The sequence below is a fragment of the Klebsiella sp. CN_Kp106 genome, from assembly GCF_040064575.1.
Lineage (GTDB): Bacteria > Pseudomonadota > Gammaproteobacteria > Enterobacterales > Enterobacteriaceae > Klebsiella > Klebsiella michiganensis.
In genome coordinates, this window is record NZ_JBEAIG010000005.1 from 57672 (window position 1) to 100745 (window position 43074).

48 protein-coding genes (1 of these 48 cut by a window edge) are annotated in these 43074 nt (G+C 55.6%); 34 read left to right on the forward strand and 14 right to left on the reverse strand.

What is annotated here, in order from left to right; genetic code table 11:
* Positions 1-100 carry the 5' portion of a peptidoglycan glycosyltransferase/peptidoglycan DD-transpeptidase MrcA gene (gene mrcA, locus ABLU96_RS04500; protein ID WP_009654857.1) on the reverse strand. It extends 2459 nt beyond the left edge of the window, so the window shows 100 of its 2559 coding nt (coding positions 1-100); the start codon lies at positions 98-100; the stop codon falls past the left edge of the window.
* Between the two features lie 117 nt (positions 101-217).
* Here mrcA and ABLU96_RS04505 point away from each other — a divergent pair, with 117 nt between their 5' ends.
* The 12 genes from ABLU96_RS04505 to trpS all read left to right on the forward strand — a co-directional run bounded on the left by ABLU96_RS04505 (position 218) and on the right by trpS (position 10200).
* Positions 218-1009, forward strand: a complete 792-nt coding sequence (locus tag ABLU96_RS04505) for a hypothetical protein (protein WP_049084395.1) — start codon at positions 218-220, stop codon at positions 1007-1009.
* Positions 1006-1545 carry a PilN domain-containing protein gene (locus ABLU96_RS04510; RefSeq protein ID WP_047722861.1) on the forward strand — a complete coding sequence of 180 codons (540 nt, stop codon included), beginning with the start codon at positions 1006-1008 and terminating at the stop codon, positions 1543-1545. Before ABLU96_RS04505 ends, ABLU96_RS04510 begins: the two co-directional genes overlap by 4 nt.
* Positions 1529-1969: a hypothetical protein gene (locus ABLU96_RS04515; protein ID WP_064406488.1), complete on the forward strand. Its 441-nt coding sequence runs from the start codon at positions 1529-1531 to the stop codon at positions 1967-1969. Before ABLU96_RS04510 ends, ABLU96_RS04515 begins: the two co-directional genes overlap by 17 nt.
* A complete protein-coding gene (locus ABLU96_RS04520; protein ID WP_014839685.1) occupies positions 1959-2366 on the forward strand; it encodes a HofP DNA utilization family protein in 408 nt (135 codons plus the stop codon). Before ABLU96_RS04515 ends, ABLU96_RS04520 begins: the two co-directional genes overlap by 11 nt.
* Positions 2275-3516 (forward strand): DNA uptake porin HofQ, encoded by a 1242-nt coding sequence (gene hofQ / locus ABLU96_RS04525; protein WP_348862345.1) that lies wholly within the window; start codon positions 2275-2277, stop codon positions 3514-3516. The genes ABLU96_RS04520 and hofQ overlap by 92 nt, the downstream gene beginning before the upstream one ends.
* Positions 3517-3786: 270 nt before the next feature.
* The gene (gene aroK / locus ABLU96_RS04530) at positions 3787-4308 is read left to right on the forward strand and encodes a shikimate kinase AroK (protein WP_004106441.1); all 522 of its coding nucleotides are present in this window, start codon (positions 3787-3789) and stop codon (positions 4306-4308) included.
* Positions 4309-4362: 54 nt separating this feature from the next.
* Entirely contained in the window at positions 4363-5457 is a 1095-nt protein-coding gene (gene aroB, locus ABLU96_RS04535) for a 3-dehydroquinate synthase (protein WP_048263507.1), read from the forward strand.
* 84 nt (positions 5458-5541) lie between these two features.
* A complete protein-coding gene (gene damX, locus ABLU96_RS04540) occupies positions 5542-6849 on the forward strand; it encodes a cell division protein DamX (RefSeq protein WP_064406490.1) in 1308 nt (435 codons plus the stop codon).
* 78 nt (positions 6850-6927) lie between these two features.
* Positions 6928-7755 (forward strand): adenine-specific DNA-methyltransferase, encoded by an 828-nt coding sequence (dam, locus tag ABLU96_RS04545; protein ID WP_025107840.1) that lies wholly within the window; start codon positions 6928-6930, stop codon positions 7753-7755.
* A gap of 17 nt (positions 7756-7772) precedes the next feature.
* Entirely contained in the window at positions 7773-8450 is a 678-nt protein-coding gene (rpe, locus tag ABLU96_RS04550) for a ribulose-phosphate 3-epimerase (protein ID WP_004126039.1), read from the forward strand.
* The gene (gene gph / locus ABLU96_RS04555) at positions 8443-9192 is read left to right on the forward strand and encodes a phosphoglycolate phosphatase (protein ID WP_025107839.1); all 750 of its coding nucleotides are present in this window, start codon (positions 8443-8445) and stop codon (positions 9190-9192) included. The genes rpe and gph overlap by 8 nt, the downstream gene beginning before the upstream one ends.
* A 3-nt stretch (positions 9193-9195) precedes the next feature.
* A complete protein-coding gene (gene trpS, locus ABLU96_RS04560; protein WP_004854910.1) occupies positions 9196-10200 on the forward strand; it encodes a tryptophan--tRNA ligase in 1005 nt (334 codons plus the stop codon).
* A gap of 89 nt (positions 10201-10289) precedes the next feature.
* Here trpS and cysG read toward each other — a convergent pair whose 3' ends face one another.
* The 4 genes from cysG to nirB form a co-directional block, all read right to left on the reverse strand.
* Complete coding sequence (gene cysG, locus ABLU96_RS04565; protein WP_004854905.1) at positions 10290-11663, reverse strand: siroheme synthase CysG; 1374 nt, start codon at positions 11661-11663, stop codon at positions 10290-10292.
* 107 nt (positions 11664-11770) lie between these two features.
* Entirely contained in the window at positions 11771-12577 is an 807-nt protein-coding gene (gene nirC / locus ABLU96_RS04570; RefSeq protein WP_032751537.1) for a nitrite transporter NirC, read from the reverse strand.
* A 136-nt stretch (positions 12578-12713) separates the two neighbouring features.
* The gene (gene nirD, locus ABLU96_RS04575) at positions 12714-13040 is read right to left on the reverse strand and encodes a nitrite reductase small subunit NirD (protein ID WP_004854898.1); all 327 of its coding nucleotides are present in this window, start codon (positions 13038-13040) and stop codon (positions 12714-12716) included.
* Positions 13037-15580 carry an NADPH-nitrite reductase large subunit gene (gene nirB / locus ABLU96_RS04580; RefSeq protein WP_032751535.1) on the reverse strand — a complete coding sequence of 848 codons (2544 nt, stop codon included), beginning with the start codon at positions 15578-15580 and terminating at the stop codon, positions 13037-13039. Before nirB ends, nirD begins: the two co-directional genes overlap by 4 nt.
* A 240-nt stretch (positions 15581-15820) precedes the next feature.
* Here nirB and ABLU96_RS04585 point away from each other — a divergent pair, with 240 nt between their 5' ends.
* Positions 15821-17143 carry a cytosine deaminase gene (locus ABLU96_RS04585; protein WP_064406492.1) on the forward strand — a complete coding sequence of 441 codons (1323 nt, stop codon included), beginning with the start codon at positions 15821-15823 and terminating at the stop codon, positions 17141-17143.
* Here ABLU96_RS04585 and tsgA read toward each other — a convergent pair.
* Positions 17140-18324 carry an MFS transporter TsgA gene (gene tsgA / locus ABLU96_RS04590; protein ID WP_064406494.1) on the reverse strand — a complete coding sequence of 395 codons (1185 nt, stop codon included), beginning with the start codon at positions 18322-18324 and terminating at the stop codon, positions 17140-17142. The two genes, ABLU96_RS04585 and tsgA, sit on opposite strands and share 4 nt — an antisense overlap.
* A gap of 277 nt (positions 18325-18601) precedes the next feature.
* Here tsgA and ppiA point away from each other — a divergent pair, with 277 nt between their 5' ends.
* The 5 genes from ppiA (at position 18602) to ABLU96_RS04615 (ending at position 21944) form a co-directional block, all read left to right on the forward strand.
* The gene (gene ppiA, locus ABLU96_RS04595; RefSeq protein ID WP_004854889.1) at positions 18602-19171 is read left to right on the forward strand and encodes a peptidylprolyl isomerase A; all 570 of its coding nucleotides are present in this window, start codon (positions 18602-18604) and stop codon (positions 19169-19171) included.
* 108 nt (positions 19172-19279) lie between these two features.
* Positions 19280-19447, forward strand: coding sequence for a YhfG family protein (locus ABLU96_RS04600; protein ID WP_004854887.1), 168 nt, complete (start codon positions 19280-19282; stop codon positions 19445-19447).
* Positions 19437-20039 carry a putative adenosine monophosphate-protein transferase Fic gene (locus tag ABLU96_RS04605; RefSeq protein WP_009654847.1) on the forward strand — a complete coding sequence of 201 codons (603 nt, stop codon included), beginning with the start codon at positions 19437-19439 and terminating at the stop codon, positions 20037-20039. Before ABLU96_RS04600 ends, ABLU96_RS04605 begins: the two co-directional genes overlap by 11 nt.
* Before the next feature lie 31 nt (positions 20040-20070).
* Entirely contained in the window at positions 20071-20634 is a 564-nt protein-coding gene (gene pabA, locus ABLU96_RS04610) for an aminodeoxychorismate synthase component 2 (RefSeq protein WP_014227049.1), read from the forward strand.
* An 89-nt stretch (positions 20635-20723) separates the two neighbouring features.
* Positions 20724-21944 carry an aspartate aminotransferase family protein gene (locus tag ABLU96_RS04615; RefSeq protein WP_064406495.1) on the forward strand — a complete coding sequence of 407 codons (1221 nt, stop codon included), beginning with the start codon at positions 20724-20726 and terminating at the stop codon, positions 21942-21944.
* Here ABLU96_RS04615 and ABLU96_RS04620 read toward each other — a convergent pair.
* Both ABLU96_RS04620 and crp read right to left on the reverse strand, forming a co-directional pair.
* On the reverse strand, positions 21934-24012 hold the full coding sequence (locus tag ABLU96_RS04620) for a YccS/YhfK family putative transporter (protein WP_064357747.1): 2079 nt from the start codon (positions 24010-24012) through the stop codon (positions 21934-21936). The two genes, ABLU96_RS04615 and ABLU96_RS04620, sit on opposite strands and share 11 nt — an antisense overlap.
* Before the next feature lie 51 nt (positions 24013-24063).
* Positions 24064-24696: a cAMP-activated global transcriptional regulator CRP gene (gene crp, locus ABLU96_RS04625; RefSeq protein ID WP_000242758.1), complete on the reverse strand. Its 633-nt coding sequence runs from the start codon at positions 24694-24696 to the stop codon at positions 24064-24066.
* Positions 24697-25000: 304 nt separating this feature from the next.
* Here crp and ABLU96_RS04630 point away from each other — a divergent pair, with 304 nt between their 5' ends.
* Positions 25001-25405 (forward strand): OsmC family protein, encoded by a 405-nt coding sequence (locus ABLU96_RS04630; protein ID WP_004854875.1) that lies wholly within the window; start codon positions 25001-25003, stop codon positions 25403-25405.
* A gap of 43 nt (positions 25406-25448) precedes the next feature.
* On the opposite strand, the gene ABLU96_RS04635 is transcribed toward ABLU96_RS04630, so the two are convergent.
* The 4 genes from ABLU96_RS04635 to ABLU96_RS04650 form a co-directional block, all read right to left on the reverse strand.
* Positions 25449-26321 carry a phosphoribulokinase gene (locus tag ABLU96_RS04635; RefSeq protein WP_004854874.1) on the reverse strand — a complete coding sequence of 291 codons (873 nt, stop codon included), beginning with the start codon at positions 26319-26321 and terminating at the stop codon, positions 25449-25451.
* Positions 26322-26356: 35 nt separating this feature from the next.
* Positions 26357-26575: a YheU family protein gene (locus ABLU96_RS04640; RefSeq protein WP_004125965.1), complete on the reverse strand. Its 219-nt coding sequence runs from the start codon at positions 26573-26575 to the stop codon at positions 26357-26359.
* Positions 26572-27531: a hydrolase gene (locus tag ABLU96_RS04645; RefSeq protein ID WP_231719137.1), complete on the reverse strand. Its 960-nt coding sequence runs from the start codon at positions 27529-27531 to the stop codon at positions 26572-26574. Before ABLU96_RS04645 ends, ABLU96_RS04640 begins: the two co-directional genes overlap by 4 nt.
* 144 nt (positions 27532-27675) lie before the next feature.
* Positions 27676-28395, reverse strand: a complete 720-nt coding sequence (locus ABLU96_RS04650; RefSeq protein WP_014227046.1) for an NUDIX domain-containing protein — start codon at positions 28393-28395, stop codon at positions 27676-27678.
* 196 nt (positions 28396-28591) lie between these two features.
* Between ABLU96_RS04650 and prs the strand changes: the two genes are divergently transcribed.
* Together prs and ABLU96_RS04660 are read left to right on the forward strand one after the other, a co-directional pair.
* Positions 28592-29461, forward strand: coding sequence for a ribose-phosphate diphosphokinase (gene prs, locus ABLU96_RS04655; RefSeq protein ID WP_064406497.1), 870 nt, complete (start codon positions 28592-28594; stop codon positions 29459-29461).
* A 4-nt stretch (positions 29462-29465) separates the two neighbouring features.
* Positions 29466-30956: a nicotinate phosphoribosyltransferase gene (locus ABLU96_RS04660; protein WP_049084405.1), complete on the forward strand. Its 1491-nt coding sequence runs from the start codon at positions 29466-29468 to the stop codon at positions 30954-30956.
* Between the two features lie 61 nt (positions 30957-31017).
* Here ABLU96_RS04660 and ABLU96_RS04665 read toward each other — a convergent pair whose 3' ends face one another.
* A complete protein-coding gene (locus tag ABLU96_RS04665) occupies positions 31018-32922 on the reverse strand; it encodes an ABC transporter ATP-binding protein (protein WP_004854860.1) in 1905 nt (634 codons plus the stop codon).
* Positions 32923-33097: 175 nt separating this feature from the next.
* Here ABLU96_RS04665 and kefG point away from each other — a divergent pair, with 175 nt between their 5' ends.
* The 4 genes from kefG to slyD all read left to right on the forward strand — a co-directional run bounded on the left by kefG (position 33098) and on the right by slyD (position 36344).
* Positions 33098-33658 carry a glutathione-regulated potassium-efflux system ancillary protein KefG gene (gene kefG / locus ABLU96_RS04670; protein ID WP_004854856.1) on the forward strand — a complete coding sequence of 187 codons (561 nt, stop codon included), beginning with the start codon at positions 33098-33100 and terminating at the stop codon, positions 33656-33658.
* Entirely contained in the window at positions 33645-35450 is a 1806-nt protein-coding gene (gene kefB, locus ABLU96_RS04675) for a glutathione-regulated potassium-efflux system protein KefB (RefSeq protein ID WP_014227043.1), read from the forward strand. The genes kefG and kefB overlap by 14 nt, the downstream gene beginning before the upstream one ends.
* Positions 35451-35461: 11 nt before the next feature.
* Positions 35462-35662 carry a YheV family putative zinc ribbon protein gene (locus ABLU96_RS04680; RefSeq protein ID WP_004106389.1) on the forward strand — a complete coding sequence of 67 codons (201 nt, stop codon included), beginning with the start codon at positions 35462-35464 and terminating at the stop codon, positions 35660-35662.
* 94 nt (positions 35663-35756) lie between these two features.
* The gene (slyD, locus tag ABLU96_RS04685; protein ID WP_014227042.1) at positions 35757-36344 is read left to right on the forward strand and encodes a peptidylprolyl isomerase; all 588 of its coding nucleotides are present in this window, start codon (positions 35757-35759) and stop codon (positions 36342-36344) included.
* Between the two features lie 59 nt (positions 36345-36403).
* On the opposite strand, the gene ABLU96_RS04690 is transcribed toward slyD, so the two are convergent.
* Positions 36404-36622 (reverse strand): protein SlyX, encoded by a 219-nt coding sequence (locus tag ABLU96_RS04690; RefSeq protein WP_004106384.1) that lies wholly within the window; start codon positions 36620-36622, stop codon positions 36404-36406.
* Between the two features lie 222 nt (positions 36623-36844).
* Between ABLU96_RS04690 and fkpA the strand changes: the two genes are divergently transcribed.
* From fkpA to ABLU96_RS04735, 9 genes are all read left to right on the forward strand, one after another.
* Positions 36845-37663 carry an FKBP-type peptidyl-prolyl cis-trans isomerase gene (gene fkpA / locus ABLU96_RS04695; RefSeq protein ID WP_025107830.1) on the forward strand — a complete coding sequence of 273 codons (819 nt, stop codon included), beginning with the start codon at positions 36845-36847 and terminating at the stop codon, positions 37661-37663.
* A 166-nt stretch (positions 37664-37829) separates the two neighbouring features.
* On the forward strand, positions 37830-38552 hold the full coding sequence (locus ABLU96_RS04700; RefSeq protein WP_004106380.1) for a transcriptional regulator: 723 nt from the start codon (positions 37830-37832) through the stop codon (positions 38550-38552).
* A complete protein-coding gene (gene tusD / locus ABLU96_RS04705) occupies positions 38552-38938 on the forward strand; it encodes a sulfurtransferase complex subunit TusD (protein WP_049084403.1) in 387 nt (128 codons plus the stop codon). The genes ABLU96_RS04700 and tusD overlap by 1 nt, the downstream gene beginning before the upstream one ends.
* Positions 38938-39297: a sulfurtransferase complex subunit TusC gene (gene tusC / locus ABLU96_RS04710; protein WP_004854839.1), complete on the forward strand. Its 360-nt coding sequence runs from the start codon at positions 38938-38940 to the stop codon at positions 39295-39297. Before tusD ends, tusC begins: the two co-directional genes overlap by 1 nt.
* Before the next feature lie 7 nt (positions 39298-39304).
* A complete protein-coding gene (gene tusB / locus ABLU96_RS04715) occupies positions 39305-39592 on the forward strand; it encodes a sulfurtransferase complex subunit TusB (RefSeq protein ID WP_025107828.1) in 288 nt (95 codons plus the stop codon).
* A 124-nt stretch (positions 39593-39716) separates the two neighbouring features.
* The gene (gene rpsL / locus ABLU96_RS04720) at positions 39717-40091 is read left to right on the forward strand and encodes a 30S ribosomal protein S12 (protein ID WP_002920115.1); all 375 of its coding nucleotides are present in this window, start codon (positions 39717-39719) and stop codon (positions 40089-40091) included.
* 95 nt (positions 40092-40186) lie between these two features.
* Positions 40187-40657, forward strand: coding sequence for a 30S ribosomal protein S7 (gene rpsG / locus ABLU96_RS04725; RefSeq protein WP_004106370.1), 471 nt, complete (start codon positions 40187-40189; stop codon positions 40655-40657).
* 96 nt (positions 40658-40753) lie between these two features.
* Positions 40754-42868, forward strand: a complete 2115-nt coding sequence (gene fusA, locus ABLU96_RS04730) for an elongation factor G (protein ID WP_004115957.1) — start codon at positions 40754-40756, stop codon at positions 42866-42868.
* Between the two features lie 70 nt (positions 42869-42938).
* The coding region (locus ABLU96_RS04735; protein WP_009484166.1) for a GTP-binding protein at positions 42939-43074 on the forward strand (136 nt) is incomplete at its 3' end.

The window sequence follows — 43074 nt, forward strand, 5'->3', positions numbered from 1 at the left end:
GGAGCTGCGGCTCTATATATTTATAGAGACCAAAAATCGAGCCTGCTCCCAGCAGTACGCAACAGACTGCAAGGATAAAAAGATACTTTACGAACTTCACCGGAGATTTCTCATTTAGTTTTCATTGGGCAGTTTATAAACAAACGCGCAGTAGTATAAAGGCAAGCCTGGAGCATTGATATAGCGAAGCATATCGGCGGATAAGGAGATCGTAGGCATGGCTTTTAGAAACTGGCGCATAGGAATGCATATTCAGCAGGACCATATTGCTATCGTCGCGTTATTACTCGAGCGTTCACGCTGGGCGCTACGTCGCTGGTGGAGTATCCCGCTGATGCCCGGCACCGTGCGGCAGGGCATCGTGGTGGACGTTGAGTCGCTGGCCCGCCAGCTGCAGTCCTGGCGGCGGGAGCTGCCTTTGCAGCATCAGGCGTGTATTGCCTTCCCGGCGGCGCGAACGCTGCAAAAGCAGCTTCCGCGCCCGCAGATTTCATTACGAGAAAGCGAGCAGGCGACCTGGATCGCCAGCGCGATGGCGCAGCAGCTGGAAATGCCCGCGTCATCGCTCTGCGTCGATTATGTGGACGCCAGAGCGGCCGATGGCTGGCGGGTCACCGCCGCGCAGCGCCTGGATATTAACGTCCTCGGCCAGCTGGCAAGCCGCCTTAAGCTGAAGGTGGTCGGAATTGTGCCGGACGCCAGCGCGCTTGGCGCCTTTTTCCCCTGGCTGCCCGTCGAGGTTCAGGGGCTGGCGTGGCGTGACGAAGCGAGCTGGCTTTGGGCGACCGCCGATAGCTGGGGATGCTGTCCATGCAGCGACGTACCCTCTTTTCCCGGCCTGGTTTCCCGGGTGAACGCCGGAGAGTTTCGCCTTTGCACCTCTGCCTCGCTCGACGGGCAGAATTTTGACGCATGGAGCGTCATTCATCGCCTGCAGCCCCCGCTCCCGGCCCGTGGCGATAGCTTTACCGTTGCCCTCGGCCTGGCGCTGGGAGCGGGTCAGCCATGAGCCACATCGTTAACTTCCTTCCCTGGCGCGAAACGCGTCGACGGCAACGTCTGCGGATGGCAGGACTGCTGATTGTGGGTTTGCTACTTATTCTGCTTGTGGCGATCCTCGCCTCACGGCTCAACAAACGGGCCAGCCACTCGCTTGAAACGGCGAGGATAAGCGCTGACGACCTGCTTTATAGCGCATTACAGCAGCGTGAACGCGCCATGCGCCAGCGCCTGCAGCAGCAGGAACAACGGCGCCTGCGCTATCTGCGGCGCGAGAGAACCGCCGCCTGGCAGCCAACGTTACAGGCGATAGCGTCGCGTATGCCGGAGCACGCCTGGTTAACGCTGCTGGAATACCGACAGAATACCCTGGTACTGAGCGGACTCACGTTGCATCTAAAGGGGCTGGCTGAGCTTGAAAAGGCGCTGGGGAGCGTTGCCGGCTTGCGTCCGCCAAAGGCGGGAGAAACGCACCGCGACAGCGAAGGGCGCTGGTTATTTCACTTTTCCATGGCCGAAGAGGACGACAATGCAGTGGGACGTTGAACGTTGGCTGACGGGGCGCAAATATCTGTTCATGATATCCGTCGCTCTGGTCCTCATCGCCGTAATCGGGTTCTGGCTACTGCTGCCTCTCCAGACAGAAACGTCGGCGGGGCGCTCGCCGCAGGTACAGGCGCAGTGGCGAAAACTGCTGCCGCTGCGTAGCGCTTTACAGACCGCCGGCATGGAGGAAGACGCGACCCAGGTTTTTACGCCTATTGATCTTCCGATTGCCGGGGCGACGCTTATCGCCTGGCGGCCAGGGGGCTCCGCAGGCGAGATGCAGCTGGCTGTTGACTGGCAAGCGGTGCCCGCGCTCTTTTCCTGGCTGGCTCGCTGCGGGATGCGCGCTACGGCTTTCTCCCTGCAGCCGGAAAAGCAGGCGTTACGGTTGACCCTGCATCTGGAGGCGGAAGATGCGCCTTAAATGGTGGTGTTGGCTGCTGTTCCCGCTCCCGCTGCTGGCTGAAGAGCGCGATCCGTTTCAGCCCCCGGTGGACCGCTGCCGGACGGCGCAGCTTAGCCAGTGGCGCTACGGCGGTGCTATCGGCGATTCGCTGGCGCTTATGGGTATCGTGCAGGATAGCGCCGGGAAATGGCGTCGCGTGAGGGCGGAGGCGATTTTGCCCACGGGCTGGCGGGTGACGCGCCTGACGCCAGAGAAAATGACAATATCAACCGGTCCTGGGTGTGAACCCGCACAGTGGGTCTGGCTGCGAAAGGGAATAAAGAATAATGCGATGGACAAGCCTGCTGTTTCTGCTCCTGCCGCTGATGGTCGTCGCGGCCAAAAAGGATCTTCCCGTGTCGCTGGTCGTCGATGATGCGCCGGTGTCTCAGGTACTGCAAACGCTGGCGGAGCTGAAGCAAAAAAATCTCGTGGTGGCTCCTGACGTCAGCGGTACGGTATCTCTTCATCTGAAGGAGGTGCCCTGGTTACAGGCGCTGCGCTCGGTTATCGACAGCGCCGGTCTGGCCCTGACTCAGCAAGGTTCGGTCCTGTACGTGCACACTCAGGCGTGGCAAAAGGCGCAGCGGCTGCAGCTGGAAGCGGAAAAAGCAAAGCGCCTGCAGAATCTTCCTTTGCAGGGGCATAGCGTGACCTTGCATTATGCGGATGCAGAAGATTTAGCGAAGGCGGGTGAAAAACTGCTCAGCGCTCGCGGGCATATGATGGTCGATAAGCGAACCAACCGCCTGTTGATTCGTGATGATGCCCGGCACCTCCCGGCGTTAAAAGCGTGGGCCCAGGAAATGGATGTGCCCGTCGGCCAGGTTGAGCTGGCGGCGCACATCGTCTCAATAAGCGAAACCAGCCTGCGCGAACTAGGCGTTAAGTGGAGCCTGGCCGACGCCAGCAGCCCGCCGGGCTCCGGTAAATTAACCACCTTGAGCAGCAACCTGGCGGTAGGGGATGCCAGCACGAGGGCCGGGTTTAACATCGGCCGTATCAGCGGGCGGCTTCTGGAGCTGGAACTTTCCGCGCTTGAGCAGAAGCAGCAGGTGGACATTATCGCCAGCCCTCGGCTGTTGGCTTCCCATATGCAGCCCGCCAGCATTAAGCAGGGCAGCGAGATACCTTATCAGGTCTCCAGCGGCGAAAGCGGGGCGACCTCCGTTGAGTTTAAAGAGGCGGTGCTGGGGATGGAGGTGACGCCGACGGTGCTGCATCACGATCGCGTGCGTTTAAAACTCAGGATTAGCGAAAATACGCCGGGCCAGGTGCTCAAACAGGAAAATGGTGAAGCGCTGGCTATCGATAAACAAGAAATAGAAACGCAGGTTGAAATGAAAAGCGGCGAGACCCTGGCGTTAGGCGGGATCTTTGCGCAGAAAAATAAAACGTCTCGCGGTGGTATTCCTCTCCTTAGCGACATCCCCTGGCTTGGTCAGTTATTTCGCCGTGACGGTAAGGATAACGAACGACGTGAACTGGTTGTCTTCATCACTCCACGTATTCTGGCAGTGCATTAAGCGGGTTTTTCATGCTAAACACGTTTCAGGTGTTTGACGTGAGGACGGATTTAGCATACAAGGGGTACCGATTTGAGAGTCGGGTACGACATCAATCCTCCCTTTCTTGTCCGGTGATTTATTCTGTTGCCAAACCAGCCGGAGTATTGAGATAATTTTTAGTCTGACTCTCGCTCTAATTGCATATGAGGTTTCAGTTCATGTCCTGCTGCGCTGGGTGTCTGCAAAGCGGGTTTACCATTAACGAATAGTCTTAGTAGTACCGAAAAAATGGCAGAGAAACGCAATATCTTTCTGGTTGGGCCTATGGGTGCCGGCAAAAGCACTATTGGGCGCCAGTTAGCCCAACAGCTCAACATGGAATTTTACGATTCCGATCAAGAAATTGAGAAACGCACTGGCGCAGATGTGGGTTGGGTCTTTGATGTAGAAGGCGAAGACGGCTTCCGCGACCGTGAAGAAAAAATCATCAATGAGTTGACGGAAAAACAGGGAATCGTGCTGGCAACCGGCGGTGGCTCTGTAAAATCCCGTGAAACGCGTAACCGTCTCTCCGCCCGCGGCGTGGTGGTCTACCTGGAAACAACTATCGAAAAGCAGCTTGCCCGTACGCAGCGCGATAAAAAGCGTCCTTTGCTGCAGGTTGATGCTCCGCCTCGCGAAGTACTGGAAGCGCTGGCGGATGAACGCAATCCGCTGTACGAAGAGATTGCAGATGTCACTATCCGCACTGACGATCAAAGCGCGAAAGTGGTAGCAAACCAGATTATTCATATGCTGGAAAGCAACTGATTCTGGCTTAATAAAGTGCGTCAGAGTAAAAGCAACTGAGGTGGACGTCGCGTTATGGAGAGGCTTACTGTAACCCTCGGGGAACGTAGTTACCCGATTACCATCGCGGCTGGTTTGTTTAACGATCCAGCTTCCTTCCTGCCACTGAAATCAGGCGACCAGGTCATGCTGGTCACCAATGAAACGCTGGCGCCGCTTTATCTGGATACCGTACGCTCCGTACTTGAGCAAGCGGGCGTAAAAGTCGATAGCGTGATTCTTCCCGACGGCGAGCAGTTTAAAAGCCTGGCGGTGATGGATACCGTTTTTACCGCGCTATTGCAAAAACCACACGGCCGCGACACGACGTTAGTGGCGCTCGGCGGTGGGGTGATTGGTGATTTAACGGGATTTGCAGCGGCCAGCTACCAGCGTGGCGTGCGCTTTATTCAGGTTCCTACCACTCTGCTGTCGCAGGTGGATTCTTCGGTCGGCGGCAAAACGGCCGTCAACCATCCTCTCGGCAAAAACATGATTGGCGCCTTCTGGCAGCCGGTTTCTGTTGTTGTCGATCTTAACTGTCTCAAAACGCTGCCGAAGCGTGAGCTCTCTTCCGGCCTGGCTGAAGTGATCAAGTACGGCGTTATTCTTGACGGCGAATTTTTCGACTGGCTGGAAAATAATATTGATGCATTGCTGGCGCTGGATGAAAAAGCGATGGCGTACTGTATCCGTCGCTGCTGTGAGCTGAAAGCTGAAGTTGTCGCCGCCGACGAGCGCGAAACCGGGTTACGTGCTTTACTCAATCTTGGCCATACTTTTGGTCATGCTATCGAAGCTGAGATGGGCTACGGTAACTGGTTACATGGTGAAGCGGTCGCTGCCGGTATGGTGATGGCGGCGCGTGCATCCGAACGTCTGGGGCGGTTTAATCCGCAGGATACGCAGCGCATTATTCATCTGCTGCGGCGTGCTGGCTTGCCGGTAAGTGGCCCGCAGGAGATGGCAGCAGAGGCGTATTTGCCCCATATGATGCGTGATAAAAAGGTGCTGGCGGGCGAGATGCGGCTGGTGCTACCCCTCGCGATAGGGAAGAGCGAGATACGCGGCGGAGTCCCGCATGATGTTGTTCTTGGCGCGATTGCTGATACTCAGCAGGCGCAACAATAAGAAGGTCTGGCCGCGTTCGCGCGGCGTTATCATTTCGGGTGACGTGCAATAGTCGTGAGCATAAGCCTTTTAGTGGGGTGTTAAATGGATGAATTAAAACCAGAAGACGATATGAAAGCCGATCGCAGCGATCGTCGTACTGGTCGTTCTCGTCAGTCTTCAGAGCGTGATGCCGATCCGCAAATCAATTTTGATGATGTCGAACTTGATGATGCTGACGATGGTCGCCCGACGCGCGGCAGCAAAGCACGCCGTGAGCGCGATGAAGAACAGTATGAAGAGTACGAAGAAGAAGTAGAGTCTGACGAAGACGATGACGAAGAGCGTCAGGTTGAGCGTCGTCCTCGTAAGCGTAAGAAGGCGCCTGCGAAACCGGCTTCCCGTCAGTACATCATGATGGGCGTGGGGATCCTCGTTCTGCTGCTGCTGATCGTTGGCGTGGGTTCCGCGCTGAAATCACCATCCTCATCCAGCGAGCAAACGGCTTCCGGCGAGAAGAGCATCAACCTGTCCGGCGAGCAGGACAATAATAATACCCAGCCTGCTGCTCAGGATTCATCAGCGGCAAACAACGCGCAGCCGCAGGATGTTTCTCTGCCGCCTATCGCGTCTAACCCGACTCAAGGTCAGGCGACGGCTGAACCCCAAGGCCAGCAGCGCGTTGAGGTTCAGGGCGATCTGAACAATGCGCTGACCCAGCAGCAGGGTCAGATTGATAGCGCGGTCGCGAATTCTACTCTGCCAACTGAACCAGCCACCGTTGCGCCAGTGCGCAATGGCACCGCGGCCCCGCGCCAGGCGACGACAGAGCGTCAGACGGCGGCGACACCGCGCCCGGCGGAGCGTAAGCATACGGTTATCGAACCGAAACCGCAGGCCACGGCGAAAGCGCCGACCCAGCCGAAGCCGGCAGCGGTCCAGCCTAAGCGTGTCGAAAACGTCGCGACCACGACGCCGGCAGCCGCGCAGCCGACTAAGCCTGCCGCAACTGCCCAGGCCAAACCAGCCGCGACTACCGCGCCTGCTGCGACCGCGACCACTGCGCCAGCAGCAACTGCCGCTGCCGCTGCCGCTCCGGCTGCTACGGCCGCTGCGGGTAAAAGTGCGGGTGACGTCAGTTCGATGAAATCTGCGCCGTCCGGTCACTACACGCTGCAGCTCAGCAGCTCTTCTAACTACAACAACCTCAACAGTTGGGCGAAGAAAGAGAAGCTGGAAAAATATGTTGTCTATGAGACTACGCGTAACGGTCAGCCCTGGTATGTCCTGGTGAGCGGCATCTACGCTTCGAAAGATGAAGCGAAACGTGCTGTTGCTACGCTGCCAGCAGATGTACAGGCAAAAAATCCGTGGGCAAAACCGCTGCATCAGGTTCAGTCTGACCTGAAATAATGCCGCAGTGTAGTCTGAAGCGCAGGATGCTGTCGGAGCTTTCTCCACAGCCGGAGAATGTGTAATTAGTTAGGCAGCATGAAAAAGAATCGCGCTTTTCTGAAATGGGCAGGGGGTAAATACCCCCTGCTTGACGATATTAAGAAGCATTTGCCGCAGGGCGACTGCTTGATTGAGCCTTTTGTGGGCGCCGGGTCGGTATTTCTGAATACCGACTTTTCTCGTTATATCCTCGCTGATATCAATAGTGATTTGATTAGTCTGTATAACATCGTCAAGCTGCGTACCGATGACTATGTTACGGCGGCGCGTGAGATGTTTACGCCAGAGAACAACGTCGCAGAGCAGTATTATCGGTTCCGTGATGAGTTCAACCAGAGTCAGGAGCCGCTGCGTCGCGCGGTGCTGTTCCTGTATCTGAATCGTCATGGCTACAATGGCCTGTGTCGCTACAATCTGCGCGGTGAGTTTAACGTGCCGTTTGGTCGCTATAAGAAGCCCTATTTTCCCGAAGCTGAGCTGTATCATTTCGCGGAGAAGGCGCAGCATGCAGAGTTTCATTGTGAATCTTATGAAGAGTGCATGAAGCGGGCAGATAATCGCTCCGTTGTTTACTGCGATCCGCCCTATGCGCCGCTGTCATCAACGGCGAATTTTACGGCTTATCATACGAATAGCTTTAGCCAGGAGCAGCAGGAGCTGCTGGCTAAAAAGGCGGAATCGCTGATGAAAAAGCGCATTCCAGTGCTGATTTCAAACCATCGCACGCCGCTCACTGAGGAGTGGTACAAAAACGCCGCTGAGACGCATATTGTGAAGGTTCGACGCAGCATCAGCAGCAACGGTGGTACACGTAAGAAGGTGGACGAGCTTCTGGCTCTGTACCGTCCGCCCAAGACCAAATAAATTTCAAGGAGATGCGGATGAAGCAGTATTTGATTGCCCCTTCGATTCTGTCGGCTGATTTTGCCCGTCTGGGCGAGGATACCGCCAATGCGTTGGCTGCGGGTGCGGATGTTGTGCACTTTGACGTGATGGACAACCACTACGTGCCGAATCTGACCATTGGTCCGATGGTGCTTAAATCACTGCGAAATTACGGTATCACCGCGCCGATTGATGTGCATTTGATGGTCAAGCCCGTTGACCGCATCGTTCCTGATTTTGCCGCCGCGGGCGCCAGCATCATTACTTTCCATCCGGAAGCTTCTGAACACGTTGACCGCACGCTGCAGCTTATCAAAGAGCACGGCTGTAAAGCCGGTCTGGTGTTTAACCCGGCCACTTCCCTGAGCTACCTCGACTACGTGATGGATAAGCTGGATGTCATCCTGCTGATGTCCGTCAACCCAGGCTTTGGCGGTCAGTCTTTTATTCCGCACACCCTGGAAAAACTGCGTGAAGTTCGTCGTCGCATTGATGAATCCGGCTACGACATCCGTCTGGAAGTCGACGGCGGCGTAAAAGTCAGCAATATCGCTGAGATTGCCGCAGCCGGTGCGGATATGTTTGTTGCCGGATCGGCCATTTTCGATCAGCCTGACTACAAAAAAGTGGTCGATCAAATGCGTAGCGAATTAGCAAAGGTTAGCCATGGATAAGTTACAAAATATTCGCGGCGTGGCGTTCGATCTCGACGGGACGCTGGTAGACAGCGCGCCGGGATTGACCGCTGCCGTTGATAACGCCCTGTATGCGCTGGAACTGCCGATGGCGGGCGAAGAGCGCGTCGTGACCTGGATTGGCAACGGCGCTGACGTTCTGATCCAGCGGGCTCTGACCTGGGCCCGTCAGGAGCGCGCGGCGCTGAGAGCGGCGCAGGGTAAACCTTCCGTCGATCATGACGATATCCCGCAGGCTGAACAGCAGGCCATTTTGCGCAAGCTGTTCGATCGCTACTATGGCGAAGTGGCGGAAGAGGGGAGCTTTTTGTTTCCTGCCGTTGCCGATACGCTGGGTGCGCTGCACGCAAAGGGCCTGCCGCTGGCGCTGGTAACCAATAAACCGACGCCGTTTGTCGCGCCGATTCTGGCGTCGCTGGATATCGCGAAATATTTTACCGTTGTTATCGGCGGCGATGATGTAAAAAACAAAAAACCTCATCCGGAACCGCTGCTTCTGGTCGCGGAGAAACTGGGGCTGGCACCCGCGGATCTGCTGTTCGTTGGCGACTCGCGCAACGATATTCAGGCCGCGAAGGCCGCGGGCTGCAGCTCGATCGGCCTGACCTACGGCTACAACTACGGCGAGCCGATTTCGCTGAGCGAGCCGGATTATATCTTTGACCAATTTAATGAACTCTTGCCCGCTTTCGGGCTACCGTACAGTGAAACTCAGGAATAAAAAATGACTAAGCCCATCGTTTTTAGTGGCGCACAGCCCTCCGGTGAATTGACCATTGGCAACTATATGGGTGCGCTGCGTCAGTGGGTAAACATGCAGGACGATTACCACTGCATTTACTGCATCGTTGACCAGCACGCGATTACCGTTCGTCAGGACCCGCAGCAGCTGCGTAAGGCCACGCTGGACACGCTGGCGCTGTATCTGGCGTGCGGTATCGACCCGCAAAAAAGCACCATCTTCGTTCAGTCCCACGTGCCGGAGCACGCGCAGCTCGGCTGGGCGCTGAACTGCTACACCTATTTCGGCGAACTGAGCCGTATGACCCAGTTTAAAGACAAGTCATCGCGCTATGCGGAAAACATTAACGCTGGTCTGTTTGACTATCCGGTACTGATGGCTGCCGACATTCTGCTGTATCAGACTAACCAGGTCCCGGTTGGCGAAGACCAGAAACAGCACCTGGAGCTGAGCCGCGATGTCGCCCAGCGTTTCAACGCTATCTACGGCGACGTGTTTAAAGTGCCGGAACCGTTTATTCCAAAATCCGGCGCGCGCGTGATGTCGCTGCTGGAGCCGACCAAAAAGATGTCCAAGTCAGATGATAACCGCAACAACGTTATCGGCCTGCTGGAAGACCCGAAATCGGTGGTGAAGAAGATCAAACGCGCGGTCACCGACTCCGACGAGCCGCCGGTTGTTCGCTACGACATCCAGAACAAAGCGGGCGTCTCCAACCTGCTGGATATCCTCTCTGCCGTTACCGGCCAGAGCATTCCAGAGCTGGAGCAGCATTTTGAAGGCAAAATGTACGGTCACCTGAAGGGCGAAGTGGCTGAAGCCGTTTCCGGCATGCTGACCGAACTGCAGGAGCGCTATCACCGATTCCGCGGTGATGAAGCATTCCTCAATCAGGTCATGAAAGAGGGTGCGGAGAAAGCCAGCGCTCGCGCTTCCGTTACCCTGAAAGCGGTTTACGAAGCGATTGGTTTCGTCGCTAAGCCCTGAGCAATTTGCTGGTCTCAGCGCAATAAAAAGCCGGGTGCAATGCATCCGGCTTTTTAATTTGTGAGCGGTTTTGAGCTACATCAGCGTCATTAATGGTTGGAGAACCAGTTTAGCTTATCGCGCAGGCCGACCACGCGGCCGACAATAATCAGCGCCGGGCTGGCCATTTGCTGGGCCAGAATATCCAATTGCTCTAACGTGCCGGTGACAACCTTCTGCGTTATCGCCGTTCCGTTTTCAACGATGGCTGCGGGCATATCCGCAGCCATGCCGTGGGCAATCAGTTTTTCCCGGATCGCCGGGGCCTGGTTCAGGCCCATATAAAACACCAGGGTTTGCTTTTCAACCGCCAGGTTTTCCCAGTCCAGCTCGCCGCCGGTCTTAAGGTGGCCGGTAACCAGGCGCACGCCCTGGGCAAAATCCCGGTGGGTCAGGGGAATGCCCGAGTAGGCGGAACAGCCTGAGGCCGCGGTAATTCCTGGTACAACGGAGAACGGAATACCGGCATGGCACAAGGTTTCCAGCTCTTCGCCGCCGCGGCCAAAGATAAACGGATCGCCGCCTTTCAGTCGTACAACGCGTTTCCCCCCCTGGGCTTCGCGCAGCAGAATCTGGTTAATCTCTTCCTGCGGTACGCAGTGGTAGCCCGAGCGTTTACCCACGAAGACCCGGTCGGCATCGCGGCGCACCAGATTCATGATATCGTCGGAGACCAGGCGGTCATAAACCACGACATCGGCCTGCTGTATTTGCTGCAGGCCTTTGAGGGTCAGCAGTCCGGCGTCGCCGGGGCCGGCGCCCACCAGTACCACTTCACCGCGATGATCCAGCGGCTCGGTCAGCAGCTGCTCCGTGGCGTCAGCGACGGCCTGGCGGTCCTCGTTGGCCAGCGACTGCGCCAGCCTGTCGTTAACAAACAGTTTCTCCCAAAAGCGTCGGCGCTCGCCGACGGTGGCAAACTGTTTCTTTACTCTTGAGCGCAGCTGACCTGCGTAGTGGGCCAGCTGGCCTAAATGCAGCGGTAAAACTGATTCCAGCTTTTCGCGCAGCAGGCGCGCCAGAACCGGCGAGGTGCCGCCGGATGAGACGGCCACCATCAGCGGCGAGCGGTCGATAATCGACGGCATAATAAAGCTGGCCTGCTGAGGGGCGTCGACCACGTTACAAAATATTCGCCTTTCTTCCGCTGACGCGCTGACTCGTTGATTAACCGCTTCGTTGTCGGTTGCGGCAATGGCCAGCCAGCAGTTATCCAGCAGAGCAGGATTAAACTCCCCCTGAACCAGGGTCAGCATGTTTGCATCGGCCCATACCTGGAATTGCGGCACAAAATCCAGGGCATTGACCGTTAATCTGGCGCCAGCGTCCAGTAACAGGCGAGCTTTACGTTCAGCCACATCGCCGCCGCCGACTAACAGGCAGTCGCGATCGCGTAATTGGCAAAATATAGGCAAATGGTCCACGACATTCCCTCTTAATTATTGGCAGCAGCCTTAGAATCTGGCTATCAGGCTATCTTATTTATCAGGTTGAACCTGGGCAATGTTCAACCTGCCTGCACCGATTACGTCTACTGAGCCAGACTCTTAGTCTCGTTAGTTTTTTCCGGGGCGGGGCGCTCCGATTGCGGCGTAGCATACCAATAACCCAATCCCATAAATACGACACCGGACAAAGTATTGCCGAGTGTTACCCATAACAGATTGTGACCGATTCCCGCAAGCGTGTAGGCATCGCTATGATGGCCAAACCAGGAGAGGGCGAACAGCGTCATATTCGCGACGGAGTGCTCATAGCCGGACGCGATAAACGCCAGCAGACACCACCAGATAGCAATAAATTTTGCCGCGCCTTCGGTACGGATTGCCATCCAGATCGCCAGACACACCAGCCAGTTACACAGTGCGCCTTTGAAAAAGAGCGCCATCGCGGATTGGCTGGTTTTTGCCAGCGCGACGGTGTGGACGAGGCTGGTATCGACCGGCAGCAGGCTGCCGCCGCCCCAGCTATACAGCAGCGCCACGAAAACGGAACCCGCAAGGTTACCCATCCAGGTTTGCGGCAGAATCGCCCACATCTGCCCCTGGCTGATGGTCCCCGCCTTCACGCCCAGGGTCAGGAACATGGTGTGGCCAGTGAACAATTCAGAGCCGGCGATAATCACCAGCGTTAACGCAATGCCAAAGGTGGCGCCCATCACCAGCGGGCGAACGGCAGGGTCGAGCAGGTTGCCGAGGGTGAATATAAGAATGATGCCGAGGCCGACGTAGGCGCCCGCCATCATGGCGCTGACCCAGAAGCTGAGTGGATGATTGGCCGAGAGGCGCGCAATGCGCCCGGCGTTGGCCGCGCACTTGTTTATTGTGTCCGTAAACATAGGAGTTCCTTTAGCACCTCATCCCTTGCGCTGGCTCTTGGTTAGCTGCCTTCGCGATGCAGTACAAATGACGTTGTGCCATCAATTGAAGAAAAAAATGCAAAAAAAGGGAGGCGTTGCGCCTCCCATAAAGTGATTAACCGCGTAGCTGCACGACGCCGTCTTTCACTCGGGCTTCATAGTGCGCCACCGAATGGCTTTCATCTTCCATACACAGGCCGTCGCGCAGGCGGAAGCGCTGCTTTTTCAGCGGACTGGCCACCCACAGTTCGCCCTGATGCTCGGCGATCAGGCCGCGAGACAGGACGCTGGATTCAAAGAACGGGTCGATATTGCTAATCGCAAACACCTGGTCGCCGTGATAGGGGCGGAAAATCGCCACCTGTTTGTCGCCTAACAGCGCGCAGACGCCGGTTTCCGGCAAGATGTCATCGAGTTTGCAGATGTTTTTCCACTGGCTCATGCGTTTTCCTCCACCAGAGTTACCGGGATACGTTCGTAGGGCGCGGCCGGGCGATGCTGTTCACGCTCAGGGACCACCTGGACGTTCGGATCGCGCTTATCGCTGTTGATGAAGTGTTTAAAGCGCACCTGGGCCGCTGGGGTGTTAACGGTTTCCGTCCACTCGCAGACTACCGCTTCACGCAGGCGGGCCATCTCTTCTTCCAGATGTTCGTTCAGGCCCAGCTTGTCGTCGATGATGACCGACTTCAGATAATCGATGCCGCCTTCCAGGTTATCCAGCCACGGCGCGGTACGGGTCAGTTTGTCGGCGGTACGGATATAGAACATCATGAAGCGGTCGAGGTATTTCATCAGCGTTTCGCGGTCAAGATCCGCTGCCAGCAGATCCGCGTGGCGCGGCTTCATGCCGCCGTTGCCGCAGACGTAAAGGTTCCAGCCTTTCTCAGTGGCGATGATGCCGACGTCTTTACCCTGGGCTTCCGCACATTCGCGGGTACAGCCGGAGACGCCAAACTTCATTTTATGCGGCGTACGAATGCCTTTGTAGCGGTTTTCCAGCTCGACGCCGAAACCCACGCTGTCGCCTACGCCGTAGCGGCACCAGGTGCTGCCTACGCAGGTTTTCGCCATCCGCAGCGCCTTGGCATACGCGTGACCGGTTTCGAAGCCCGCGTCGATCAACTGACGCCAGATTTCCGGCAGATCGTCTTTTTGCGCGCCGAACAGGCCGATACGCTGAGAGCCGGTGATCTTGGTGTACAGATTAAATTCGCGGGCGATACGGCCGACGGCCACCAGGCCTTCCGGCGTGATTTCGCCGCCCGCAGAGCGCGGGATAACGGAGTAGGTGCCGTCTTTCTGGATGTTGGCCAGGAAGTTGTCGTTGGTATCCTGCAGCGGGGTATGCTGCGGCTTGAGGATATATTCGTTCCAGCAGGAAGCCAGCAGCGAGCCCACGGTCGGTTTACACACTTCGCAGCCGTAGCCTTTACCGTGTTTCGCCAGCAGCTCTTCAAAGGTTTTGATGCCTTCCACCCGGATGAGGTGGAACAGTTCCTGACGGGAGTACGCAAAGTGCTCGCACAGGTTATTGTTGACTTCGATGCCCTGTTTCGCCAGTTCGGCGTTGAGCACCTGAGTCACCAGCGGGATACAGCCGCCGCAGCCGGTACCGGCTTTGGTTTCCGCTTTCAGCGCCGCCACCGTGTGGCAGCCTTTATTAATAGCGGCAATCAATGCGCCCTTGGTGACGTCAAAGCAGGAGCAAATTTGTGCGCTGTCCGGCAGTTTATCGACGCCGATGGACGGCTTACCGCTGCCCGCGTGCGCTGGGAGGATCAGCGAGTCCGGGTTTTCCGGCAGTTCGATGGCGTTCAGCACCAGCTGCAGCAGGTTGCCGTAATCGCTGGTATCGCCCACCAGCACCGCGCCGAGCAGGGTCTTGTTGTCAGGGCTGACGATAAGGCGTTTGTAGACCTCTTTGCTTTCGTCGAGGTAAACGTAGCTGCGCGCGCCCGGCGTACGACCGTGAGCGTCGCCAATGCCGCCGACGTCAACGCCCAGCAGCTTCAGCTTGGCGCTAAGATCCGCGCCCTCAAAGGCGTTTTCGGTCTGGAGGATATGGTCAACGGTAACCTGAGCCATTTTGTAGCCCGGGGCGACCAGGCCGTAAACGCGGTTGTTCCAGCTGGCGCATTCACCGATGGCGTAGATATCCGGGTCAGAGGTCTGGCAGGCGTCGTTAATCACGATGCCGCCGCGCGGAGCGACTTCCAGACCGCACTGGGTGGCCAGCTTATCGCGCGGGCGGATACCGGTAGAGAAGACGATAAAGTCGACTTCCAGCTCGCTGCCGTCGGCAAAACGCATGGTTTTACGCGCTTCGGTACCTTCCTGAACGATCTCTTTGGTGTTTTTGCTGGTGTGCACCCGCACGCCCATGCTTTCAATCTTACGGCGCAGCTGTTCGCCACCCATCTGATCCAGCTGTTCCGCCATCAGCATGGGGGCGAATTCAATCACGTGGGTCTCAACGCCGAGGTTTTTTAGCGCGCCCGCGGCTTCGAGGCCTAACAGACCGCCGCCGACGACGGCGCCGCGCTTGCTGCGACGGGCGCAGGCTTCAATCGCGTTCAGGTCTTCAATGGTGCGATAAACAAAGCAGTCCTGAGTTTCAGAACCTTTTATCGGCGGGATCCACGGATAGGAGCCGGTTGCCATAATCAGCTTGTCATAGAAAACGGTACGGCCCGCGCTGGAGTGAATAACCTTCTCCTGGCGGTTGATGGTGATGGCGCGTTCGCCGACCAGCACCTTAACGCCGTGCTTCTCGTAGAAACCTTCCCGTACCAAAGAGAGTTCTTCGGCGGTATGGTGAGAGAAGTAGGAGGAGAGGTGCACGCGGTCGTAGGCGATACGGGGTTCTTCACAGAAGACGGTAATATCGAACAGGCTGGCGTCGGATTTATCAAGAAGGTCCTCAATAAAGCGGTGGCCGACCATACCATTACCAATGATAGCGAGTCTGACTTTGCTCATTTTTGCCTCGATTTCTTTTATATTACCGCCTACCTTAACGATTCAGCCGCGACACTTATTGATGCAAATCAATTACACCTTTACCTACTACTTAAGTGGTATGTTTATGATTTGTCAGTATTTTTATAAGTGACGGAAAACGCTGGCTTTTCCTTTTTGCTTTTTTTATGTACAAAATTAGCAACGGATACCCGCGGCGGGTTGAGTAAAACTTCAGCAACAATTACGGGAGTCATCGATATGACAGCAGCGCCGCTTTGGTTAATTGAGAACGTTCGTCTGCCCGATCGCGAAGGGTTATGGCAGATAGCGATAGACAAGGGGCGCTTCGGGGATATCACCCCTATGGGGGAGGCGCGCAAAGAGAATTTTGAAGTGCTGAACGCCCGCGGCGGACTGGCCATCCCCCCTTTTATTGAGCCGCATATCCACCTTGATACGACCCAAACCGCCGGAGAGCCGAACTGGAACCAGTCCGGGACGCTGTTTGAAGGGATTGAGCGTTGGGCTGAGCGTAAGGCTTTATTGAGCCATGAGGACGTTAAAGCCCGCGCGTGGAAGACGCTGAAGTGGCAGATCGCCAACGGCATCCAGTTTGTGCGTACCCACGTTGATGTTTCCGATCCGACGCTGACCGCACTCAAAGCCATGCTGGAGGTAAAACAGGAGGTCGCGCCGTGGGTCGAGCTGCAGATTGTCGCCTTCCCCCAGGAGGGCATTTTATCCTACCCCAATGGTGAGGCCCTGCTGGAAGAGGCGCTGCGTCTGGGGGCCGACGTGGTGGGCGCGATTCCGCATTTTGAATTTACGCGCGAATATGGCGTGGAATCCCTGAACATCGCTTTCCGTCTGGCGAAAAAGTATCAGCGGCCTCTGGATATCCACTGCGATGAAATTGATGATGAACAGTCGCGGTTCGTTGAAACCGTGGCGGCCCTGGCGTTAAAAGAGGGGATAGGGTCGCAAGTGACCGCCAGCCATACCACCGCGATGCACTCCTACAATGGCGCCTATACGTCACGTCTTTTTCGTTTGCTGAAGCTCTCTGGCATTAACTTCGTCGCTAACCCGCTGGTCAATATTCACCTCCAGGGACGCTTTGACGACTATCCGAAGCGTCGCGGTATCACGCGCGTGAAGGAGCTGATGGCGGCGGGCATTAACGTCTGCTTTGGCCATGACGATGTATTTGACCCCTGGTATCCGCTGGGGACCGGCAATATGCTGCAGGTGCTGCACATGGGTCTGCACGTTTGCCAGATGATGGGCTATCAGCAGATTAACGAGGGACTGAAGCTGGTCACGGAAAATAGCGCGCGCACGTTTGGCCTGAGCGATTATGGTATTGCGACGGGGAACACGGCGAATCTGGTGATTCTGCCCGCGGAAAACGGGTTTGAGGCCGTGCGTTGTCAGGTTCCGGTGCGTTGGTCAATCCGCCAGGGGAGAGTCATTGCCACCACGCAGCTGGCGCAAACTTGGGTTCAGATGGATCGGGGCGGGGAGGAGCTGTTCTTTACCCGAAATAGCCCCTTTGCCGGAACAAAGGGGCCTGAGGCTTAGTGCGATTCCGCTGCCGCGTTGTTCTGACGGTGGCGGGAGACGAAGCCGAGGATCAGACACATCACAAACACCACGGCATAGAGGCCGTTAGCGGTATGCAGCGCTGCCAGCGGACCGCTGGCGGCAACGATAGGGCCGGTCACGACGAAAGTCAGCATAGTACCCACGGTGCCGCAGGTCAGAATGAAGTTCACCAGCTTCGGCGACGACACTCGGGTTTGCTGTGAACCCAGGGTGATGATCGACGTATAGATGGCGCTGGAGAAGAAGCCGAGGGTCAGAATAAACCACGGCATATGCTCCGGCGAACCGTTGATAAACAGATACATCAGTACCGTCGCTACGCCCGCCAGCACGGTCAGAATACGCTGCAGGTCGAAGAAGCGCAGGATGAAGCTGAAAGACCACATGCCGATCATGTACGACATCCAGAAATCGCTCACCAGTTTACCCGCGTCGCCAAGACTCATGCCCAGGCCTTTGGCGTATTCCGGCACCCAGGAGATGAAGCCCAGCTGACCGAGGATGTAGCATAGCGCAGCGATGGAGAGGAACAGCACGCCGATACCCCATTTCTCTTTCACTACCGGCTGGCTATCCTGCAGGGCTTTTTTGCCCAATACCGGGAATTCGCAGCCGCAGGTCAGAATGAAAATAGCGACGTAGACCAGGCCGATGCAGGTATAAACCCAGTACCATTCGATGCTGCGCGCCAGCAGATAAGCGGCCAGCATCGGGAAGATCATCCCCGCCATGCTGAAGAAGGAGTCGGTGAACAGCAGACGCGCTCCGCGCTGACGGCCTTCATACATATGGGTGATCAGGAAGGTACCAATCGACATGGTAATCCCGCTGACCAGGCCAAGCACGAACATCGAAGCGGAAAACAGCGCCAGGCTGTGGCTGAACATTAAACCCGCGACGGCCAGAACCATCAGGATAAAGCCAAAACGCAGCTGGGTTTTCAGCGGAACAATTTCCATCAGCCAGGCGTTCAGGAAGATAGAGATCAGGATACCGGCATTAAGGAAAGTAAAGGTGTTGCTCATACTGGAAACGGGCAGATGAAAATAATCTGCGATATTTCCCATCACCATCCCGGTGACAATCACCAACGCGCCGGTCAGGGCGTAGGAGAAGAAGCTGATCCATGTGAGCTTGATACGATTGCTGTTAGTCATGACTGGCCTGTGAATAGAAATGTAAAGCGCGTTGACTCTGCGCCGGGCGGACAGATTTTATGCGTTAGCGTGATTCAAGCAAACGTTTATTCTGAAATTTATATCTTTTTGCAATTCTTAGTGTGACTCATATCACATTTATCTATTTGGCCGATCGCCAGGCCCATCGTTACAACTGTTTCAGCTAAGTAAAATTAGGTAAAAGGCTGGCCCAGGATGCAAAGGCTCTTTAGAATCAAAGCACTCGGTTTTTATTCTGCTCCGTTAAGGAATTTCCATGCTCAAATCAACTCTCGCGGCGGTGGCTGCCGTTTTCGCCATTTCAGCATTCTCCCCGGCCATGGCGGCAAAAGGGGATCCCCATGTGTTGCTGACCACGTCTGCGGGCAATATTGAGCTTGAGCTGAATAGCCAGAAAGCACCCATCTCGGTGGATAACTTCCTCAAGTACGTGAACAGCGGCTTTTATAACAACACCACTTTTCACCGGGTGATCCCGGGCTTTATGGTGCAGGGCGGCGGCTTTAACGAGCAGATGCAGCAGAAACAGCCTAATCCACCGATTAAAAACGAAGCCGACAACGGCCTGCGCAATACGCGTGGCACCATCGCCATGGCGCGTACCGCCGATCAGGACAGCGCCACCAGCCAGTTCTTTATCAATATTGCGGATAACGCCTTCCTCGATCATGGCCAGCGTGATTTTGGCTATGCGGTGTTTGGTAAAGTCGTTAAAGGTATGGACGTGGCGGATAAGATTTCTCAGGTGCCGACCCATAACGTTGGCCCGTATCAGAATGTACCGTCCAAACCTATCGTGATCCTTTCCGCAAAAGTTCTGCCGTAATCTTATTTTGCGCGGGTAACCCGTACCCGCGCAGCCCCCGCTTCCCTGCGAAATCGTTTTTTGCCGCTTATACTTGTGGCAACTGCGGACGCGTCAGGGAGGTGTTAAATGAAAAAGCTCACCGAAAAACAGAAGTCCCGTCTCTGGGAGGATCGACGTAACGTGAATTTTCAGGCCAGCCGACGGCTGGAGGGCGTCGATGTTCCGCTGATAACCCTTACCCCCGAAGAAGCCCTGGCGCGCATTGCGGCGTTAAGGAGTCACTATGAGCGATAAATTCGGCGAGGGGCGGGACCCCTATCTCTACCCCGGTCTTAAGGTGATGCGCAACCGCCTGGGGATTCGCCAGGCTCAGCGACTTGAGCAGGCGGCGTGGGAGCTGACCGCATTACGCGCGGCAACCATTGAACTCGGGCCGTTGGTGCGGGGGTTGCCTCATCTCTGCGCTATTCATCGCCAGCTCTATCAGGATGTCTTCGACTGGGCGGGGCAGCTGCGTGAAGTGGATATCTATCAGGGCGACACCCGTTTCTGCCATTTTGCCTATATCGAAAAAGAGGGAAACGCGCTGCTTCAGGATCTTGAAGAGGAAGGTTATCTGGTGGGTCTCGCGCAGGATAAATTCATTGAACGTCTTGCTCATTACTACTGCGAAATTAACGTCCTGCATCCTTTCCGTCTCGGTAACGGCATGGCGCAACGCATTTTCTTTGAGCAGCTGGCTATTCATGCGGGCTATACGCTGGATTGGCGCGATATTGCGGTCGATGCGTGGAACCAGGCCAACCAGAGCGGAGCGATGGGCGACCTTTCTCCACTGCGGACGATATTTCGCAAAGTGGTAAGCGAAGCGACGGAAACTGAGTAGAATAGCGCGGTTCTTTGTTCCCGGAGCCGCTATGATCCTGCTTATCGATAACTACGATTCTTTCACCTGGAATTTGTACCAGTATTTCTGCGAACTTGGGGCGGAAGTGTTGGTCAGGCGTAACGACGAGCTGACGTTAGCGGACATTATTTCCCTGGCGCCAGCGAAAATCGTTATCTCGCCGGGCCCCTGTACGCCGGATGAGTCGGGGATTTCACTGGCGGCGATCCGCCATTTTTCCGGCCAAACGCCGATCTTAGGCGTTTGCCTCGGCCATCAGGCCATCGCCCAGGTTTTCGGCGCCGCTATCGTACGCGCCGCCAAAGTCATGCACGGGAAAACGTCCCCCGTCAGCCATACCGGCCAAGGGGTGTTCCTTGGACTGAATAACCCGCTTACGGTGACCCGCTACCACTCCCTGCTCATTGATCCGCTAACGCTGCCTGAATGCTTTGAGGTGACCGCCCGCAGCGAAGAGGGGGAGATCATGGGCATTCGCCACCGCGTGTTCGATCTCGAGGGCGTGCAGTTTCATCCGGAGAGTATTCTCAGCGAGCAGGGCCACCAGCTGCTGGCAAACTTCCTCAATCGGTGATTTGTAGTTGCCATGGGTTGATTTTTTATGCATATTTTGTGATTAGATTATCATAATCATTGCTGCATAACGTAAAGGATGGGCACCACATGGCAACTGAACAACCGGCAATCACCCGCGCTACATTCGATGAGGTCATTTTGCCGATTTATGCACCGGCAGAATTTATTCCGGTGAAGGGTAAGGGAAGCCGGGTATGGGATCAGCAGGGTAAAGAGTACGTTGATTTCGCCGGTGGGATTGCCGTGACCGCGCTCGGTCATTGCCATCCGGCGCTGGTGGCGGCACTGCATGAGCAGGGTGAAAAGCTGTGGCATACCAGCAACGTTTTTACCAACGAACCGGCCCTGCGACTCGGGCGGAAGCTGGTGGATGCGACTTTTGCCGATCGCGTCGTGTTTATGAACTCCGGAACGGAAGCTAACGAAACGGCTTTCAAGCTGGCGCGCCATTACACCGTGACCCGCCATAGCCCGTACAAAACCAAAATCATCGCTTTCCATAATGCGTTTCACGGTCGCTCGCTTTTTACCGTCTCCGTCGGCGGTCAGCCGAAATATTCCGACGGGTTTGGGCCGAAACCGGCCGATATCGTTCACGTGCCGTTTAACGATTTACACGCTGTGAAAGCCGTGATGGACGATCATACCTGCGCGGTGGTGGTCGAGCCGATTCAGGGTGAAGGCGGAGTGACGGCGGCGACGCCGGAATTCCTGCAAGGATTGCGCGATCTCTGCGACCAGCACCAGGCACTGCTGGTGTTTGATGAAGTACAGTGCGGTATGGGGCGCACAGGCTCGCTGTTTGCCTATATGCACTACGGCGTGACGCCGGATATTCTGACCAGCGCCAAGGCGCTTGGCGGCGGCTTCCCTATCAGCGCGATGCTGACCACCCATGATATCGCCAGCGCTTTCCACGCGGGTTCTCACGGCTCAACCTACGGTGGTAACCCCCTGGCCTGCGCGGTCGGTGGAGCGGCCTTCGATCTGATTAATACGCCGGAAGTGCTGGACGGCGTCACCGCGAAGCGCGAGCTGTTTGTTGAGCACCTTCAGCGCATTGACGCGCGGTTCGATCTGTTCAGCGATATTCGCGGCATGGGTCTGCTTATCGGCGCCGAGCTGAAGCCGCAGTATCACGGGAAGGCGCGCGATTTCCTCTACGCCGCCGCAGAGGCGGGCGTCATGGTGCTCAATGCCGGACCGGACGTGATGCGCTTCGTACCGTCGCTGGTGATTGATGATAGCGATATTGCTGAAGGCATGGCGCGCTTTGCCCGGGCGGTTGAGCGGGTGCTTAGCGCTTAGTGGCGCGCAGCCAGATGCCATGATGCGGACGCTGACGCCATGCCACCGATGAAATGGTGTGCATGGTGTTCAGATGCCCGAGGATGCGCTGCAAATGCTGCTCCATCGTACTGAGCGGGCCGCGAGGAACCTCCGCATCCTGCGCCTCCATAATGTTCACATCCCCCGCGCTGCCCGGCCCGTCGGAATCCAGCCGCTGCTGGCAGCGCTGGAGCGCAATCTCGCAGGACTCCAGATAACGCTGCGCCAGATCCGGCGTCAGCATATTGTGCTCGCGCGCCAGAGTGGTCATCGCGTTAATATGCTCGACAATAAACTGGCTGTGGGTCACCCACAGCTTCATGTCTTCCAGATAGTGCGAGTTAAAGCCGGGTTCCTGCATCGCCTGATTCAGCGAGTTAAACAGCGCGTTATGCGCCTGATTAACGCGCATGCGCTGGTAGGCCAGCGCCGGGGCCTGATGATCGTCGCTGAGGATCAGCCTGAGCGCTTCCTGATCGGCTTCCAGCGCATCGTGGGCATTTTTGCGCAGCAGCCCGCTTTGCCACTGCGGCCATAGCCAGACCATTCCGCCGAAGGCGATCAGACAGCCAATCAGCGTATCAATCAGTCTGGCGATGATAAACTGCTCGCCGTTCAGGGTGAGCAGCTGCAGAGTGTACACCGCCGTCACCGTAAACCCGACCATCGCCCAGCCGTAGTGCTTGCGGATAATCAGATAGCTTAACAGCGTGATGAACAGCATCGCGGTCAGCGTATAGCCTTCAGGAACGTGAAAGTGCAGCGTGAGCCCGGCAATGACCAGTCCTGCAATGGTTCCGGCAGCCCGATGGACGATACGTACCCGGGTTGCGCCGTAGCCGTTTTGCGTCACGAACAGCACGGTCATCAGGATCCAGTAGGGCTTAGGCAGATGCAGCGCGCTGCCCATCAGGCTGGCGACGCTCAGCATCACGCTGATACGCGCCGCGTTTCGTAACGCCGGCGACTTAAGCGACAGATAGTTTTTCAACGCGGGCAGCAGCGGCAGGCGGCGGGTTTTATCCGCCATCAGGTTACGCGCGTATAGCGGGCGCTGGGTGCGCAGAACCCTGGCAATGCGGCTGAAGTGCCAGGCGCAGAACTGGCCAACCGGATTATCCGGATGCTGCCAGGCGATTTTTTCCAGCGCGCCGATCTGTTTATCCATCTGAAAGCGCTGAGGATAACGGTGGTAGAGGAGATCGTCCGCCAGCTCCCGCAGGCGGGCGGCAACGGTTTGCGCGTTCCAGCGAATCACCGCTTCCGCGTGGCTGCGCTCCACCAGTTTCTGCACCTCTTCCGGCTGATGAAGACTGACGGAAATATGTTCCTGAAGGTCCAGTCCAACCTGGAAAGCGCGCAGCAGGCGTTTGTGATCGCTGCGCTGGTTAGCCGCCAGCATATGCATCTGCTGATAGCACTGGGTAATCAGATCCACCACCTTCTGCTGGCGGTTGAGCAGCGGCGGCAGCGATGTGGCGGGGTCCGTATGCTGGGTAAGCAGACTGTATTTGGCCTCGCAGTAGTTGGCTAGCTCCCGGTAGAGCAGGCTTAATGATTCGCGCAGCGGCTGTTCGCGCCACAGCCAAAACCAGAACCAGTTAAACACGCCATACCATAAGGTGCCCATGGCGTAGATTAACAGCGGCTCCCAGATCGGCATATTGCCAGCGAGACTGAGGGTAAAAATAGCCGCGATAAGCGAGGCGGGCAGCAGCCGAGCGTGCAGGGAGCTGATTTCGGCGGTGACGCCGAGGATGAGCGCCAGACCCGTGAGGATCAGCGGCAAAGGGATGTCTCGCTGCAGAAGGAGCTGAACGATCAGGCTACAGCCGGCAAACAGGCTGCCGCCGATAATCAGGCGTTTAAAGAAGCGTTTATGCGGCGTATCCAGCCCGGCAACGTTGCAGCAGGCGGGAACAAGAGAAAACAGCAGCCCCTGCTGGAGATGACCGAGCAGAAGCCCAATCGCAACCGGCAGACACAACACCAGCGTTTGCCGCAGTGCATAGTTGACTTCCGGGTGGTAAATCAGCCTGCGCCACATGAGGGGAAAACAAAAACGGCGTATTGTCAGGCAATACGCCGTTTTACCGACTTAACGGGTACCGTAGACGACGATAGTTTTACCGTGCGCGGAGATCAGGTTTTGATCTTCCAGCATTTTCAGGATGCGGCCAACGGTCTCGCGGGAGCATCCGACGATCTGACCAATTTCCTGGCGGGTAATTTTAATTTGCATACCGTCCGGGTGGGTCATCGCATCCGGCTGTTTAGCCAGGTTCAGCAGCGTCTGAGCGATACGACCGGTAACGTCAAGGAAGGCGAGGTTGCCGACTTTCTCAGACGTGACCTGCAGACGACGAGCCATCTGCGAAGAGAGACGCATCAGGATGTCCGGGTTAACCTGGATCAGCTGACGGAACTTTTTGTAGGAGATTTCGGCCACTTCACATGCGGTTTTCGCACGTACCCAAGCGCTACGCTCCTGGCCTTCTTCAAACAAGCCTAATTCACCGATGAAATCGCCCTGATTAAGGTAAGAGAGGATCATCTCTTTACCTTCTTCATCCTTGATGAGTACAGCCACGGAGCCTTTAACGATGTAGTACAACGTTTCTGCTTTCTCACCCTGGTGGATCAGCGTGCTCTTTGATGGGTACTTATGAATGTGGCAATGAGACAAGAACCATTCAAGGGTAGGGTCTGTTTGCGGTTTGCCAAGCACCATGCGCGGTTATCCTCTGTTATAAGCTATCTCCGGGTGCCGACACTACACGGCATCCGGGCATGCAATCGTATTGAATCCCTATACCTGGGAATCCGGCTGAAAGTTTTCTGCAGCCTGTAATGTGAACTCCTCTGCATACATGCAGTACATCAATGTATTACTGTAGCATCCAGATTGTTTTAGCATAGCTTTCGCCGCATGTCTCCTGGTGTCTCGCTTCAGCATGACCCAGGTCGCCTTCCGTTGCGAGAATTGTTATGTACGCGTAATCTGTCAGGAAAATTACAGCCCTGGAGTTAAATTTATGCAAGCGCGAGTGAAGTGGGTTGAAGGGTTAACCTTCATCGGTGAGTCGGCTTCTGGCCACCAGATTCTGATGGACGGCAATTCCGGGGATAAAGCGCCCAGCCCAATGGAAATGGTACTGATGGCGGCAGGCGGATGCAGCGCGATTGATGTGGTTTCCATATTGCAGAAGGGCCGCCAGAACGTCACCAACTGCGAAGTTAAGCTGACCTCGGAGCGCCGCGAAGAGGCGCCGCGTCTGTTTACCCATATCAATCTGCATTTTATCGTGACCGGTAAAGAACTGAAGGACGCTGCCGTGTCTCGCGCGGTCGACCTGTCGGCGGAAAAGTATTGTTCCGTCGCGCTGATGCTTGAGAAAGCGGTAAACATTACCCACTCTTATGAAGTGATCGAAGGGTAAGCCGAACGCGCCCCGGCCGGCAATCGCGCCACCGGGGTTCTGGCTACTCGCTGATTTTCCTGCCTTCCATCAGCCGCTCAACCAGCGGCGCCATAATCAGTTCCATCGCCAGCCCCATTTTCCCGCCCGGTACCACCAGGGTATTCATATGCGAAATAAACGAGCCCTGCAGCATCGCCAGTAGCCAGGGGAAATCGATATTTTTTAGATTACGGAAATGGATAACGACAAAGCTTTCATCCAGTGAAGGAATGGCTTTGGCCGCAAACGGGTTGGACGTATCCACCGTCGGTACGCGCTGAAAGTTGAGGTGGGTGCGTGAAAACTGCGGGGTGATAAAGTTGATGTAATCTTCCATCGAGCGGACCACGGAATCCATGACCGCCTCACGAGAGTGTCCGCGCTCGCTGGTGTCGCGGATAAGCTTCTGGATCCACTCAAGATTGACGATGGGCACCACGCCGACCAGCAGGTCGACATGGTTTGCTACGTTATGCTGTGGCGTCACAACGCCGCCGTGCAGGCCTTCATAAAACAGGACGTCAGTCGGTTCCGGCAGCGGCTGCCAGGGCGTGAAGGTCCCCGGAACCTGATTCCACGGCACGGCCTCGTCATAGGTATGTAAATATTTGCGCGACTGGCCTTTGCCGCTTTGCCCATATTCGGCGAACGTGTGTTCCAGCAGGCCGAAGTCGTTAGCCTCGGGGCCAAAGTAGCTGATATGTTTGCCCTGATCGCGCGCTTTACGGATCGCCATGTCCATTTCCGGACGGGTATAGCGGTGAAAACTATCGCCTTCAACTTCGGCGGCGTGCAGATTAAGCTGGGCGAAAATTTTGCGAAAGGCGAGGCTGGTGGTCGTGGTTCCCGCGCCGCTGGAGCCCGTGACGGCAATCACCGGATGTTTGGCAGACATAACAACTCCCAGAGTAAACGATAGTGTGTGCCGCCTTAGCCGTGAAACTGCTTGCGGGGCATGATGTTCACCGTTTCGTGCAGTTCTGACCACACCAGCACGGCTTCTCCGCTTTTCAACTGCTGTTTAACATCCGCGACTTTATCCGTCAGCGAACGTTCATGTTCACCATAATCGGTGCCTTCACGTAATACAAAACTTTCGATCAGGTTATCCAGCGTTTCGGGATCGAGATCTTGCCAGGGAATGATCATATTTGCGCTCCTAGCCAACGGGTTAGCCAATCCGGGATGCGTTTTTCAAGCCACATTTCAGGCTTACGCAGCGTGCCGCCGACGAAGCCAACGTGCCCGCCGTGCTCCGTGAGCTGATATTCGACATTCGCCGGCAGCTGCTCCTGCGGGGGAATCGAGTGGTGATCCATAAAGGGATCGTCCTTCGCGTGAATAATCAGCGTGGGCTTAGTGATATCGCTCAGGCGCGGCATGGCGCTACACTGGCGATAGTAGTCCAGCGCATCGGCAAAACCGTGGATCCTGGCCGTAATGCAATCGTCAAACTCGCGGATACGGCGCATGCTTTTTAGCTGGCGTAAATCGACGGGCAGAGAGCCGGGATAGGCTTTTAGCTTACGCGCGGCGTTGGCTTTCAGCAGGTTGAGCAGGTAGCGCTGATAAACGCGGGAGAAACCTTTGTCCATATGATAGCTACAGGCTTCCAGCATAAACGGCGCCGAGACGATAACCGCGGCATCAACGGGAATAGCGTCGCCTTCTTTTGCCAGCAGGCAGCCCAGCATATTGCCCCCGAGCGAATATCCCACCGCGGCGGTGGGGACCGTGCCGTACTCGCGCTGGAGCCAGCGCAGAAACCAGGAGCCGTCTTCCGTTTCGCCCGAGTGGTAGATGCGGTTATTCCGGTTGGGTTCGCCGCTACAGCCGCGAAAGTGCATCACCACGCCCAGCCAGCCGCGCTGCATTGCCGCATGGATAAGTCCGTGTGCGTAAGGGCTGTGTAGGCTCCCCTCCAGGCCATGAAATACCACCAGACGAGGTTTATGGCGCGCCTGAGAAGGGTCTTCACTCCATGCCAGATCGACAAAATCGCCGTCCGGCAATTCCAGACGCTGCCAGTGGGGAGTAAAGCGGAGTTTGCGACGGATTAGCCGCGGCAACATGGTTTGCAAATGACGATTGCCTACGCCGCGCATCGGATGAAACTGCTGCGAGTCGTCTTCAGGGGGCGTCATTTCTGTAGGAGTGATATCAACCATAGCACCAGAGCAATAAATAATCTTTATAACATACTATACCGCGCATGAAGTGCGCAGGTTAGCCCATATGTGGCCTTGCGGCTAATCGGTCAGCAGGTTACGTGAAAAGAGATGAAAATCGACGCCGGGTTTACGCCGCCATAGCCGCGCTTTCCGCGCGCCGGTTGCCGCTGTTTCACCGGTCTCTTCAAACATTCCGGAGGCTTCGAAGCGGCGAATCAGGCTTTTGCGTTGAATCGGCTGACCAAGGATGATTTCCGTGGCTTCCAGCAGCTGACCATGGGTAAAGGTCTCCGGCAGACAGTAAACCGGCAGTAAAGAGTACATCGTTTTTTGGCGTAAGCGATGCAGACCGGCGTCGATAATCTTTTGATGATCGAAAGCCAGCGAATAGCTATCCAGCTGCGCCACCGGCACCCAGCGGGCATCGCTGACGCTGGCGATATGCGGCTGACACTCTACCCACGAGATTAACGCAAACCAGGCGATAGTCAGGCTCCAGCCGCGCGGATCGCGATCCGGCCCGGAGAAGGTGTCGAGCTGCTCCAGCCATGACGGTGAAATCCCGGTTTTTTCCGTGAGCTTACGTAGCGCCGTGGCGCGGGTTGAATCATCGTGCGCCAGATCGATAAAGCCGCCGGGTAGTCCCCACGCCCCCTGCTGCGGTGGATTAGCGCGCTCAACCAGCAGAACGCACAGCGCCCCTTCATGCAGGGTAAACAGGACGCTATCGACGGTCACCAGCGGCGAGGGAAAGCGGCTGGCATCGTATTGGCTGAGGTATTCGGCATCGTTGGTCATAGAGCGCTCGCAGCGGAAAAGAACGCTGACAAGTGTACCAGCCCCTTCCTGAGCAGCAAGCCTACATTTTTATTATTGTTTTTCAACTGCTTAATTCACATCTCCGCTTAAATGACATTTAACGTTTGCACAATGTGTGTCTTAGGGACATTATTGATTGTGTCTTAGGGACATAATTTAATGAGCGGAGGTCATCATGAGCGAAAAATTTACCCTGGAACTGGATGATGAGGCGTTTACGCTTGCCAGCGGCGTCTTTCCCGATGGCGCTGTGTGGCTGAAGGTGACCAATCCACTACCGCCTTCCGCCCGTCTGATGCGCATCCGGGCGGTTGCTCTGCGCGACATGAACGATTTTATGCTGCTGGCGCAGCTGGTGGAGGCCGTGCGTCATGTTACCGACGTGACGTTTAGCCATCTGGAACTGCCGTGGCTGCCGTGGGCGCGTCAGGATCGTCATATGGTGCCGGGAGACAGCTTCGCGCTGAAGGTCTTTGCCCGGCAGCTTAATACCCTTGGCTTTGACAAAGTCGTGGTGCTTGACCCGCACAGCGATGCCGCAGCGGCGGCAGTCAATAATATGGTCACGGTGGCTCAACAGCACTGTCTTCTGCAGAGCGCCGGTCTGCGTCAGGCTATTGCTGCCGGGGAGCTGATGCTGGTGGCGCCGGATGCCGGTGCGCTAAAGAAGATTCATCCTGTGGCTAAAGCCTGCGGTGCCGGAGAGTTCGCGATCCTCGGTAAAGAGCGTGACCTTGCCAGCGGCGCGTTAACCGGTTTTTCCCTGCTGACCGGTGATGTCGCGGGTAAAGCGGTGCTTATTGTTGACGACCTCTGTGACGCTGGCGGCACCTTTATCGGCTCGGCGCAGGTGCTGCGCGAGGCGGGCGCCCGCAGCGTGAGTCTGTACGTCACCCACGGTATTTTTTCCAAAGGCGTAGAGCATCTGTTGAATAACGGCATCGATGCCGTTTACGCCACCACCTCTTTGACTTCTCCTGCCCTGGCTCATCCGCAGCTGGAGCTTATCGATATTGACGCCATCTACCGCGCACATTGGGGATAACATGATGAAAATAAATCCGATTCTGGCCATTGATGGTTATAAAGTTTCCCATCGCGTGCAGTATCCGCAGGGGACAACGAAGGTTTACTCTAACTTTACCCCGCGCAGCGATCGTTTTTTCCAGTCGCCGCAGGCCGATGGCAAGCTGGTGTTTTTCGGCCTGCAGGGCTTTCTGCAGTGGTTCCTGGTCGATCTGTTTAACGAGGCGTTTTTCGCCCGCCCGGAAGAGGAGGTCGTGAACGAGTATAAGCAGGTGATGGACGGCTATCTGGGGCGCGATACGGTTGGGGTGGAGCCTATTCGCGCTCTGCATCGGCTTGGCTATTTACCGCTGCATATCAAAGCGCTGGATGAAGGCACCAAGGTGCCGATGAAAGTACCGGTGCTGACCATCACCAATACGCAACCTGAGTTCTTCTGGCTGGTGAACTATCTGGAGACGGTGCTTTCGGCGGAGCTGTGGAAAGCGTCAACCAACGCGACCATCGCCCACCACTATCGCCTGATTTGCGAACGCTGGGCGGAGAAAACCTGTAGCGATCTGACGCACCTTGATTTCCAATGTCACGACTTTTCGTTTCGGGGGATGTCCGGACTGCACGACACTGCGCAGTCGGGCTGCGGACATCTGGCCAGCTTCAAAGGGACCGATAGCCTGCCTTCGCTGCTGTATGCCCGTGATTATTACACTCGCGGTGAAGATGAGCTCATCGGCGCCAGCATTCCGGCTACGGAACACAGCGTGATGTGTATGGGCGAGCGCGAGCGGGAAATTGAAACCTTTCGCCGGCTGATTACCGAAGTCCACCCGCAGGGTTTCGTCTCTATCGTCTCGGATACCTGGGACTACTGGCAGGTGCTGACCGAATACACCCGCGAGCTGCAGGCAATAATTATGCAGCGTCAGGGGCGCGTGGTATTCCGTCCGGACAGCGGCGATCCGGTGGCGATTCTGTGCGGAACCGCAGCTGACGACGACACCCGCAGCGAGCGCAGCGCCGAGGAGAAAGGCTCCGTGGAGGTTCTGTGGGAAATTTTTGGCGGCACTATCAACGAAAAAGGATACAAGGTGCTGGATCCGCATGTCGGCCTGATTTACGGCGATTCCATTACTCTCGCAAGAGCGGATGAGATCCTGCGTCGCCTGGAAGCGAAAGGCTTTGCCAGCGCTAACGTGGTGTTCGGCGTGGGTTCATTTACCTACCAGTACAACACCCGCGATACCTTCGGCTTCGCGATGAAGGCAACCTGGGGGGAGGTGAACGGCGAGGGAAGAGCCCTCTTTAAGGAGCCGAAAACCGATAATGGTCTTAAACGTTCGGCGCGTGGTCTGCTGCGCGTGGAACGCGACGCCTTGGGGGAACTGCAGCTGTACGATGGGCAAACGCTGGAACAGGAGCAGCAGGGTGAGTTAAAAACGCGCTTTCTGGATGGCAAGCTGTACGGCTATGTCTCGCTGTCGCAGATCCGCGCCCGGCTGGCGGCGCAGCGCTAAGCCACGGTGCGGAGGATGAAAAAAGGCGGGTTAGCCCGCCTTCTCGTATGGCATATTGCCGCTAGCCTTCCTGCAGCATCTGCTCCAGCTGCTCCTGGGCATCCAGCCAGGCCATTTCACACTCTTCCAGCCCGGACTTCGCGCTGGCCTGCTGCTGTAGACACGCAGTGAGCTCGGCTTTGCGGCTTTGATCGTACAATTCGCTGTCGCCCAGCTTCTCTTCCGCCTGCGCCAGCTGCGCGTTGAACTTCTCCATCTCTTTTTCCAGTCGGGCGATCTCTTTGCGCAGCGGCTGGGTCAGCGTACGCAGTTCGGCTTCCCGGCGTTTCTGATCTTTACGCGCCTGGGCGCTGTTGCCGTTTTCCTTTGGCTCTTCCGATGTCTGGCTTTCCTGCTTTTGCGAGTCGCTCAGCCACTGCTGATAGTCTTCAAGATCGCCATCGAAAGGTTCGACTTTGCTGTCGTGCACCAGATAAAGGTCATCGGTGGTGGAGCGAATCAGATGACGGTCGTGCGAAACCACCACCAGCGCGCCTTCAAAATCAATGAGCGCTTCGGTTAGCGCCTGGCGCATATCGAGATCGAGGTGGTTGGTGGGTTCATCAAGCAGCAGCAGGTTAGGCCGCTGCCAGACGATTAACGCCAGCACCAGGCGCGCTTTCTCGCCGCCGGAGAAACGCTTTGTCTCTTCGTTGACTTTATCGCTCTGGAAGCCGAAACCGCCCAGATAGTCGCGCAGCTTCTGCTCCAGCTCCTGCGGCGCAATACGGGCAAGATGCTGCAGCGGGGATTCGTCGGCGCGCAGGAACTCCAGCTGATGCTGGGCAAAGTAGCCAAGCTTGATGCCTTTCGCCAGACCAATTTCACCCTGCAGCGGCTGTAGCTCGCCGGCCAGCAGTTTAATCAGCGTCGATTTACCGGCCCCGTTACGCCCCAGCAGACCGATGCGCGAACCGGGAACCAGATTCAGCTTGATTGAGTCGAGAATCACGCGCTCGCCATAACCGGCGCTGACCTTTTCCATTTTCAATAGGGGATTGGGCAGGCTTTCCGGCGCGCGGAAGCTAAAGTGAAACGGGTTATCAACGTGGGCAGGGGCGATGAGCTCCATACGCTCGAGCATTTTGATACGGCTTTGCGCCTGTTTAGCTTTGGTGGCTTTAGCGCGAAAACGGTCGATGTAGCTCTGCAAATGCGCGACGCGCAGCTGCTGGCTCTCATACATCGACTGTTGCTGCGCAAGACGGGTCGCGCGCTGCACTTCAAATGAGCTGTAGTTGCCGGTGTACTCGAACATCGTTTGCTGTTCGATATGGATAATTTTGTCGACGATCGGATCGAGAAAATCGCGATCATGGGAGATCAGTATCAGGGTCCCCGGGTAGCCTTTGAGCCACTTCTCCAGCCAGATGACCGCGTCGAGATCGAGGTGGTTCGTCGGTTCATCAAGCAGCAGCAGATCGGAACGGCAAATCAGCGCCTGCGCGAGGTTGAGACGCATACGCCAGCCGCCGGAAAAGTCGCTCACCGGTCTTTCAAGCTGTTCGTTGCTGAAACCGAGCCCGTGGAGCAGGCTGGCCGCACGCGAGCGGATGGTCCAGGCGTCGATGGCGTCCAGCTTACCGTGGACCGTCGCGATGGCATGGCCGTCATTACGTTCGTTGGCTTCGTGCAGGTCCGCCTCCAGCTTGCGGAATTCGCGATCGCCATCAATAACATAGTCAATAGCCGGCTGCGCAAGCGCAGGCGTTTCCTGATTAACCCAGGCCAGCTGCCAGCTGCCGGGGAAGGTCATTGAGCCGCCGTCGGCGCTAATCTCGTTTTTCAAAAGCGAAAGCAGCGTGGATTTACCGCAGCCGTTTTTACCCACCAGGCCGACTTTTTGCCCTGGGTTGATGGTGGCGGTAGCGTTGTCCAGCAGGACGCGTACGCCGCGACGAATTTGTAAGGAGGAGAAAACAATCATAAGGCGCCGTATGTTCTGACTATGTTAATTTGTCATTATGATAATGTAGTGTCGAGCGAATCGCTCAACCGGGCCGCAATGGTAGCCCAAAATGAAGATGATACACAAAGTCATTCTGGTTGCGTCGGGACGCAGCCGCTGCACAGGCCGCCAGAAGACGTTCGGGAGGGGAAAGATGTCTCAGACAGCGAAAGTTTTGCTGCTGTATGCCCACCCAGAATCTCAGGATTCCGTGGCCAACCGGGTTTTGCTTGAACCGGCCTTACAGTTGTCGAATGTTACCGTGCACGATCTCTACGCGCACTATCCGGATTTTTTTATCGATATCGCCTGCGAGCAGGATCTCCTGCGCCAGCATGAGGTGATTGTTTTCCAGCATCCGCTCTATACCTGGAGCTGCCCGGCGCTGATGAAAGAGTGGCTGGACAGGGTGCTCAGCCGCGGCTTTGCCAGCGGGGCGGGAGGGAATCAGCTGGCGGGAAAGTACTGGCGTAGCGTCATTACTACCGGCGAGCCGGAGAGCGCCTACCGGCGCGATGCCCACCGTTATCCGATGAATGATATTCTCCGCCCTTTCGAACTGACCGCCGGTATGTGCCGCATGCACTGGATGAGCCCGATTATCGTCTACTGGGCGCGTCGGCAATCACCCGACGATCTGAAAAGCCGCGCTCGCGCCTACCGCGATTGGCTGGCTAACCCTGTAACGGCGGGAGGTCCAAATGGCGGGAGCTGATTTACTGCTGGCCGGGGTGTTATTTCTGTTTGCCGCCGTAGTGGCGGTGCCGCTGGCGGCGAGGCTGGGTATTGGTGCCGTGCTGGGGTATCTGTTGGCCGGTATCGCCATCGGCCCCTGGGGATTAGGCTTCATCAGCGATGTGGATGAAATTCTTCACTTCTCAGAATTAGGCGTCGTCTTTCTGATGTTTATCATCGGACTGGAGTTGAATCCGTCCAAGCTGTGGCGGCTGAGAAGCTCCATTTTCGGCGTCGGGGCCGCTCAGGTCGCCTTCAGCGCGCTGATACTTGGCGGTTTGCTCATGCTTAGCGACTTCTCATGGCGCGCTGCGGTGGTTGGCGGAATTGGGCTGGCGATGTCTTCCACCGCGATGGCGCTGCAGCTGATGCGGGAGAAAGGCATGAGCCGCAGCGAGTCCGGGCAGCTGGGCTTCTCCGTACTGCTGTTTCAGGATCTGGCTGTGATCCCGGCCCTGGCACTGGTTCCCCTGCTCGCAGGGTCAGGTGACGACCATTTTAACTGGCTCACCATCGGGATGAAGGTGCTGGCCTTCGGCGGAATGCTGGTTGGAGGTCGTTATCTGCTGAGGCCGGTATTTCGGTTTATCGCCGGCTCCGGCGTGCGGGAGGTCTTTACCGCGGCGACGCTACTGCTGGTTCTTGGATCGGCGTTGTTTATGGATGCGCTCGGTTTGTCGATGGCGCTGGGGACCTTTATCGCCGGCGTCCTGCTGGCAGAGAGCGAGTATCGCCACGAGCTGGAAATCGCCATTGAGCCGTTTAAAGGGCTTCTCCTCGGGCTGTTCTTTATTTCCGTTGGCATGGCGCTGAACCTTGGGGTGCTTTATACCCATTTACTGTGGGTTGTGGCCAGCGTCGCGATACTGGTGACGGTAAAAGGTCTCGTCCTGTATCTTCTGGCACGGGTTTATGGCCTGCGCAGCTCTGAACGGGTGCAGTTTGCCGGCGTGCTGAGCCAGGGGGGAGAGTTTGCCTTTGTGCTGTTCTCACTCCCCGCTTCGCTTCGTCTGTTTCAAAACGATCAGATGGCCCTGCTGCTGGTGACGGTGACATTATCGATGATGACCACGCCGCTGCTGATGAAGCTCATCGATAAAGTCCTTTCGCGGCGATTGAACCAACCTGAAGAGGAGGGCGAGGCTCCGTGGGTTGAAGATGACAAACCGCAGGTGATCATCGTTGGTTTTGGGCGTTTCGGCCAGGTGATTGGCCGTCTGCTGATGGCGAACAAAATGCGTATTACGGTACTGGAGCGCGATATCAGCGCGGTCAATCTGATGCGTAAATATGGCTATAAAGTTTATTTTGGCGATGCGACGCAGCTGGAGCTCCTGCGCTCGGCGGGAGCCGAAGACGCGCAGTCGATCGTTATCACCTGCAACGAGCCGGAAGATACCATGAAGCTGGTGGAGATGTGTCAACAACACTTTCCACATCTCCATATTCTGGCGCGAGCGCGGGGACGCGTTGAGGCCCATGAGCTGCTGCAGGCGGGAGTGGCGCAGTTTTCCCGCGAAACCTTCTCCAGCGCGCTGGAGCTAGGACGAAAAGCGCTTATCTCGCTCGGCATGCATCCCCATCAGGCGCAGCGCGCCCAGCTGCATTTTCGGCGCCTCGATATGCGGATGCTGCGTGAGTTAATGCCGGTGCATAGTGATACCCTGCAGATATCCCGCGTGCGGGAAGCCAGACGCGAGCTGGAGGAGATTTTTCAGCGCGAGATGCAAAAAGAGAGCAGGCAGTTAGACGGCTGGGATGAATTTGAATAAAGGTAAATGATATGGCTGTGCGTAAACGTTTTATCGCCGGTGCGAAATGCCCGGCGTGCCAGGCCCAGGATTCGCTGGCGATGTGGCGTGAGAATAATGTCGATATTGTTGAGTGCGTTAAGTGCGGTCATCAGATGCGTGAGGCGGATAAAGAGGTCCGCGAGCATGTTCGCAAAGAAGAGCAAGTGATAGGCATTTTTCATCCGGACTAGCGTTATCTATCGGCTTTTTTTAAGCTAGAGGGTACACGGGTGCAGAATTCCGCTACAATCTGCGCCACTATTCTTCCCATGCTCAGGAGATATCATGAAAGTAGCAAAAGACCTGGTGGTCAGCCTGGCCTATCAGGTACGTACAGAAGACGGTGTGTTGGTTGATGAGTCTCCGGTAAGCGCGCCGCTTGACTACCTGCATGGTCACGGTTCCCTGATTTCCGGCCTGGAAAACGCGCTGGACGGCCACGACGTTGGCGACAAATTTGACGTCGAAGTCGGCGCTAACGATGCATACGGTCAGTACGACGAAAACCTGGTTCAGCGCGTTCCTAAAGACGTATTTATGGGCGTTGATGAACTGCAGGTTGGCATGCGCTTCCTGGCGGAAACCGATCAGGGTCCGGTACCGGTAGAAATCACCGAAGTGGGTGACGAACACGTTGTTGTTGACGGTAACCACATGCTGGCTGGTCAGAATCTGAAGTTCAACGTTGAAGTTGTCGCGATTCGCGAAGCAACGGCGGAAGAGCTGGAGCATGGTCATGTACACGGTGCTCACGGGCACGATCATGGCCACGACCACGATCATGATGGTTGCTGCGGTGGCCACGGCCATGACCATGACCACGAACATGGCAAAGGCGGCTGCGGCGGCAACGGCGGCTGCGGCTGCCACTAATTCCGCTGCGCTCGCGTCGCGGAATAGAAAAAAGCGGGGAAACCCGCTTTTTTTACGTCTTAATAGTGCGGCGGGGGCGTTTCTTCCGCCTGTGAAGCCATATGCGACGGCTGAGTGGCTTTCAGTTTTTCGACCATCAGGCGCATATGTTCGCGCATCCTCGCCATTTCTATCTCGTGGGCGGTGACGGTCTTGTTGAGGTCTTCAATAGTGATTTCCTGAAACGCCAGTCTGCTCTCCAGCTCCGCAAGGCGAGTCTCTAAAGTGCTATCGTGCATGAGTAACCTCTTCTGTCTTATCCTGCGGGCGGATTCTACTGAAGTTTCAGCATCCGCGCAGCATCGTTACGTCTGACAGGAAACTAATTCATACAAAAATAGTCTTAAATGAGGCGATATTCAGGTACGTCTGTATGTTGATTTGTTCTGCAACGTTCTATAGTACGTTTTTTGTTTTTTACGATAACCCTGGGGTGAGATGCCCCGGCCCTGGAGAAATGGATGAAATCACTGTTTAAAGTAACGCTGCTGGCGACCACTATGGCCATCGCCCTGAATGCACCGCTGAGCTTCGCTGCTGAGACTACAGCGAAAGCGGCACCCGCAACGGACAGCAAATCGGCATTTAAAAATGACGATCAGAAATCTGCTTATGCGCTGGGTGCATCGCTGGGACGTTACATGGAAAACTCCCTGAAAGAACAAGAAAAACTGGGCATCAAATTAGATAAAGATCAGCTGATCGCCGGCGTTCAGGACGCTTTTGCTGATAAGAGCAAACTGTCCGATCAGGAGATCGAACAGACTCTGCAGGCGTTTGAAACCCGTGTAAAAACTGCTGCTCAGCAGAAAATGGAAAAAGACGCCTCTGAGAATGAAGCAAAAGGCAAAGCTTACCGTGACGCCTTTGCCAAAGAGAAAGGCGTGAAAACGTCTAAATCTGGCCTGCTCTACAAAGTCGAGAAAGCGGGGACCGGCGAAACGCCGAAAGACAGCGATACCGTTGTCGTCAACTACAAAGGTACGCTGATCGACGGTAAAGAGTTTGATAACTCTTATACCCGCGGCGAGCCGCTTTCCTTCCGCCTGGACGGGGTGATCCCGGGCTGGACCGAAGGCCTGAAGAACATCAAGAAAGGCGGTAAAATCCAGCTGGTCATTCCACCGGATCTGGCTTACGGCAAAACTGGCGTACCGGGTATCCCGGCAAACTCTACTCTGGTATTTGATGTAGAGCTGCTGGATATTAAACCGGCGCCGAAAGCAGACGCCAAGCCTGAAGCCGCTGCTGAAGCGCCAGCCGCTGACGCTAAGAAGTAATCGGTTTTAAGCCGCCGCCTCCAGGGGCGGCGGTTTTTTTATTGCGGGCAGATATAATTAAAACTGGAAAGAACCTCAGGCGCTGTATTACTTTAGATAGATTAATAATGATGATGAGCCTGCCCTGACGATAACGACAGGCTCCTGAAAAGGAGTGCTTTTTTTCATGTCCAGGTCGCTTTTAACCAACGAGACCAGTGAGCTTGATTTGCTGGATCAACGTCCTTTTGACCAGACCGACTTCGATATCCTTAAATCCTATGAAGCGGTAGTGGACGGGTTAGCGATGCTCATCGGTTCCCACTGTGAAATCGTATTGCACTCATTGCAGGACTTAAAATGTTCCGCTATTCGTATCGCCAACGGTGAACACACCGGCCGTCAAATCGGCTCGCCAATTACCGACCTTGCGCTGCGCATGCTGCACGATATGACTGGAGCCGATAGCAGCGTTTCCAAATGCTATTTTACTCGCGCCAAAAGCGGTGTGCTGATGAAATCGGTCACTATCGCTATCCGCAACCGTGACCATCGGGTCATTGGCCTGCTGTGCATCAACATGAACCTTGATGTCCCTTTCTCACAAATCATGAGCACCTTTATTCCGCCGGAAACGACGGAGGTGAATTCCCAGGTCAACTTTGCTTCATCGGTTGACGATCTGGTGGCCCAGACGCTTGAGTTCACGATTGAAGAGGTGAACGCTGACCGTAACGTTTCTAACAACGCTAAAAATCGGCAGATCGTCCTGAACCTCTATGAGAAGGGGATCTTTGATATCAAAGATGCCATCAACCAGGTGGCCGATCGGCTGAACATCTCTAAGCACACGGTATATCTCTACATTCGTCAGTTCAAAAGTGGAGATTTCCAGGGGCTGGATAAGTAATGCGCTTTGCCATTACGGTAACGGGGCCCGCCTATGGTACCCAGCAGGCCAGCAGCGCACTACAGTTTGCCCGCGCCGTTTTGCAGGAAGGCCACGAGTTGCTCAGCATCTTTTTCTATCGTGAAGGCGTCCATAACGCGAATCAGCTCACAGCGCCCGCCAGCGACGAATTTGATCTGGTTCGGGCCTGGCAGACGCTGCATGACGAACACGCCGTTTCCTTGCATATCTGTGTAGCCGCAGCGTTACGGCGTGGAATCACTGATGAACAGGAGGCCCGGCAGCTGAATTTGCCTGGGTATAATTTGCAGCCGGGCTTTACCTTGAGCGGATTGGGCGCGCTGGCGGAAGCCGCGTTAACCTGCGATCGCATGGTGCAGTTCTGATGAAGCGCGTAGCCTTTGTTTTTTCGTCTGCGCCTCATGGTTCTGCGTCGGGCAGGGAAGGGCTGGACGCCCTGCTGGCAACCTCAGCGCTGACGGAAGAGATCGGCGTTTTCTTCGTGGGTGATGGCGTCTTTCAGCTTCTTCCCGGGCAGCGCCCCGCAGCGGTGCTGGCGCGCGACTATATCTCCACCTTTAAGCTCTTATCGCTATACGATATCGAACAGTGCTGGATTTGCGCTGCTTCAGCACGGGAACGCGGTCTGAATTCTGCCACGCCGTGGGTTGTTGATGGCGAATGGCTGGAGCCAGAGGCTTTGCGCGCCCGGCTTGACGATTTTAACGTGATACTGCGGTTCTGAGGCTCGAATGCTCCACACGCTAAGCACATCCCCCTGGCACGCCGATATGGCGGCTATGCTCCGTTTGCTAAAAGAGGGCGACGATCTTCTGCTGCTGTCGGATGGCGTTATCGCCGCTCTCGCGGAAGGCCGTTTCCTTGAAATCCTGCAATCTGCCCCCATATCCCTCTACGCTCTGCAAGAAGATATCGAAGCCCGCGGGCTGGCTGGTCAAATTGCGGACAGTGTCGTCAGGGTTAGCTATACTGATTTCGTCAGACTTTCAGTCAAACATGCAGGTCAGTTGTCCTGGTAATGGCGGGATCGTTGTATATTTCTTGACACCTTTTCGGCACCGCCCTAAAATTCTGCGTCCTCATATTATATGAGGCGATTTATTACGTGTTTACGAAGCAAAAGCTAAAACCAGGAGCTATTTAATGGCAACAATTAACCAGCTGGTACGCAAACCACGCGCGCGCAAAGTTGCAAAGAGCAACGTGCCGGCGCTGGAAGCCTGCCCGCAGAAACGTGGCGTATGTACTCGTGTATATACCACCACTCCTAAGAAACCGAACTCCGCACTGCGTAAAGTTTGCCGTGTGCGTCTGACTAACGGTTTCGAAGTCACCTCCTACATCGGTGGTGAAGGTCACAACCTGCAGGAGCACTCCGTGATCCTGATCCGTGGCGGTCGTGTTAAAGACCTTCCGGGTGTTCGTTACCACACCGTTCGTGGTGCGCTTGACTGCTCCGGCGTTAAAGACCGTAAGCAAGCTCGCTCCAAGTATGGCGTGAAGCGTCCTAAGGCTTAATGGTTCTCCGTTAAGTAAGGCCAAACGTTTTATATTAATGTCAAACTAAACTCTTAGAGTTTTGGACAATCCTGAATTAACAACGGAGTATTTCCATGCCACGTCGTCGCGTCATTGGTCAGCGTAAAATCCTGCCGGATCCTAAGTTCGGATCAGAACTGCTGGCTAAATTTGTAAATATCCTGATGGTAGATGGTAAAAAATCTACTGCAGAAGCAATCGTATACAGCGCGCTGGAGACCCTGGCTCAGCGCTCTGGTAAAAATGAACTGGAAGCTTTCGAAGTCGCTCTCGACAACGTGCGCCCGACTGTAGAAGTTAAGTCTCGCCGCGTTGGTGGTTCTACTTATCAGGTTCCAGTTGAAGTCCGTCCGGTTCGTCGTAATGCTCTGGCAATGCGTTGGATCGTTGAAGCTGCTCGTAAACGTGGTGATAAATCCATGGCTCTGCGTCTGGCGAACGAACTTTCTGATGCTGCAGACAACAAAGGTACTGCAGTTAAGAAACGTGAAGACGTTCACCGTATGGCAGAAGCCAACAAGGCGTTCGCACACTACCGTTGGTAATCCCTTCGGAGTATTAGTCACCAGGCGGGCGCTTCAGATAAGTCGCCCGTTTTGGATAACTTAACTGAACGCCTAAAGAAATAAACGAGGAATCAAATGGCTCGTACAACACCCATCGCACGCTACCGTAACATCGGTATCAGTGCGCACATCGACGCCGGTAAAACTACTACTACCGAACGTATTCTGTTCTACACCGGTGTAAACCACAAAATCGGTGAAGTTCATGACGGCGCTGCCACCATGGACTGGATGGAACAGGAGCAGGAGCGTGGTATTACTATCACCTCCGCAGCGACTACTGCATTCTGGTCAGGTATGGCTAAGCAGTATGAACCGCATCGCGTAAACATCATCGACACCCCGGGGCACGTTGACTTCACCATCGAAGTAGAACGTTCCATGCGTGTGCTTGATGGTGCAGTAATGGTTTACTGCGCAGTTGGTGGTGTTCAGCCTCAGTCTGAAACCGTATGGCGTCAGGCAAACAAATACAAAGTTCCGCGCATTGCGTTCGTTAACAAAATGGACCGTATGGGTGCGAACTTCCTGAAAGTTGTTGGTCAGATCAAAACCCGTCTGGGCGCGAACCCTGTTCCGCTGCAGCTGGCGATTGGCGCTGAAGAAGCGTTCACCGGTGTTGTTGACCTGGTGAAAATGAAAGCCATCAACTGGAACGAAGAAGACGCAGGTGTAACCTTCACTTACGAAGATATCCCGGCAGACATGCAGGAACTGGCCGAAGAATGGCACCAGAACCTGATCGAGTCCGCTGCTGAAGCTTCTGAAGAGCTGATGGAGAAATACCTGGGTGGTGAAGAACTGACTGAAGAAGAGATTAAAACTGCTCTCCGTCAGCGCGTTCTGAACAACGAAATCATCCTGGTAACCTGTGGTTCTGCGTTCAAGAACAAAGGTGTTCAGGCGATGCTGGATGCGGTAGTTGACTACCTGCCATCCCCGGTTGACGTACCTGCGATCAACGGTATCCTGGACGATGGTAAAGATACTCCGGCTGAGCGTCACGCTAGCGATGATGAGCCGTTTGCTGCTCTGGCATTCAAAATCGCTACCGACCCGTTCGTGGGTAACCTGACCTTCTTCCGCGTGTACTCTGGCGTGGTTAACTCTGGTGATACCATCCTGAACTCCGTGAAAGCTGCACGTGAGCGTTTCGGTCGTATCGTACAGATGCACGCTAACAAACGTGAAGAGATCAAAGAAGTTCGCGCGGGCGATATCGCTGCTGCTATCGGTCTGAAAGACGTAACTACGGGTGACACTCTGTGCGATCCTAATGCGCCGATCATTCTGGAGCGTATGGAATTCCCTGAGCCGGTAATCTCTATCGCCGTTGAACCGAAAACCAAAGCTGACCAGGAAAAAATGGGTCTGGCTCTGGGCCGTCTGGCTAAAGAAGACCCGTCTTTCCGCGTATGGACTGATGAAGAATCTAACCAGACCATCATCGCCGGTATGGGTGAGCTGCACCTCGACATCATCGTTGACCGTATGAAGCGTGAATTCAACGTTGAAGCGAACGTCGGTAAACCTCAGGTTGCTTACCGCGAAGCGATTCGCGCGAAAGTTACCGATATCGAAGGTAAACACGCTAAACAGTCTGGTGGTCGCGGTCAGTACGGTCACGTCGTTATCGACATGTACCCACTGGAGCCGGGCTCTAACCCGAAAGGTTATGAGTTCATCAACGACATCAAAGGTGGTGTAATTCCTGGCGAATACATCCCGGCCGTTGATAAAGGCATCCAGGAGCAGCTGAAAGCAGGTCCTCTGGCTGGTTATCCGGTAGTTGATCTGGGCGTGCGTCTGCACTTCGGTTCTTACCACGACGTTGACTCCTCTGAACTGGCGTTTAAACTGGCCGCTTCTATTGCCTTTAAAGATGGCTTTAAGAAAGCGAAACCAGTTCTGCTTGAGCCGATCATGAAGGTTGAAGTAGAAACTCCGGAAGAGAACACTGGTGACGTTATCGGTGACCTTAGCCGTCGTCGCGGTATGCTGCGCGGTCAGGAATCCAACGTGACTGGCGTTGTGATCCACGCTGAAGTTCCGCTGTCTGAAATGTTCGGATATGCAACTCAGCTGCGTTCTCTGACCAAAGGTCGTGCTTCTTACTCCATGGAGTTCCTGAAGTATGATGATGCGCCGAACAACGTTGCTCAGGCCGTAATCGAAGCCCGTGGTAAATAAGCCGCAGGGTTAAAACCAAAGTCCCGTGCTCTCTCCAGAAGGGGAGAGCACTATAGTAAGGAATATAGCCGTGTCTAAAGAAAAATTTGAACGTACAAAACCGCACGTCAACGTCGGTACTATCGGCCACGTTGACCATGGTAAAACTACTCTGACCGCTGCAATCACTACCGTTCTGGCTAAAACCTACGGTGGTTCTGCTCGCG

What these genes read in the sequence shown, in the direction of transcription:
- ABLU96_RS04630 (WP_004854875.1), top strand. Translation starts at nt 25,001, where the DNA reads ATGCAAGCGCGAGTGAAGTGGGTTGAAGGGTTAACCTTCATCGGTGAG.
- ABLU96_RS04645 (WP_231719137.1), bottom strand. Translation starts at nt 27,531, where the DNA reads ATGCGCGGCGTAGGCAATCGTCATTTGCAAACCATGTTGCCGCGGCTA.
- ABLU96_RS04615 (WP_064406495.1), top strand. Translation starts at nt 20,724, where the DNA reads ATGGCAACTGAACAACCGGCAATCACCCGCGCTACATTCGATGAGGTC.
- ABLU96_RS04515 (WP_064406488.1), top strand. Translation starts at nt 1,529, where the DNA reads ATGCAGTGGGACGTTGAACGTTGGCTGACGGGGCGCAAATATCTGTTC.
- tusD (WP_049084403.1), top strand. Translation starts at nt 38,552, where the DNA reads ATGCGCTTTGCCATTACGGTAACGGGGCCCGCCTATGGTACCCAGCAG.
- prs (WP_064406497.1), top strand. Translation starts at nt 28,592, where the DNA reads ATGAGCGAAAAATTTACCCTGGAACTGGATGATGAGGCGTTTACGCTT.
- nirC (WP_032751537.1), bottom strand. Translation starts at nt 12,577, where the DNA reads ATGTTTACGGACACAATAAACAAGTGCGCGGCCAACGCCGGGCGCATT.
- nirD (WP_004854898.1), bottom strand. Translation starts at nt 13,040, where the DNA reads ATGAGCCAGTGGAAAAACATCTGCAAACTCGATGACATCTTGCCGGAA.
- damX (WP_064406490.1), top strand. Translation starts at nt 5,542, where the DNA reads ATGGATGAATTAAAACCAGAAGACGATATGAAAGCCGATCGCAGCGAT.
- fusA (WP_004115957.1), top strand. Translation starts at nt 40,754, where the DNA reads ATGGCTCGTACAACACCCATCGCACGCTACCGTAACATCGGTATCAGT.
- ABLU96_RS04520 (WP_014839685.1), top strand. Translation starts at nt 1,959, where the DNA reads ATGCGCCTTAAATGGTGGTGTTGGCTGCTGTTCCCGCTCCCGCTGCTG.
- ABLU96_RS04690 (WP_004106384.1), bottom strand. Translation starts at nt 36,622, where the DNA reads ATGCACGATAGCACTTTAGAGACTCGCCTTGCGGAGCTGGAGAGCAGA.
- ABLU96_RS04505 (WP_049084395.1), top strand. Translation starts at nt 218, where the DNA reads ATGGCTTTTAGAAACTGGCGCATAGGAATGCATATTCAGCAGGACCAT.
- rpe (WP_004126039.1), top strand. Translation starts at nt 7,773, where the DNA reads ATGAAGCAGTATTTGATTGCCCCTTCGATTCTGTCGGCTGATTTTGCC.
- kefB (WP_014227043.1), top strand. Translation starts at nt 33,645, where the DNA reads ATGGCGGGAGCTGATTTACTGCTGGCCGGGGTGTTATTTCTGTTTGCC.
- crp (WP_000242758.1), bottom strand. Translation starts at nt 24,696, where the DNA reads ATGGTGCTTGGCAAACCGCAAACAGACCCTACCCTTGAATGGTTCTTG.
- trpS (WP_004854910.1), top strand. Translation starts at nt 9,196, where the DNA reads ATGACTAAGCCCATCGTTTTTAGTGGCGCACAGCCCTCCGGTGAATTG.
- rpsL (WP_002920115.1), top strand. Translation starts at nt 39,717, where the DNA reads ATGGCAACAATTAACCAGCTGGTACGCAAACCACGCGCGCGCAAAGTT.
- ppiA (WP_004854889.1), top strand. Translation starts at nt 18,602, where the DNA reads ATGCTCAAATCAACTCTCGCGGCGGTGGCTGCCGTTTTCGCCATTTCA.
- kefG (WP_004854856.1), top strand. Translation starts at nt 33,098, where the DNA reads ATGTCTCAGACAGCGAAAGTTTTGCTGCTGTATGCCCACCCAGAATCT.
- aroB (WP_048263507.1), top strand. Translation starts at nt 4,363, where the DNA reads ATGGAGAGGCTTACTGTAACCCTCGGGGAACGTAGTTACCCGATTACC.
- ABLU96_RS04650 (WP_014227046.1), bottom strand. Translation starts at nt 28,395, where the DNA reads ATGACCAACGATGCCGAATACCTCAGCCAATACGATGCCAGCCGCTTT.
- ABLU96_RS04620 (WP_064357747.1), bottom strand. Translation starts at nt 24,012, where the DNA reads ATGTGGCGCAGGCTGATTTACCACCCGGAAGTCAACTATGCACTGCGG.
- ABLU96_RS04600 (WP_004854887.1), top strand. Translation starts at nt 19,280, where the DNA reads ATGAAAAAGCTCACCGAAAAACAGAAGTCCCGTCTCTGGGAGGATCGA.
- slyD (WP_014227042.1), top strand. Translation starts at nt 35,757, where the DNA reads ATGAAAGTAGCAAAAGACCTGGTGGTCAGCCTGGCCTATCAGGTACGT.
- ABLU96_RS04635 (WP_004854874.1), bottom strand. Translation starts at nt 26,321, where the DNA reads ATGTCTGCCAAACATCCGGTGATTGCCGTCACGGGCTCCAGCGGCGCG.
- nirB (WP_032751535.1), bottom strand. Translation starts at nt 15,580, where the DNA reads ATGAGCAAAGTCAGACTCGCTATCATTGGTAATGGTATGGTCGGCCAC.
- fkpA (WP_025107830.1), top strand. Translation starts at nt 36,845, where the DNA reads ATGAAATCACTGTTTAAAGTAACGCTGCTGGCGACCACTATGGCCATC.
- ABLU96_RS04660 (WP_049084405.1), top strand. Translation starts at nt 29,466, where the DNA reads ATGAAAATAAATCCGATTCTGGCCATTGATGGTTATAAAGTTTCCCAT.
- ABLU96_RS04700 (WP_004106380.1), top strand. Translation starts at nt 37,830, where the DNA reads ATGTCCAGGTCGCTTTTAACCAACGAGACCAGTGAGCTTGATTTGCTG.
- aroK (WP_004106441.1), top strand. Translation starts at nt 3,787, where the DNA reads ATGGCAGAGAAACGCAATATCTTTCTGGTTGGGCCTATGGGTGCCGGC.
- gph (WP_025107839.1), top strand. Translation starts at nt 8,443, where the DNA reads ATGGATAAGTTACAAAATATTCGCGGCGTGGCGTTCGATCTCGACGGG.
- ABLU96_RS04665 (WP_004854860.1), bottom strand. Translation starts at nt 32,922, where the DNA reads ATGATTGTTTTCTCCTCCTTACAAATTCGTCGCGGCGTACGCGTCCTG.
- ABLU96_RS04585 (WP_064406492.1), top strand. Translation starts at nt 15,821, where the DNA reads ATGACAGCAGCGCCGCTTTGGTTAATTGAGAACGTTCGTCTGCCCGAT.
- tusB (WP_025107828.1), top strand. Translation starts at nt 39,305, where the DNA reads ATGCTCCACACGCTAAGCACATCCCCCTGGCACGCCGATATGGCGGCT.
- rpsG (WP_004106370.1), top strand. Translation starts at nt 40,187, where the DNA reads ATGCCACGTCGTCGCGTCATTGGTCAGCGTAAAATCCTGCCGGATCCT.
- tsgA (WP_064406494.1), bottom strand. Translation starts at nt 18,324, where the DNA reads ATGACTAACAGCAATCGTATCAAGCTCACATGGATCAGCTTCTTCTCC.
- pabA (WP_014227049.1), top strand. Translation starts at nt 20,071, where the DNA reads ATGATCCTGCTTATCGATAACTACGATTCTTTCACCTGGAATTTGTAC.
- ABLU96_RS04640 (WP_004125965.1), bottom strand. Translation starts at nt 26,575, where the DNA reads ATGATCATTCCCTGGCAAGATCTCGATCCCGAAACGCTGGATAACCTG.
- ABLU96_RS04680 (WP_004106389.1), top strand. Translation starts at nt 35,462, where the DNA reads ATGGCTGTGCGTAAACGTTTTATCGCCGGTGCGAAATGCCCGGCGTGC.
- ABLU96_RS04605 (WP_009654847.1), top strand. Translation starts at nt 19,437, where the DNA reads ATGAGCGATAAATTCGGCGAGGGGCGGGACCCCTATCTCTACCCCGGT.
- tusC (WP_004854839.1), top strand. Translation starts at nt 38,938, where the DNA reads ATGAAGCGCGTAGCCTTTGTTTTTTCGTCTGCGCCTCATGGTTCTGCG.
- dam (WP_025107840.1), top strand. Translation starts at nt 6,928, where the DNA reads ATGAAAAAGAATCGCGCTTTTCTGAAATGGGCAGGGGGTAAATACCCC.
- ABLU96_RS04510 (WP_047722861.1), top strand. Translation starts at nt 1,006, where the DNA reads ATGAGCCACATCGTTAACTTCCTTCCCTGGCGCGAAACGCGTCGACGG.